Annotated in this window: 62 protein-coding genes and 3 pseudogenes (2 of these 65 cut by a window edge); 29 read left to right on the forward strand and 36 right to left on the reverse strand. The window is 69.3% G+C overall.

Going from position 1 to position 53,862, the window contains the following annotated elements; translation table 11 throughout:
- The 5 genes from KBY32_RS11415 to KBY32_RS11435 all read right to left on the reverse strand — a co-directional run.
- Positions 1-347, reverse strand: the beginning of a protein-coding gene (locus KBY32_RS11415) for a hypothetical protein (RefSeq protein ID WP_210979836.1). The gene continues 499 nt to the left of window position 1, outside the view; the window shows 347 of its 846 coding nt (coding positions 1-347); its start codon is at positions 345-347; the stop codon falls past the left edge of the window.
- A gap of 159 nt (positions 348-506) precedes the next feature.
- Positions 507-1,667, reverse strand: a complete 1,161-nt coding sequence (locus KBY32_RS11420; RefSeq protein ID WP_247689321.1) for a pentapeptide repeat-containing protein — start codon at positions 1,665-1,667, stop codon at positions 507-509.
- A 104-nt stretch (positions 1,668-1,771) separates the two neighbouring features.
- Positions 1,772-3,340 carry a VWA domain-containing protein gene (locus tag KBY32_RS11425; protein ID WP_210979837.1) on the reverse strand — a complete coding sequence of 523 codons (1,569 nt, stop codon included), beginning with the start codon at positions 3,338-3,340 and terminating at the stop codon, positions 1,772-1,774.
- Positions 3,337-4,539, reverse strand: a complete 1,203-nt coding sequence (locus KBY32_RS11430) for an AAA family ATPase (RefSeq protein WP_210979838.1) — start codon at positions 4,537-4,539, stop codon at positions 3,337-3,339. The genes KBY32_RS11425 and KBY32_RS11430 overlap by 4 nt, the downstream gene beginning before the upstream one ends.
- Before the next feature lie 85 nt (positions 4,540-4,624).
- A complete protein-coding gene (locus tag KBY32_RS11435; protein ID WP_210979839.1) occupies positions 4,625-4,813 on the reverse strand; it encodes a hypothetical protein in 189 nt (62 codons plus the stop codon).
- Positions 4,814-4,875: 62 nt separating this feature from the next.
- On the opposite strand from KBY32_RS11435, the gene KBY32_RS11440 reads away from it, so the two are divergent.
- Positions 4,876-5,349: a carboxymuconolactone decarboxylase family protein gene (locus KBY32_RS11440; protein ID WP_210979840.1), complete on the forward strand. Its 474-nt coding sequence runs from the start codon at positions 4,876-4,878 to the stop codon at positions 5,347-5,349.
- A 61-nt stretch (positions 5,350-5,410) separates the two neighbouring features.
- A complete protein-coding gene (locus KBY32_RS11445; RefSeq protein ID WP_210979841.1) occupies positions 5,411-6,334 on the forward strand; it encodes an RNA polymerase sigma-70 factor in 924 nt (307 codons plus the stop codon).
- Between the two features lie 15 nt (positions 6,335-6,349).
- Here KBY32_RS11445 and KBY32_RS11450 read toward each other — a convergent pair whose 3' ends face one another.
- Positions 6,350-7,786, reverse strand: coding sequence for a serine hydrolase (locus KBY32_RS11450; RefSeq protein ID WP_210979842.1), 1,437 nt, complete (start codon positions 7,784-7,786; stop codon positions 6,350-6,352).
- Positions 7,787-7,968: 182 nt separating this feature from the next.
- Positions 7,969-8,130 carry a hypothetical protein gene (locus tag KBY32_RS11455; protein ID WP_210979843.1) on the reverse strand — a complete coding sequence of 54 codons (162 nt, stop codon included), beginning with the start codon at positions 8,128-8,130 and terminating at the stop codon, positions 7,969-7,971.
- 164 nt (positions 8,131-8,294) lie between these two features.
- Here KBY32_RS11455 and KBY32_RS11460 point away from each other — a divergent pair, with 164 nt between their 5' ends.
- On the forward strand, positions 8,295-8,696 hold the full coding sequence (locus KBY32_RS11460; RefSeq protein ID WP_210979844.1) for a DUF6578 domain-containing protein: 402 nt from the start codon (positions 8,295-8,297) through the stop codon (positions 8,694-8,696).
- 149 nt (positions 8,697-8,845) lie between these two features.
- Here KBY32_RS11460 and KBY32_RS11465 read toward each other — a convergent pair whose 3' ends face one another.
- Entirely contained in the window at positions 8,846-9,496 is a 651-nt protein-coding gene (locus KBY32_RS11465; RefSeq protein WP_210979845.1) for a LysE family translocator, read from the reverse strand.
- A gap of 152 nt (positions 9,497-9,648) precedes the next feature.
- On the opposite strand from KBY32_RS11465, the gene KBY32_RS11470 reads away from it, so the two are divergent.
- Both KBY32_RS11470 and KBY32_RS11475 read left to right on the forward strand, forming a co-directional pair.
- Complete coding sequence (locus KBY32_RS11470; protein ID WP_210979846.1) at positions 9,649-10,860, forward strand: NAD(P)/FAD-dependent oxidoreductase; 1,212 nt, start codon at positions 9,649-9,651, stop codon at positions 10,858-10,860.
- Positions 10,857-11,786, forward strand: a complete 930-nt coding sequence (locus KBY32_RS11475; RefSeq protein ID WP_210979847.1) for an RNA polymerase sigma-70 factor — start codon at positions 10,857-10,859, stop codon at positions 11,784-11,786. Before KBY32_RS11470 ends, KBY32_RS11475 begins: the two co-directional genes overlap by 4 nt.
- Before the next feature lie 55 nt (positions 11,787-11,841).
- On the opposite strand, the gene KBY32_RS11480 is transcribed toward KBY32_RS11475, so the two are convergent.
- The 4 genes from KBY32_RS11480 to KBY32_RS11495 form a co-directional block, all read right to left on the reverse strand.
- A complete protein-coding gene (locus KBY32_RS11480; RefSeq protein ID WP_210979848.1) occupies positions 11,842-12,255 on the reverse strand; it encodes a VOC family protein in 414 nt (137 codons plus the stop codon).
- Positions 12,252-12,836 carry a dihydrofolate reductase family protein gene (locus KBY32_RS11485; protein ID WP_210979849.1) on the reverse strand — a complete coding sequence of 195 codons (585 nt, stop codon included), beginning with the start codon at positions 12,834-12,836 and terminating at the stop codon, positions 12,252-12,254. Before KBY32_RS11485 ends, KBY32_RS11480 begins: the two co-directional genes overlap by 4 nt.
- A 77-nt stretch (positions 12,837-12,913) precedes the next feature.
- Complete coding sequence (locus KBY32_RS11490) at positions 12,914-13,531, reverse strand: dihydrofolate reductase family protein (protein ID WP_055620386.1); 618 nt, start codon at positions 13,529-13,531, stop codon at positions 12,914-12,916.
- Between the two features lie 130 nt (positions 13,532-13,661).
- Positions 13,662-14,504, reverse strand: coding sequence for a helix-turn-helix domain-containing protein (locus KBY32_RS11495; protein ID WP_210979850.1), 843 nt, complete (start codon positions 14,502-14,504; stop codon positions 13,662-13,664).
- A gap of 129 nt (positions 14,505-14,633) precedes the next feature.
- On the opposite strand from KBY32_RS11495, the gene KBY32_RS11500 reads away from it, so the two are divergent.
- Positions 14,634-15,239: a dihydrofolate reductase family protein gene (locus tag KBY32_RS11500; protein WP_210979851.1), complete on the forward strand. Its 606-nt coding sequence runs from the start codon at positions 14,634-14,636 to the stop codon at positions 15,237-15,239.
- Positions 15,240-15,334: 95 nt separating this feature from the next.
- Here the strand turns inward: KBY32_RS11500 and KBY32_RS11505 are convergent, their stop codons facing one another.
- Positions 15,335-15,964, reverse strand: a complete 630-nt coding sequence (locus KBY32_RS11505; protein ID WP_210979852.1) for a class I SAM-dependent methyltransferase — start codon at positions 15,962-15,964, stop codon at positions 15,335-15,337.
- 36 nt (positions 15,965-16,000) lie between these two features.
- Here KBY32_RS11505 and KBY32_RS11510 point away from each other — a divergent pair.
- Positions 16,001-16,911 (forward strand): annotated as a pseudogene (locus tag KBY32_RS11510) (IS5 family transposase).
- Positions 16,912-16,979: 68 nt separating this feature from the next.
- Here the strand turns inward: KBY32_RS11510 and KBY32_RS35815 are convergent.
- A pseudogene (locus KBY32_RS35815) lies at positions 16,980-17,132 on the reverse strand (M20 family peptidase); the annotation flags it as partial.
- 251 nt (positions 17,133-17,383) lie between these two features.
- Here KBY32_RS35815 and KBY32_RS11515 point away from each other — a divergent pair.
- The 4 genes from KBY32_RS11515 to KBY32_RS11530 all read left to right on the forward strand — a co-directional run bounded on the left by KBY32_RS11515 (position 17,384) and on the right by KBY32_RS11530 (position 22,205).
- Positions 17,384-18,196: an LppX_LprAFG lipoprotein gene (locus KBY32_RS11515; RefSeq protein WP_210979853.1), complete on the forward strand. Its 813-nt coding sequence runs from the start codon at positions 17,384-17,386 to the stop codon at positions 18,194-18,196.
- Between the two features lie 263 nt (positions 18,197-18,459).
- The gene (locus KBY32_RS11520) at positions 18,460-18,900 is read left to right on the forward strand and encodes an NUDIX hydrolase (protein WP_247689323.1); all 441 of its coding nucleotides are present in this window, start codon (positions 18,460-18,462) and stop codon (positions 18,898-18,900) included.
- A 36-nt stretch (positions 18,901-18,936) separates the two neighbouring features.
- On the forward strand, positions 18,937-21,072 hold the full coding sequence (locus KBY32_RS11525) for a HEAT repeat domain-containing protein (protein ID WP_210979855.1): 2,136 nt from the start codon (positions 18,937-18,939) through the stop codon (positions 21,070-21,072).
- Positions 21,073-21,392: 320 nt separating this feature from the next.
- Positions 21,393-22,205: a hypothetical protein gene (locus tag KBY32_RS11530; RefSeq protein ID WP_308293699.1), complete on the forward strand. Its 813-nt coding sequence runs from the start codon at positions 21,393-21,395 to the stop codon at positions 22,203-22,205.
- 82 nt (positions 22,206-22,287) lie between these two features.
- On the opposite strand, the gene KBY32_RS11535 is transcribed toward KBY32_RS11530, so the two are convergent.
- From KBY32_RS11535 to KBY32_RS11550, 4 genes are all read right to left on the reverse strand, one after another.
- Positions 22,288-22,824: an RICIN domain-containing protein gene (locus tag KBY32_RS11535; RefSeq protein WP_210979857.1), complete on the reverse strand. Its 537-nt coding sequence runs from the start codon at positions 22,822-22,824 to the stop codon at positions 22,288-22,290.
- A gap of 36 nt (positions 22,825-22,860) precedes the next feature.
- Positions 22,861-23,220 carry a PLAT/LH2 domain-containing protein gene (locus tag KBY32_RS11540; protein ID WP_115505143.1) on the reverse strand — a complete coding sequence of 120 codons (360 nt, stop codon included), beginning with the start codon at positions 23,218-23,220 and terminating at the stop codon, positions 22,861-22,863.
- 106 nt (positions 23,221-23,326) lie between these two features.
- Positions 23,327-23,728 (reverse strand): hypothetical protein, encoded by a 402-nt coding sequence (locus KBY32_RS11545; RefSeq protein ID WP_210979858.1) that lies wholly within the window; start codon positions 23,726-23,728, stop codon positions 23,327-23,329.
- Positions 23,728-24,021: a hypothetical protein gene (locus tag KBY32_RS11550; protein WP_210979859.1), complete on the reverse strand. Its 294-nt coding sequence runs from the start codon at positions 24,019-24,021 to the stop codon at positions 23,728-23,730. Before KBY32_RS11550 ends, KBY32_RS11545 begins: the two co-directional genes overlap by 1 nt.
- Positions 24,022-24,174: 153 nt before the next feature.
- On the opposite strand from KBY32_RS11550, the gene KBY32_RS11555 reads away from it, so the two are divergent.
- Entirely contained in the window at positions 24,175-24,996 is an 822-nt protein-coding gene (locus tag KBY32_RS11555; RefSeq protein ID WP_210979860.1) for a LuxR C-terminal-related transcriptional regulator, read from the forward strand.
- Positions 24,997-25,113: 117 nt separating this feature from the next.
- Here the strand turns inward: KBY32_RS11555 and KBY32_RS11560 are convergent, their stop codons facing one another.
- A complete protein-coding gene (locus KBY32_RS11560; RefSeq protein ID WP_210979861.1) occupies positions 25,114-25,428 on the reverse strand; it encodes a hypothetical protein in 315 nt (104 codons plus the stop codon).
- Between the two features lie 179 nt (positions 25,429-25,607).
- On the opposite strand from KBY32_RS11560, the gene KBY32_RS11565 reads away from it, so the two are divergent.
- The 3 genes from KBY32_RS11565 to KBY32_RS11575 all read left to right on the forward strand — a co-directional run bounded on the left by KBY32_RS11565 (position 25,608) and on the right by KBY32_RS11575 (position 27,537).
- Positions 25,608-26,255 carry a CatB-related O-acetyltransferase gene (locus KBY32_RS11565; protein ID WP_210980041.1) on the forward strand — a complete coding sequence of 216 codons (648 nt, stop codon included), beginning with the start codon at positions 25,608-25,610 and terminating at the stop codon, positions 26,253-26,255.
- A 37-nt stretch (positions 26,256-26,292) separates the two neighbouring features.
- Entirely contained in the window at positions 26,293-26,748 is a 456-nt protein-coding gene (locus KBY32_RS11570; protein ID WP_210979862.1) for a hypothetical protein, read from the forward strand.
- Positions 26,749-26,844: 96 nt separating this feature from the next.
- The gene (locus KBY32_RS11575; protein ID WP_210979863.1) at positions 26,845-27,537 is read left to right on the forward strand and encodes a DUF305 domain-containing protein; all 693 of its coding nucleotides are present in this window, start codon (positions 26,845-26,847) and stop codon (positions 27,535-27,537) included.
- 80 nt (positions 27,538-27,617) lie between these two features.
- On the opposite strand, the gene KBY32_RS11580 is transcribed toward KBY32_RS11575, so the two are convergent.
- Both KBY32_RS11580 and KBY32_RS11585 read right to left on the reverse strand, forming a co-directional pair.
- Entirely contained in the window at positions 27,618-28,373 is a 756-nt protein-coding gene (locus KBY32_RS11580; RefSeq protein WP_115505136.1) for a CbtA family protein, read from the reverse strand.
- A 14-nt stretch (positions 28,374-28,387) separates the two neighbouring features.
- Positions 28,388-28,606 (reverse strand): CbtB-domain containing protein, encoded by a 219-nt coding sequence (locus KBY32_RS11585; RefSeq protein ID WP_055620396.1) that lies wholly within the window; start codon positions 28,604-28,606, stop codon positions 28,388-28,390.
- A 243-nt stretch (positions 28,607-28,849) separates the two neighbouring features.
- On the opposite strand from KBY32_RS11585, the gene KBY32_RS11590 reads away from it, so the two are divergent.
- Both KBY32_RS11590 and KBY32_RS35935 read left to right on the forward strand, forming a co-directional pair.
- Positions 28,850-29,428, forward strand: a complete 579-nt coding sequence (locus tag KBY32_RS11590; protein ID WP_210979864.1) for a histidine phosphatase family protein — start codon at positions 28,850-28,852, stop codon at positions 29,426-29,428.
- A gap of 53 nt (positions 29,429-29,481) precedes the next feature.
- Positions 29,482-29,588, forward strand: a pseudogene (locus tag KBY32_RS35935) (IS5/IS1182 family transposase); the annotation flags it as partial.
- 211 nt (positions 29,589-29,799) lie between these two features.
- Here the strand turns inward: KBY32_RS35935 and KBY32_RS11595 are convergent.
- Positions 29,800-30,066 (reverse strand): hypothetical protein, encoded by a 267-nt coding sequence (locus KBY32_RS11595; RefSeq protein WP_210979865.1) that lies wholly within the window; start codon positions 30,064-30,066, stop codon positions 29,800-29,802.
- Positions 30,067-30,392: 326 nt separating this feature from the next.
- On the opposite strand from KBY32_RS11595, the gene KBY32_RS11600 reads away from it, so the two are divergent.
- Both KBY32_RS11600 and KBY32_RS11605 read left to right on the forward strand, forming a co-directional pair.
- A complete protein-coding gene (locus KBY32_RS11600; RefSeq protein ID WP_055620400.1) occupies positions 30,393-31,016 on the forward strand; it encodes a hypothetical protein in 624 nt (207 codons plus the stop codon).
- 366 nt (positions 31,017-31,382) lie between these two features.
- Positions 31,383-31,727: an alpha-amylase gene (locus KBY32_RS11605; protein WP_247689324.1), complete on the forward strand. Its 345-nt coding sequence runs from the start codon at positions 31,383-31,385 to the stop codon at positions 31,725-31,727.
- 376 nt (positions 31,728-32,103) lie between these two features.
- On the opposite strand, the gene KBY32_RS11610 is transcribed toward KBY32_RS11605, so the two are convergent.
- Together KBY32_RS11610 and KBY32_RS11615 are read right to left on the reverse strand one after the other, a co-directional pair.
- Positions 32,104-32,901, reverse strand: a complete 798-nt coding sequence (locus KBY32_RS11610; RefSeq protein WP_210980042.1) for a class I SAM-dependent methyltransferase — start codon at positions 32,899-32,901, stop codon at positions 32,104-32,106.
- Between the two features lie 125 nt (positions 32,902-33,026).
- Positions 33,027-33,452: a MarR family winged helix-turn-helix transcriptional regulator gene (locus KBY32_RS11615; RefSeq protein WP_210979867.1), complete on the reverse strand. Its 426-nt coding sequence runs from the start codon at positions 33,450-33,452 to the stop codon at positions 33,027-33,029.
- Positions 33,453-33,538: 86 nt separating this feature from the next.
- Between KBY32_RS11615 and KBY32_RS11620 the strand changes: the two genes are divergently transcribed.
- Positions 33,539-34,180 (forward strand): MBL fold metallo-hydrolase, encoded by a 642-nt coding sequence (locus tag KBY32_RS11620; protein ID WP_210979868.1) that lies wholly within the window; start codon positions 33,539-33,541, stop codon positions 34,178-34,180.
- Between the two features lie 213 nt (positions 34,181-34,393).
- Positions 34,394-34,849 (forward strand): DUF5959 family protein, encoded by a 456-nt coding sequence (locus KBY32_RS11625; RefSeq protein WP_210979869.1) that lies wholly within the window; start codon positions 34,394-34,396, stop codon positions 34,847-34,849.
- Positions 34,850-35,008: 159 nt separating this feature from the next.
- On the opposite strand, the gene KBY32_RS11630 is transcribed toward KBY32_RS11625, so the two are convergent.
- A complete protein-coding gene (locus tag KBY32_RS11630; RefSeq protein WP_210979870.1) occupies positions 35,009-35,314 on the reverse strand; it encodes an Atu4866 domain-containing protein in 306 nt (101 codons plus the stop codon).
- 337 nt (positions 35,315-35,651) lie between these two features.
- Between KBY32_RS11630 and KBY32_RS11635 the strand changes: the two genes are divergently transcribed.
- From KBY32_RS11635 to KBY32_RS11650, 4 genes are all read left to right on the forward strand, one after another.
- Positions 35,652-37,046, forward strand: a complete 1,395-nt coding sequence (locus KBY32_RS11635) for an amidohydrolase family protein (protein WP_210979871.1) — start codon at positions 35,652-35,654, stop codon at positions 37,044-37,046.
- A gap of 419 nt (positions 37,047-37,465) precedes the next feature.
- The gene (locus KBY32_RS11640) at positions 37,466-37,837 is read left to right on the forward strand and encodes a hypothetical protein (protein ID WP_210979872.1); all 372 of its coding nucleotides are present in this window, start codon (positions 37,466-37,468) and stop codon (positions 37,835-37,837) included.
- Positions 37,837-39,150 carry a hypothetical protein gene (locus KBY32_RS11645; RefSeq protein WP_210979873.1) on the forward strand — a complete coding sequence of 438 codons (1,314 nt, stop codon included), beginning with the start codon at positions 37,837-37,839 and terminating at the stop codon, positions 39,148-39,150. The genes KBY32_RS11640 and KBY32_RS11645 overlap by 1 nt, the downstream gene beginning before the upstream one ends.
- Positions 39,151-39,152: 2 nt before the next feature.
- Complete coding sequence (locus tag KBY32_RS11650) at positions 39,153-39,632, forward strand: hypothetical protein (protein ID WP_210979874.1); 480 nt, start codon at positions 39,153-39,155, stop codon at positions 39,630-39,632.
- 90 nt (positions 39,633-39,722) lie between these two features.
- Here KBY32_RS11650 and KBY32_RS11655 read toward each other — a convergent pair whose 3' ends face one another.
- The 8 genes from KBY32_RS11655 to KBY32_RS11690 all read right to left on the reverse strand — a co-directional run bounded on the left by KBY32_RS11655 (position 39,723) and on the right by KBY32_RS11690 (position 47,294).
- The gene (locus tag KBY32_RS11655; RefSeq protein ID WP_247689325.1) at positions 39,723-41,162 is read right to left on the reverse strand and encodes a hypothetical protein; all 1,440 of its coding nucleotides are present in this window, start codon (positions 41,160-41,162) and stop codon (positions 39,723-39,725) included.
- Between the two features lie 138 nt (positions 41,163-41,300).
- Entirely contained in the window at positions 41,301-42,449 is a 1,149-nt protein-coding gene (locus tag KBY32_RS11660; RefSeq protein WP_210979875.1) for a DUF6183 family protein, read from the reverse strand.
- A 24-nt stretch (positions 42,450-42,473) separates the two neighbouring features.
- On the reverse strand, positions 42,474-42,776 hold the full coding sequence (locus KBY32_RS11665) for a hypothetical protein (protein WP_210979876.1): 303 nt from the start codon (positions 42,774-42,776) through the stop codon (positions 42,474-42,476).
- A 232-nt stretch (positions 42,777-43,008) separates the two neighbouring features.
- Positions 43,009-43,491 carry a hypothetical protein gene (locus KBY32_RS11670; RefSeq protein WP_210979877.1) on the reverse strand — a complete coding sequence of 161 codons (483 nt, stop codon included), beginning with the start codon at positions 43,489-43,491 and terminating at the stop codon, positions 43,009-43,011.
- A gap of 213 nt (positions 43,492-43,704) precedes the next feature.
- Positions 43,705-44,634, reverse strand: a complete 930-nt coding sequence (locus KBY32_RS11675) for an ADP-ribosylglycohydrolase family protein (RefSeq protein ID WP_210979878.1) — start codon at positions 44,632-44,634, stop codon at positions 43,705-43,707.
- Positions 44,635-44,699: 65 nt separating this feature from the next.
- Positions 44,700-45,248, reverse strand: a complete 549-nt coding sequence (locus KBY32_RS11680) for an alpha/beta hydrolase (RefSeq protein WP_210979879.1) — start codon at positions 45,246-45,248, stop codon at positions 44,700-44,702.
- Positions 45,249-45,397: 149 nt separating this feature from the next.
- The gene (locus KBY32_RS11685; protein ID WP_210979880.1) at positions 45,398-46,069 is read right to left on the reverse strand and encodes a CBS domain-containing protein; all 672 of its coding nucleotides are present in this window, start codon (positions 46,067-46,069) and stop codon (positions 45,398-45,400) included.
- A 325-nt stretch (positions 46,070-46,394) separates the two neighbouring features.
- Positions 46,395-47,294 carry an SDR family NAD(P)-dependent oxidoreductase gene (locus tag KBY32_RS11690; protein ID WP_210979881.1) on the reverse strand — a complete coding sequence of 300 codons (900 nt, stop codon included), beginning with the start codon at positions 47,292-47,294 and terminating at the stop codon, positions 46,395-46,397.
- Positions 47,295-47,362: 68 nt separating this feature from the next.
- Here KBY32_RS11690 and KBY32_RS11695 point away from each other — a divergent pair, with 68 nt between their 5' ends.
- Entirely contained in the window at positions 47,363-48,034 is a 672-nt protein-coding gene (locus KBY32_RS11695; protein WP_210979882.1) for a TetR/AcrR family transcriptional regulator, read from the forward strand.
- 84 nt (positions 48,035-48,118) lie between these two features.
- On the opposite strand, the gene KBY32_RS11700 is transcribed toward KBY32_RS11695, so the two are convergent.
- A complete protein-coding gene (locus KBY32_RS11700) occupies positions 48,119-48,937 on the reverse strand; it encodes an alpha/beta fold hydrolase (RefSeq protein WP_210979883.1) in 819 nt (272 codons plus the stop codon).
- A gap of 250 nt (positions 48,938-49,187) precedes the next feature.
- Between KBY32_RS11700 and KBY32_RS11705 the strand changes: the two genes are divergently transcribed.
- Positions 49,188-50,099, forward strand: coding sequence for an SDR family oxidoreductase (locus tag KBY32_RS11705; protein ID WP_247689326.1), 912 nt, complete (start codon positions 49,188-49,190; stop codon positions 50,097-50,099).
- A gap of 106 nt (positions 50,100-50,205) precedes the next feature.
- On the opposite strand, the gene KBY32_RS11710 is transcribed toward KBY32_RS11705, so the two are convergent.
- A complete protein-coding gene (locus tag KBY32_RS11710) occupies positions 50,206-51,795 on the reverse strand; it encodes a hypothetical protein (RefSeq protein WP_210979884.1) in 1,590 nt (529 codons plus the stop codon).
- A gap of 228 nt (positions 51,796-52,023) precedes the next feature.
- Here KBY32_RS11710 and KBY32_RS11715 point away from each other — a divergent pair, with 228 nt between their 5' ends.
- Positions 52,024-52,587 (forward strand): DM13 domain-containing protein, encoded by a 564-nt coding sequence (locus KBY32_RS11715; protein ID WP_210979885.1) that lies wholly within the window; start codon positions 52,024-52,026, stop codon positions 52,585-52,587.
- A gap of 38 nt (positions 52,588-52,625) precedes the next feature.
- Entirely contained in the window at positions 52,626-53,336 is a 711-nt protein-coding gene (locus KBY32_RS11720) for a helix-turn-helix domain-containing protein (RefSeq protein ID WP_210979886.1), read from the forward strand.
- Here the strand turns inward: KBY32_RS11720 and KBY32_RS11725 are convergent.
- Positions 53,318-53,862, reverse strand: the 3' portion of a protein-coding gene (locus tag KBY32_RS11725) for a dihydrofolate reductase family protein (protein WP_210979887.1). The gene runs 31 nt beyond the window's last position; only the last 545 of its 576 coding nucleotides appear in the window; the start codon falls outside the window, past its right edge; its stop codon occupies positions 53,318-53,320. The genes KBY32_RS11720 and KBY32_RS11725 overlap by 19 nt on opposite strands.

The raw sequence follows: 53,862 nt of genomic DNA on the forward strand, positions 1-53,862 counted from the left end.
ACATAGCCGCCGGTGTTGAAGAACAGACCCCCGGCGAAGTAGATCGAGGCGCAGGTGGTGGCGTCTCCCGAGCCGAACTGGGCGACACCGGCGCCGGCCGCGAAGAGCGCGCCGCCGATGACGAACGCGGTCGCCGCGATCGTGTTGAGCCTGCGCAGCCGGTCGCGTGTGCGGGCGTCGACACCGACCTTCCCGCCGGCCGGTGCTCCGGGCGGACCGGCCGTGATGACGCCCCGGCGCCGGGCGGGCCTCGACTCCCAGACAGCGGTCCCCCCGCTGGGCGGCTGCCATGTGAGCCGGGTCGTGAACGGCCCCGCGCCCTCGGCGTGCTGCTCGGTCGGTGTCATGTGCGTGGAGTGGCGGCGATACGGAACACGGGTCGACTCTGCCAGAGCACCGGCCGCGGAACCGGCATTGCCCGGCGTCCATCCGTATGACGCGGCACAGGAGCGGTGACGTCGGTCGGGCGGAGTCTGGTCGACGCCGGACCGACCGGCGCGACTCGGTCAGGGACTGGATCTCAGCGGCGGCGCCTGCCACGTCAGCGTGGGCGGCTGGAGGAGGGGCGAGGGCTCAGGCCCGGGGTCTTCGGTGTCGACGACCCCGGCGGCCGAGTGGTCGAAGCCGCTGGGCCAGCGGGTGCGCTCACTCGCCAGGGCGCCGGTCAGGCGTGCTCCACCGAGGTCGGCGGTGCTCAGGTCGGTGCCGCGCAAATCGGCCATACGGAGGTCGGCGCGGTGGAACACCGCACCGTGGGCGTCGGCCTTGCGGAGGTTCGCCTCCCGCAGGTCGGTTTCGGTGAAGTCGGCGTCACGCAAGTCGGTCGCCACCAGCTTCGCGGCCCGAAGGTCGGCCAGAACGCATCGAGCCCGGCGGAGGATCGCAGTCGTGAGGTCGGCGTGCCGCAGGTTGACCGAGACCAGCGACGCCTGGGTCAGATTCGCGCGGTAGAAGCCGGCCGCCTCCAAGCAGGCGCGGTCGAAGTTGACCTCGGGGAACCACAGCCCGTCGCAGTCGGCCCGGCGCAAGTCGGTGATGCTGAGATTGACCCAGGACTGCTCCCGGTGTTGACACAGGACACCGAGCGCGGTCAGCGCCACCTGGGCGTCGGCGGAGCGGGTCTCCAGGGGTGCCACGTCGTTGATGGGCGCGTCCGCCGCCGGTGATTCCGGCGCGGCGGGTGGCCAGGGCAGGTGCGTCCGCAGGTACGCGGCCTGGATGGAGATGATGGCCTCCCGGTCGCGGGCGGACTGCTCCGCGATCCGCCACAGCGCGTGCAGTCCGCCGATGCGCACATCCAGTTTGTCGCTGCCGAGCTGGTCGACGGCCCGGCTGAACCGATCGGTCACGTAACCCTCCTGGGCGGCACGCAACCCGTCCTGACTCACCCGCAGTTGCCGCCACGTGGCGTACGCGCCGAACAGCACGACCAGGCCGCCGACCACCTGCAGCAGCGTCGTACGGACGTCGTTCACCGCCTTCAGGCGATCCTGGGCGGCGACGCTCGCCCCGGCCAGGTCGTGGTCGACCACCACTCCCGGCAGCACGACGAACAGCGTGCCCAGCGTGACGAGCCCCGCCCCCGCCAGCAGACCTGCGGCGACACGACGCGTGACCGGCCCCTCATGCCACGCCTGCCGCCTGCCGTCTGTGCCCCCCGTGTCCATGGGCATGGGAGCCTAGGCGTCGTCCAGAAGACGATCAAGGGTGCTGTGCACGGGCTCCGGCCTGCGAACGACCGTACGTAGTCTGTGAGTTGTCCCCGGCCCGGTCAGATGACGCGGAAGAGGTCGGCTGCCGCGTGCACGTCCGTGAGGTCCTCGATCGAGCGCAGGTTGTCGCACAGCACGTCCAGGACCGACTCGGCGGCGGCCGCGGGTGGGACGCCGACGGCCGCGCCGAACACCCGGAAGCCCAGCCGGCGCTTGGTCTCCTTCCACTGGCGCATCCAAGCCTCGGTGACGCCGCAGTCGTCGTCCGTGATCATCACGATGTCGCCGCGCGAGCGGGCCGCGTCGTCGAACTCCTGCTGTAGCAGCTCTGCCGCCGCGCCGAGCGGTCGCTGGTAGTCGGTGCCGCCCCCGAGGAAGGTCTCGGCGAACTCCAACACCCGTTCGACAGGGGCGGGTTCGTCGGCCGGGAACCGGAACACCTGCAGTTTGTCGGCGGCGGAGAACAGAATGCCGACGAAGTCCCGCCGGGCGTGCCGGGCCTGGTCCAGGAGCGCCAGCGCGCAGGCCTTGGCCCACGCCTCCCTCGTGACGCCCCCGGGCCCCTCCTCGTACATGGAGTGCGACGTGTCGACGCACGCGATGATCGCGCCACGGCCGGAGGAGTGCTCGCCGCGGCTGTCGTAGAGCATGAGCTCCCCGGCCGCGAAGCGGGCGGCGAAGACGGCTCGCAGTGGGGGCAGGCCCAGGTGGGCCAGTTCGGAGGGGACGATGCGGGAGAGATCGTCGCCGAGCGTGACGCCGACCAGTTCGCCGCTGGTGTGCTCCACCTTGCGGGCCCGCTCGCCGCTCGCCATCTGCCGGAAGCGGCCGATCAGGTCGGCCCATTGGGCGAGCCGGCTGGTGGCCAGCCGTTCGGCGAGCCGAAGGCGTTCGGCGAACGGCAACCGCTCGGTCTGAGCGGAGCCCACACCCCAGGCCCGGAGGAGCTCGGCTTCACGCCGTGCGGCGGTGGCGGCCTGCGCCGCCGCGGCGTGGGCGGCCGCCCGCATGCCCGGGGCCGCGGCGGTCAGGGCCTGCGTGGCACTGTCCATGGCCTGCACGGATGCGGTGCGGGCCGTCTCGGCTGCTTCGCGCAACGCCTGATCCATGTCGTCGACATCGCCGTCCGACTGCCGTACCGCCTCCGCCAGTTGAGCGGTAGCTCTCTCGGCCTTGAGCTGAGCCCTCCTCGCCTGCTCGGCCTCGTCGGCGTGCTCGAGGATGCGGCGCAGCATGGTGGACATGGCGAGTACGGACATGGCGGCTGCGTAGGCGTCACCGGCGGTCGTCCGACGCAGTTCGGCGAACTCCGGTGGCTCCATGAGCGAGGTGAGGATGTGATGATTGACCAGCCGGGCGGGGTCCACCGTCGCACGGTCGTGCAGCCGTGGCCGGGCCTGGTACGCGGCCAGGAACACGTCGGTGAGCAGATCGATCGCACTGTCATGGCGTGCGCTCAGCTCCGCGGCCAGGTCACGCAGAGCGGTCGACTGCGCCCGGGTGTCGTGCCATGTGGCGAGGTCGAAGCGGTCCGCGACCACGGTGGTCGTGTGCCGCTGTGCGGGGACGGCGCTGGACGGTGTGTCGGTCTCCTGAGGCGGGGCGGGGTGTGAGTCGTCGCGGGTCATGGCTGGGCGTCCACCATGCTCGTGTCCAGGCCGAGAGCCTCAGTGAGCACGCGGGCGCGTACGGCGCGCTGGCGCAGGGTGACGCGGTCGATGGTGGTCGTGGAGCGGCCGGCGCCCGCGGCCTCCGACCGCAGCTGCTCCAGGCGCTTACCCGCTGTGGCGAGCTTGTTGTGGGCGTTCTTGATGACCCAGTCGCTCAGCGCCTCCCGGGACTGGCCGGCCATGGCGTCGAGCTGGGTCTCCAGCTCGTCGAGGGTGTCGGACAGGTCGAGCGCCTCCTTGGCGTCCGGATTCACCAGGTGCAGCACCTCGCGCTCGACGACGGGACGTTCGGCCGGGGAGTTCCACAGGACGTGGGTCAGGATCGACAGGTCGGTCTCGGTGACCTCCGTCCGGCCGTCGAGGTAGGCGGACGCCTGGAGGAGGCCGACCGCCTGCCGCCAGCGCCGGTCGGAGGCGATGAGTTCCTTGCGGCGCAGGGCGGCCCGCAGGGTGCAGATGGCGTCGACCATGGCGTCCGGCACCTCGACGGCCGGGACCGTCGTCGTCACGGCCTCCTGCAGCTCGCTCAAGTGAATCGTCGTCGGCGTGGACGCCGGTGCCGGGGCGCGGACGGCCGAACGGACCAGGGCGGCGAAGTTCGAGGGGTCGGTCAGATAGCCGATCTCGATCCGGACCAGCAGACGGTCGTAGATGGCGGCCGAGTCGTCCGCGTCGGGCAGTTCGTTGCTCGCCGTGATGGCGCCGATCAGAGGGCACCGGATGGGTTCACCGCCGTTCTCCGGGTGGTAGATCCGCTCGTTGAGGTAGCCCAGCGTCTCGTTCAGCGCCGCCGTCGAGCACTTGAATATCTCGTCCATGAACGCCACATGGGCGGTGGTGGCGCGCCCCTCGTAGACCTGGCGGTACTCGCCCCGAGCCAAGGCACCGACGTCGATGGGGCCGAACATCCGGGTGGGAGCAGTGAACTTCGACAGCAGGATCTCCCAGTAGGAGGCTCCTTCGACCCTGGAGGTGAGGTCCCGGGCCAGCTCGGACTTGGCCGTGCCGGGCGGCCCGAGCATCAGGGAGTGCTGTCCGGCGAGCAACGTCACGACCAGGGTGCGTACGACGTCGTCCCGCTCGTAGAAGCGCTCCGACAGCTCACTGACGATCGTCCGCAGCTTCTCGGCGGTGGTCTGTGCGTCGGGTTCACTCATACGTCTTCTTCCCGGCTCCCTGCTCGAGCTGCCCTGACACTGACGGCACGCATCCGGTGCGCGACCATCGGTACGGTGCCCCAGGCTACTTCTTGGCGTCGGACGCCCCGCCGGGGTCCGACGCCACGCCCTCGCCCCTCACAAGTCCGTTGTCCTTCACGAAGCGCTCGAACTCCTCGACAAGACGCCGGGACGCCGCCCGCATCGCACTCCGGGTCGTGCCCCGACATGCGGCGGAGAGCTGCGAGACCTGGATCACACCGGGTCGTGTCACAGGCGTCCTAGCTGTCTCGTCTCGGGGACGTAGGCACCCTGACGACCCAGGAGGATCAGACGATGGACGCGCGACTGAACTACTTCGCCGCCCCGACCACCGGCAAGGCGCTCAAGCACTTCATGGCGGTCGGCCGGGAGTTGAAGCAATCGCCTCTCCCGGCCACGACACAGGAACTGGTGGCGCTGCGCGTGAGCCAGATCAACGGGTGCGCGGTGTGCATCGACATGCACACCAAGGACGCCGCGGCGGCCGGTGAGAGTCAGGTGCGGCTGCACCTGGTCGCGGCCTGGCGGGAGGCGACGGTCTTCACGGAGGCCGAGCGTGCCGCGCTGGAGCTGGCCGAGCAGGGGACCCGCGTCGCGGACGCGGCCACCGGGGTCAGTGACGAGGTCTGGGCGCGTGCCGCCAAGCACTACGACGAGGACCAGCTCGCCGCCCTCGTCCTGCTGATCTCGTTCATGAACACGGCCAACCGGCTCAACATCATCGCCCAGCAGCCGGCCGGCGACTACCAGGTGGGCCAGTACCACTAAAGCCAGTAGCACTGAGCCAAGTATGTCCGGGCGGCCGGCAGACCGTAGGGGAGAAACAGACGTGGGCAAGGTCGAGGAGTTCGAGGAGCTGCGGCCGCTGCTGTTCTCGATCGCGTACCGGATCCTGGGCAGCGTGAGCGAGGCGGAGGACGCGGTGCAGGAGACGTGGCTCCGCTACGACGCCTCGACCACGCGTCCCGTGTCGGCGAAGGCGTTCCTGTCCGCCACGGTGACCAGGATCGCGATCGACGTACTGCGCTCCGCACGGGTGCGGCGCGAGGAGTACGTCGGCCCGTGGCTGCCCGAGCCGCTGATGAACGACCCGTACGAGGACCCGGCCCGTGCGGCCGAGCTGGCCGACTCCGTGTCGATGGCGGCACTGCTGCTCCTGGAGCGGCTCAGTCCGCTGGAGCGGTCGGTGTTCGTGCTGCGCGAGGTCTTCGCGTTCGGCTTCGACGAGATCGCCGCCGCGGTGGGGCGTTCCGAGGCGGCCTGCCGGCAGTTGCTCGTACGGGCGCGCCGGCACATGCACGAGGGGCGGCCCCGTTTCGAAGCGGACCGCCGACAGCGGCAGGAGCTGGCGCGACGGTTCTTCGAGGCGCTGGCGGACGGCGACGTGGACGGGCTGCGGAGTCTGCTGGCCGCCGACGTCCAGCTCGTCGGGGACGGCGGGGGCAAGGCGCCGCAGCTCGCCAGGGCCGTCGCCGGCGCGGAGAACGTGGCCAGGCTGCTGGCCGCCGTCTACCCGCTCATGGTCCAGGTCGACATCACCTGCGAACCCCACGACATCAACGGCCAGCCCGGCGCGCTGTTCCGCGACCGCGACGGCAAGGTCCTCCACATTCTCGCCCTCGACGTCCTCGACGGACAGATCCAGACGATCCGCTCGGTCATCAACCCCGACAAGCTCAGCCACCTCGGCCCGGTCGCCGACGTCTGGGCCGTCGACCAGGAGGTGAGGCAGGCCCGCAGGCGGAGCCGGTGATCTTCTCAGCAAGGCTCACGCGACGTCCGGCCGTGTCATCAGGGGCGACCGCAGGTGCAGCTCCAGGCGGGGCCCGGTGAGGGGCACCGTGCTCCACACGGCGGTCGTCTTCCCCGCGCCCCCGTCCACCACCAGCCGGACGTGGTGCGGGGTGGTGATGAGGAGGAGGTCGGCGACGAAGGTACTGCCCTGCCAGGCGCCGGACGCCACGACGGGGCGGCCGAGCGGGCTGCTCTCGCGCCAGTCGCCGAACCCGACCTCGACGTCGAAGAGTGACCCGAAGCGTACGAGCCACCCGCCGTCGGCGCTGTCGACGGTCACCGTCGTTCCGTCGGGCAGAGCCGAGTCCTCGGCGGAGGCGTCGAGTACGCCGCTGACCGAACCACCGGGGCCGGGACCGGCCGACGAACCCGGCACCGGCGGCAAGGCCAGCTGCCGCAGCCGGGCCGCGAGGAGTTCGTCGTCCTCGGCGCTTTCCGGCCGGTCCAAGCCGGGCAGCAGGCACTCCCACAGAGCGTCGAACACCGTCTGCGACTCACCCTGGGCGGTCACGGCGACCACCAGATCGTGCGCTGGCACCACCACACACTGCTGCCCGAAGGCGCCGTGCCCGTGGTAGCCGTGCCGCGACATCCAGAACTGGTAGCCGTAGCCGCAGGAGAAGTCGGCGTCGGCGGTGCCGTCCTGGAACGGCTCGCACGCGACGTGCCACCGTGTCGCAAGCTCCACCCACTCGTGCGGGACGAGCTGGCGGCCACCCCACGCGCCTCCCCGCAGAAGCAGTTCACCGAAGGCGGCGATGGCCTCCGTCGTGAGGTGCAGACCATGGAAGCCGAAGACGGCACCGCTCTTCACGCGGTCCCATTCGGCGTGGCCGACGCCCATCGGCTTGAAGAGGCGGTCGTCGAGGAAGTCGTCGAGGTCGCGGCCCGTGACCCGTTCCACCATGCGGGCCAGGAGGAAGGTGGTGGAGTTGTCGTAGATGTGCCGCGTGCCCTCCGGCGCGGTGAACGGCAGGCTCAGGAAGCCCTTCACCAGGTCATCGGGCTCCAGCTCCCAGGCATCGGCGAGGCTGTCCCCGGGGTGGCCGGCCGTCATCGACAGCAGATGGTGGACGGTGATCCGGCTCGCCTGCGCCGAGAGGTTGTCCGGGACGTGATCGGGCAGTACGTCCACCACCCGATCGTCCAGGGAGAGCAGCCCGTCGGAGACCGCCAGGCCCACGGCGACCGACGTGAACGACTTCGTCAACGAGTAGAGCAGGTGGGGCCGGTCGGCCGAGTACGGCGCCCACCAGCCCTCGGCGACGACGTGACCGTGGCGCACCACCATGAGGGAATGACACTCGATCGATGCCGCCTCCAGCCGGTCCAGCAGGGCGGCGATCGCACGGGACGACACCCCGGAGGCGGCCGGTGTCGAGCGCGGTAACAGGGCACGCTGGGAAGCCATTCGCGCACCGTAGACGGATGCCGTCACCGCGCCCAAGGGAATATCTCAACACAAGTCCTCGGCGCCCTCACATGTCCCTGGCGCCCGCCCTGATCTCCTCGTGGATGCGGGGGTACACCACTGCGACAGATGTTGCGGATGCCGTCCAGGTCGGCCCGCTGTCAGTCGAACATGCCCGCGTATCACGGGTCTGGTTCGCCGGACACCGGGTCCAGGCCTGCGTGGAAGCGGCGTTCCTGCTCCTCGTGATGGACGAAGGTACCTACTCGCCCCGACAGCGAGAGGTCGCTCAGCGGGCACGCGTCGAATTCGGCAGTCATGAGGCGCCGCAGGAAATCCGTCATGCCGCAGTCGAACAGGGCCCAGTGCGGGTCGCCGTGTCTTCTCCAGACGACCACAGGCCACTCGTCGGGGGTTGGGACGATATCCGGCGTTGCGCTGCTGGTACGCCTCGATGTCGAAGGCCGGCGGGCGACCGCCTGCGCGACCTCGCGCAGACAATGAGGGCATGACGTTGACGATTTGGGTCGATGACTGGCAGATCCAGTGCTGCGGGGAGAGCTTCACGCCGGGGGATGTCGTCTCGTGGCAGCTGCTTGAGGTCGATCCCGAGGACTACGCCGACCTGGTCGGTCGCGATCGCGCTGCGGAGATCGACTTCTGCGAGGAGCACCATGGCCGGGGAGATGACCCCGCGCCGACCCGGTTGCGGGTGCTGACCGTCACAGAAGTGCACTGCCGGTACGTAGTCCCTCCGGGGAGCACGTCGAACGCGCGCCACCCGGTGCCGGGCACAACCGAATGGGTGCCCGTCAGGCAAGCGGACGGACGGGCACTCAAGCGCCAACACGTCGAATTCACCGGCTACCTCGTCACAGCCGAGCGAGTTGTGGACGGGGAAGGCGCCTGACCCGGTGTCGTCCAGTCAGTGCATGAGCTTCAGGTGCGGGTGGTGCGGTGACACGGGGCGGATCCGGTGCGTCCCGCGCGTACAGCTGCGCGACCGGCAGCATCGCTATGGGCCCCTCCGGCGGAGCACAAATAGAGGCGCACAACTCCTCACGCCGCCACCGCGACCCCGACGCCGACCGCGATGAACAGCCACCCGGTCGTCAGCTCCCAGCGATGGCGGATGGCGGGGCGGGCCAGGAGCGCGCGCAGCCGTGCGGCGACGGCGACCAGGCCGAACCAGTACGCCACGCCGATGAGCACGTCCAGGATGCCGAGGAGGAAGATCTGCCGCGCCGGTGAGCCGCCGCCGTGGACGAACTGCGGCAGGACGCTCAGGAAGAACAGCGCAGCCTTCGGGTTGAGCACGTTGGTCAGGAGCCCCTGCCGGAAACCCGACCGCCACCGACTGCCGGACCCACCGCCCCCAGTCACAACCGGCGCGATCGCCTGACGCTGAGCGCCCCGTGGGCGGGCCGTACGCCGGGCGGCGAGCACAGCCCGGACACCGAGATACACGAGATAGCCCGCGCCCCCGAGTCTGATCGCGTCGTAGATCACCGGGGAGCGAGCGGCGACCACGGACAGCCCGACCGCGGCGGCCAGCATGTGCACGCACAGCCCGCTCTGCGCGCCCAGCGCCGCCGCCCGCCCCTTGGTGGGATGTTCGGTGGCCGATCTGAGCACCACGAGGAAGTCCGGACCAGGGACGACGTAGGCCAGCAGCACCACACCGAGGAAGCCGACGAGGTCGACTGACATCCCTCCCCCTTCCGTTGCCGCCCGCCCACGGCCATGGCCTGGTCGAGTACCCCACCCTGCCCGTGACGCGCATCACAGATTCTCCGTGTCACGTTCGCGCCCTCTCCTCCCATCTCGTGGGCGTCAAGACGCGATAGACGGAGGACGGAACGATGAAGAACGCACAGCACGAGACGGGTACGGCGGCGCATGCCCACCGCGTCGTGATCCTGGGGGCGGGGTACGCCGGCATGGCCGCGGCCGTTCAGCTCGCGGCGCGGGCGAAGCGGCGCGACGACGTGGACGTGACCCTGGTGAACGCGCAGGAGCGGTTCACCGAGCGCATGAGGCTGCACATGGCGGCGACCGGGCGGCAGCTCGCCGAGCTGAGCATCGCCGAACTCCTGGCGGGCACGGACGCACGCTTCGTACGCGGCTGGGTGACGGCCGTGGACCCGGACGCGAAGACCGTACGGATCGACGACGACCAGGTCCTGCCCTACGACACGCTCGTGTTCGGGCTCGGCACCACCACCGACACCTCGGCCATTTCGGGCGTCGAAGAGCATGCCCACACGCTCAGCAATGCCGAGGACGCCGAGTTCCTGGCCGAACGGCTGGCCCGGCTCGGCAGCGGCACGGTGGTGGTCGCGGGCAGTGGCCTCACCGGCGTCGAGTCGGCGGCGGAGATCGCGGAACAGCACCCGTACCTCGACGTCGTACTCCTGGGCAGGCAGGAGCCCGGTTCCACCATGAACCCGAGGGCCAAGACGTATCTGGACGCCGCACTCCACCGGTTGGGCGTCCAGGTGCGCTCCGGCGTCGAGGTGGCCAAGGTGCTGCCCGGCGCGGTGGAACTGGCCGGCGGCGAGACCGTCGCGGCCGACGCGGTCCTGTGGACCAGCGGCACACGGACGTCGCCGCTGGCGGCCGCCGCCGGGCTGGCCGTGGACGAGCGCGGGCGGATCGTCACCGACACCGCGCTGCGGTCGGTGTCCCACCCCGACGTGTACGCGGTCGGCGACGCGGCCGCCATCCGCCAGGCCTACGGCGTCATGCACGGCACCTGCCAGGGCGGCATGCCGACCGGCGTGCACGCCGCACTGTCGATCGAGCGCGTGCTCAGGGGCAGGCAGCCCAAGCCGTTCCGCTTCGGCTACTACCACACACCGGTGAGCCTCGGACGTCACGACGCCGTGGTGCAGTTCACGCGGCCGGATGACACCCCTCGCCGGTTCTGCCTGACGGGACGCATGGCCGTCCGGTACAAGGAGACGGTGACCGCCTCGCCCTGGCCGACGTACGGCCGTATGAAGAAGATGCCGGCGTCGGGCGCGTTCTGGCCCCGCGGTGGCCGCTTCACCCGGATCAGGGGGAACCGGTGACCGGCCCGTCCGCCACCCCCGGCCAGGCGGTCTTCCATGAGCACCGACGGCTGCTGTTCGCCGTGGCCTACCGTGTCCTCGGCAGCGCGGCCGACGCCGAGGACACGGTCCAGGACGCGTGGATCAAGTGGTCGGGCGCGGATCGTTCGCAGGTGGCCGACCCCAAGGCGTATCTGACGAGGATCGTCTCCAACCTGGCACTCGAACGCCTCCGTTCCGCACGGCACAAGCGCGAGACCTACGTGGGTCCCTGGCTGCCGGAACCCGTCCTCACCACGGGCGACGCCTCCGAGGCCGTCGTCGACGCCGAGTCGGTGTCGATGGCCATGCTGGTGGTGCTGGAGACGCTCAGCCCGCTGGAGCGCGCGGTGTTCGTGCTGAGGGAGGTCTTCGACTTCAGCCACGCCGAGATCGGCGAGGCGCTGGAGCGTTCCGAGAGCGCGGTGCGGCAGGCGGCGCACCGGGCCCGCGAGCACGTACGGGCCCGGCGCCCGCGCTTCGCGGCCGACCGGGCACGGCAGCGCGCGGCCACCGAGCGGTTCTTCGCCGCGGCCACCGGCGGTGACGTCAACGCCCTGATGGAACTGCTCTCCCCGGACGTCACCCTGTGGACCGACGGCGGCGGCAAGGTCCGCCAGGCCCTGCGCCCTGTCGTCGGCGCGACCACGGTGGCCTCCTGGTTCGCGGCCATCGGCACCGTCACCTACCAGGGCGTGGAGCCGGCCGACATGAACGCCGGACTCGTCGAGCTCAACGGCGGGCCGGGAATCGTGTTCAGCGGACCGGCAGGCGTGATCGCCACCGTCACCTTCGACTTCGACGGGGACGGCCGTATCACCGCCATCCACAACGTGGCCAACCCGGACAAGCTCCAGGCCGTAGCCGACGGCACCACTCACGACCTCTCGGTCGGCCGGTCGTCCTGAGCCTGCGCCGCGGCACGGCATCCTGGAAGGCGGCGAAAGGAGCACCGCCGTCACCTCAGGCGAAGTCCTCCGGCGTGATGCCGCTGCCGTGGCTCCTCGGCCACTCCACCAGCTCGATCCGGTAGCCGTCCGGATCCGTCAGCCACGAGGTCTTCGGGCCGCCGGGGCCACCCGGATACTGCAGGGCTCCGGGCCTCAGACCTGCCTTGGCGAGCCGCTTCAGGGTGGCGGTGAGGTCCTCCACCTGGATCGCGAGGTGATCGAAGCCGCTGCCGACGTCCACCTGGCCGTCGCCGGGACGGTGGACCAGTTCGAGCGAGGCCGCCGGTTCTTCCGGGAACCTGAGGAGTACGAGGTGAGCGCCGTCGCCGAGCGCGACTCTGCCCAGTTCGGCGTAGCCCAGGGCGGTGTAGAAGTCGAGCGAGCGGTCCAGGTCCGTGACGCGGTAGGAGACGAAGAGCGTCTTCACGCGACCTCCTCGGGTCGGCGCACCCGGTAGCGGAGGTGCGTGACGTCGCGGTCCTCGAGCCGGCGTACGAGGTCCAGTTCGATGTGATCGTCCCCCAGCTGGTCGAACAGCCGTCGACCGTCCCCGAGGAGGACCGGAACCAGGTGGATCTCCATCTCGTCCAGCTGCCCGGCCCGCAGAAGCGCTTGCGCTGCCCCCGCCCCGTGGACCATCACCGGCAGGGTCCCCGCCGCCGCGCGAGCCTGACGGGCGCAGTCCTCGACGTCGGTGACGAAACGCGCCTGCCCCAGCGGCACGTCCCCGTCGTCCACCTGGTGGGTGAGAACGAGGATCGGCACGCCGTCGTGGTGGTCGCCCTGCCAGCGCCCGGCGAGCTCGAAGGTGCGCCGGCCGGAGATCACCGCCCCGGTCGCCAGCGCCTCACGGTAGACCTGGCCGCTCGGCCCGTCGGACTCACGGTCGTCGAGCCAGTTGAAGAGACGTCCACCGCGTCGCCCGAGCTCCTGCCCCGGCCGGTCGTCCGGACCGGCGATGAAGCCGTCGAGGGACATCGACATGTACAGCCGGATCGGTCCACCCATGATTGCCGCCTCCATCCTTCGCTCCCCGTCGGAAGGAAGACCTCAGCCGACCGGCGAACTCATCGCACCTATGGTCCTCAGCGGCGCACCCTGTACCTGAGGTGCAGCACCCGGTCGCCCTGGATGACCACGTGCGGATCCTCCAGCAGGACCTGCCCGTCGATGCTCCCGAAGTACCGCCTGCCCGAGCCGAACACCACCGGCACCACGTCCATGGCCACCTCGTCCACGAGACCCGCCGCGAGGACCTGACCCCCGACCTCGCCGGCGCTCACCGCGACGACCCGCTCCCCGGCGAGCTCCTGCGCCTTGTCGATCGCTGCCGTCACCCCGTCGACGAAGTGATAGGAGGCCTCCGGATGCCAGCCCTCAGGCTTGGGCCGATGCGACACCACGACCACATGGTCGCCCGCGGGCTGATGACCCTCCCAGCCGTTCGTCAGGTCGAAGAAGCGGCGGCCCATCACGATCGTGCCGATCGACTCCCACATCGGCCCGACGTACTGCGCCGACGCACGCGAGACCTTGAAGGCGCTGCCGACGCTGGAGTGGTCGTACGCGTCCTGCTGGTCCCCACCTGCGCCGATCGGGGTGTCCCCGCTGAAGTACCACTCGTGAAGCGGCCCCACGTCGTCGTGATCGTCGGCGATGAAGCCGTCCACCGACACGACGTTGTGCATGATCACTGTGCCCACGGGATCCTCCTCGACTCCGTCTGCGTGTGCACGTCGTCCCCGTCCCCGTCCGTACACACCGGTACAGACCCGCACACACTCGTGCACAGCCGATCTTGCCGTGCCGACCCGGGAGAGGGCTTGTAAGAAATCAATCGGCGGGCATCGGCCCGGCGTCCGGCGGAAACCCCGGCGCGGCCGGGAACCGGCGGCGCAGCGCCAGATATTCCGTAGGCGTGTGGCCCGTGAAATCCTTGAACTCCCGGCTGAAGTGCGCCTGATCGAAGTAGCCCGCCGTATAGGCGAGCTCCGGCCAGCCGGTCGGACGCCGGGCGTCCACGGCAAGGATCAGCCGTGCGAAGCGGTAGATCCGCGCCAGCCGTTTCGGGGTGACCCCTGCATGAGCCTTGAACTGCGCGGCCAGGTGGTTGCCGCTCACCCCGGCCTCCGTGGCCAGCGCGGCGACCGGAACCGCGCCGCCGGACGTGACCAGACGCCCGCCCGCGTGCAGGACGAGATCGAGTCCGCGCGGCGGTGCCTCGGCGAGTCGCGACAGCAGTTCCGCTTCCAGCACGTCCAGCGTGTGGGCCGCCGACCCGGTGTCGCCGATCCGGTTGCGGATACGGTCCACCGAGCGTCGCCAGACGGTGTCGACCGGTAGCCACCGGTCCCGCAGCTCACTCGCCGGAACGCCGACGAACGGCGCCAGCCCCCAGGGCTTGAAGTGCACCCCCACGAGCCGGACCCGTGCGGGGTACTCGACGACGAAACGCCTGGTCCACAGGCCCATGAACCACCCCTCGGCCAGCACGGCCGGCGGGACCCCGGGAGCGGAGTCCCGCAGGAGGACGGGGTCGCCGAGGTTGAGGAAGAGGTGAGCGGACGGCATCGGAGGGATGTTCATCCGGCGGTGACGCGGCACCCCGCTGAGACAGTAGATGTCGTCGACGAACCGGTCGAGGGGAGGACAGGGCGCCCGGCCGACGTACTCCATGCGTTCAGTCTGCCCGACGGCCGTGACGGGCGCGCGACACCGAGCGAATCGGGTGCTGCTCCCCATAGAGCCGATGACTTTGCGGCGGTCGTGCCGTCTACCCCTTCGACAAGACGAAGGGAGCGCACCATGCGCAAGATCATCGTTTGCACGTTCCTGACCCTGGACGGCGTCATGCAGGCGCCGGGCGGTCCGGACGAGGACAAGCAGAGCGGCTTCGAGCACGGCGGCTGGCAGAAGCCGGTGGACGACGACGAGGTCGGCGCGGCCATCGGCGGCTGGTACGAGGATTTCGACGCCATGCTGCTCGGCCGGAAGACGTACGAGATCTTCGCGTCGTACTGGCCGACCGCCGATCCCGGCAACCCCTTCACCGACCGGATGAACAGCATGCGGAAGTACGTCGCCTCCCGCACCCTGACGTCCCTCGACTGGCAGAACTCCGAGCTGCTCCAAGGCGACGCCGCCGACGCCGTCCGCAAGCTGAAGGAATCCGACGGCGGTGCCATCAGCGTCGTCGGCAGCGGCGACCTCGCCCAGACCCTCATGCGACACGGCCTCGTGGACGAGTACCGGCTCACCATCCACCCGGTCATCATCGGCACCGGCAAGCGGCTGTTCGCCGACGGAGCGATCCCGACCGCGCTGGAGCCGGTCAGCGTGACGACGACCAAGGGCGGCACCGTCGTCGGCGTCTACCGCACGAACGGGGAGCCCAGCTACGACAGTTACTAGAGCCTGTCTGACAATTCCCGTCCAATCAGCGAGGTTCGGCTGAGTTGGCAATCGGGAGGTGCGCCGACCGTCCGGCGGGGATTACCGGGCAGGGCCTACGAACGGCGGGCCAGCAGATGGGCGTCGAGGAAGCCCCTTTCGGAGGCTGGATCGTGGAGCAACCGGGCGAAGGGAACGAGCCCGGCGTCGACCAGCAGTTCGGCGAGGCGATCCGCCGGCCAGCTGTAGGCAGGCGCCACCTTGTGGTCGAAGCGGACCGGTTCTTGTTCGTCGGTCCCGAAGAAGGAGACCAGGAGCAGGCCATCCGGCGCCAGGACACGTGCCTGCTCGGCGAGCAGCTCCGGCAGTTCTCCCGGGGGGGTGTGGATCATCGAGTAGTGGGCCAGTACGCCGCCGAGCGCGGCGTCCTCGATCGGCAGGGATTCCATCCGCGCTTCCTGGAAGCGCAGCGCCGGATGGGCCTGCCGGGCGTGGTCGATCATGCCGGGGGCGAGGCCGAGTCCGAAGGCGTCCAGGCCCAGTTCGTGCAGCATGGCTGTCAGATGTCCGGGACCGCACCCGACGTCCGCTGCCCGCGGGTTGCCCGTCGCGCGCACCAGTTCGGCGAAGGTGCCGATCATGGTCCGGGAGAAAGGCTGTGTCTCCAGCCGGTTTGCGAACAGCGATGCGTACAGCTCGACGACTCCGTCGTAGGCCGTCCTGGTCTCGTCCTGATGATTCACCACGGGCAGGACTCTATAGCCGGTCTGATAATTGATCTTGTGGTAGATCGAGGTGAGTTGACGGATGCGGCATGGGGGCGGATAGAGCCCCTTTTGCCCCAGGTGGACGGACGGGCCGTCCGTGGCGTGATCACCGGCAGGTGGTCCACGGCGTGCTGTGGCGGCTACGGACCGGGGCCCCTTGGCGCGACCTGCCCGAGCGGTATGGGCCGTGGCAGACCGTCTACGAGCGGTTCGCCCGCTGGGAGGCCGATGGCACGTGGGCGAAGCTGCTGGAGCATGTCCAGGTCCATGATGACGCGGGGGGCCGGGTGGAGTGGATCGTCGCCGTTGACTCCACGATCAACCGGGCCCACCAGCACGCCGCGGGCGCCCGTAAAAGGGGGACGTAGACAGGGACGAACTGGAAGATCCGGGCCGCTCGCAGGCGTATCAGGCACTCGGTCGGTCCCGGGGCGGGCTGACCATCAAGGTCCATCTCGCCGTCGACGGCCGGGGACTGCCGCTGTCGATCGTGCTCACACCCGGAAACGTCAACGACGCCACCGCGTTCGCCGACGTCCTCGACGGGGTCCGCATCCCGCGCGCTGGCACGGGCCGCCCGCGCACGACACCGGACCGTGTGCTGGGTGACAAGGCCTACTCCAGCAGGGCCATCCGTCATCTGCTGAGGCGTCGGGGCATCGCCGCCACGATCCCCGAGCGCCGCGACCAGGTGGCCAACCGTCGACGCAGGGGGCGCTTCGGTGGCCGGCCACCCGCCTTTGACAGGGAGATCTATCGCGACCGCAACGTGGTCGAACGATGCTTCGCTCGCCTCAAGCGGTTCCGTGCGATCGCAACCAGGTTCGACAAGCGCGCGGACCGCTACCGCGCGGGAGTCGTCCTAGCCTCCCTGATTCTCTGGCTCCGCGAAACGGCCAGGTGATCATTTGTCAGACAGGCTCTAGAGGCGAGCGCCCACGTCGGCGCGGCCCGCCTGAACGGGCTGGACACCGCCCCCCCGTCGCCCAGCGACTCACTCCCTCCCGACAAGTGCCGTGAGAACGCCGGCCGCCAGCGCCGACCGGAACACCATGCCGGACACGGACGTGCGCTCCGAGCGGGCATGTGCCCCCTGGCCGACCGCCCCGATGCCATCCAGGACCGGCACCCCTGCCGCCGCCAGGAAGATCCGAAATGGCGATCGGTTGGGTGGACGGGGCCGATGAGGATCAGTGGCGTGGCGAAGTGCGGAAGGTGCTGCAAGCGCTGGAGGCGTCTGCGGATCGCTGAAGATCGGTCGTGCGGGAGGGCTTCGCTGTGGGCCGAACCGAGGGCGAGCACATTTCGTTCGCACTGTTGTGCACGACTTCGTAAGATCGCCGCGCGAGGCGTGCCGCGAGGGGCAGGACGCTCGCTCAGAAGCTTCGGAGAGTTTTTATGAGTCGCCGTCCACTGGTACTCGTCGCTGCCGTCGTGCTGTTGTGTGCCGGCTGCTCCGCAGCAGACGCGGATAGCAATGACAAGGCTGAGTCGGCGAAGGCATCGGCATCGGCATCGGCAGACCAACAATCCGCCGTGCGGAAGGCTGTTGCGGCGCTTCGTCAGGACAGCGCCGGCTTCGACCAGGAGATCGAGATTGAGGGCGATGGCCAGGTCTACCGCCTCTCCATCGCCGGCGGCTTCGACTTCGCCGCGGATCGAGGCCATCTGGAGGTCGATCTCCCCGGCGGTGCGATCGACCACAGCGAGCAGGTGTTCGCGGACGGCAAGATCTACATCAACGGCGTCCAGGGATCCGGCGTGGACAACTGGGCAGTCATGGCCCGGGACAAGGCCGAGGCCCACTACCTGCTGCGGGCACCGCTGAACGACCCCGAGCACGTCCTGCAGCAGATCGCCGCGATGCGCAAGATCTCCCGACAGGGCGAGGAGAAGGTCGAGGGCGTGCGTACGGCGCACTACCGAGGCATCCTCGACCACCGCACCACCACTCTCCGCACCGCCCCGGACGTCCGCACGAAGATCGACCGAACCCGCGACGCCCTGGGCGGCGATCTCCCGGTTTTCGCGGACGCTTGGATCGACGGCAAGGGACGCCTGGTGCGGGTCCGTATGAACGTCAACATGTCCGGCGCCGGGGTGACATCGACGATGACCCTCTCGGATGTCGGGAAGCCGGTCCGCGTCACGGTTCCGCGCCCTGCGGACACCACCCCGGTGACCGAGGTCAGCGGCGTCCTGAACGGCTGATCCAAACGAAAGGCCCCAAGGGACGAGTCTCACGGGCCCGCGCGAGGCGTTGGCCTGTCGGTGGCGTCTGTCAGGATGCGCGGATGACCTCAACCGGCCGCCCGTCCCTCGAAAGTGACGAACAGTCGCGTGCCCACCTGCTGAATGCGATCGGCACCATCGAACCGTGGGACAGCCTGGAAGGCACCCACCTGAACACCACGAGGCAGTGGATCTCGAGCGGGGCCCCGCTCCACCGGGTGCGCAAGCCAGACGTCCCCCCAATGCACCTGGTGAGTTACTTCGTCGTCCTCGACGACACGAGCGACCGGCTGTTGCTCGTAGCCCACCGCAAGGCGGGCCTGTGGCTGCCGACCGGCGGACACGTCGAACCGGACGAGGACCCGTGGGCCACGGTCGTGCGCGAATGCCAAGAGGAACTCGGCATCGAGGCCATCGCGTCGCCGAGCACCGGCGGGTCGCCCTTCTTCCTCACCGTGACGGACACGCGGGGGCCGGGCGTACACACCGACGTCTCGCTCTGGTACCTCCTCGCCGCCGACGCTGACACCATCACCTCCTACGACGAGGGGGAGTTCAGCGCCATCCGGTGGCTCACCCCGGACCAGGTACTCGCGGAGTCGGACGACGTGCTCGACCCCCACATGCACCGCTTCACACGCAAACTCCAGCGGGCCCGGGTTGCCGGTAGCCCCCGCGCTTAGCCACCGTTGTCAGTGCCGCCTGGCATGGTTCGGATCATGTTCGACGGACTCCACGCCATCGACTGGGCGTCGATGGAGCACGCATACGGCTCGGCCGAGGAGGTGCCGGGGCTGCTGTGGGCCCTGCGCTCCCCGGACGCCGAGGAACGCCACACGGCCCTCGACCGGTTCTTCAACGCGGTCCACCACCAGGGCAGTGTGTATCCCCCAACGGCGGCCAGTCTGCCCTTCCTTCTCGAATTGGCCGCCGACCACGGCACACCCGACCGGGCCGCTGTCGTCGAGCTGGTGGTCAGCATCGGCCGGGAATCGCTGGACCGAGGCTTCGAGGAGGACGGTACCGAGATTGAGTACTACCCCCCGATGGGTTGCGCGCAGGCCGTCACCTTCCTGCGTGAGCGTGGCGCGCAGTTCGCCGAACTCGCCCGCGATCACGACCCGGACGTGCGCCTGGCCGCCATCGGCGGGATCGGGCTCTTCCTGGAAGACCCCGATCTAGCCGCCGCACTGCTGCGCGAACGACTCGCCGCCGAGCAAGGCATCACCGCGCGTCTCCGCATCACGGACGCGGCAGCCACCATGGCCCTACGCCTGCCGGCGGCAAAGGACGAAACGTCGAACTGGCTCACCACGCTCGCCGCCGACCCGGCCCAGGACCCGGTGACCCGGCTGGCGGCCGTGGTCCAACGGGCCCGTTGCGCACCGGAGATGGTCGACGAGACGGTCGTACCGGCCACCGTCGGCCTCCTGCGCGAGATCGCCGGTGTCCTGCCTGCCCGGCCCATCCAACCGGCCCCAAGCCACCACCCGGCACCCCCGGCGGACGGGGTTCCCCCGCAGATCGTCGCCGCTTTCGCCGATCTCGACCGGGACGCGCGCGTGTACGCACCGACCACGGGCCTGCTGCGTACGTTCCACGAGGTTCTGGACTCCCGCGTACCCGAGCGCACTGCCCTGCTGGCCGAGCAGTTGGCCAGCCCCGACCCGGGCGCGCGGCTGGACGCGGTGCGTATGAGCGGGGAGCTGATGCGGGCCTGGCGAGGGGATCACGCTCGGCTGGTGATGCTGGTCGCCGACCAGCTCAGCACGCCCGACCAGGAGGTCGCCGCCGAGGCCGCGGCCGTCCTGGCCTCCTGCCACCCGATCGCCGGCCCGGCCCGGGAGGCGCTCGCCACGCACGTCGACGCCCACCGGGCCACCCATGGCCCAGGCGTATGGGCGGCCCCCGACGCGGTGCTGCGCAGAAGCCACCAGGAGGCGGTCCGGGCCCTGGCAGGCCTCGGCGACCCACGCGCCGTCCCCAGTCTGCTGACCGCGCTGGACGGCGGCGTGGACGCCTGGCGTGCGGTCCAGGTCGCCGCCCATGTGCCGCAGGCCGCGAGCGAGTTGGTCCCCCGGCTCTGCGACCATCTGCGCCGCCTCGACCTGTCCCAGCAGTGGACGGAGATGAGCGCCAACGCCCTGCTGACCGCCCTGGCGGAGCTGGGCGACCCGGCGGCCGTTCCCGTGGTCGTGGACGCACTCGACGCCGCAGTACGCCATGAGCAGCACGGCGTCACGAGGTCGGCCCTCAAAGCCCTGCGATCATTCGGCCCGGCGGCCGCCGAGGCACAGGACTCGATCCGTTCCCTCACCACCGCCACCGGCGGACACGTCCGCCCCGCAGCCGTCACCGCGCTGTGGGCCGTCGGCGGCGACCTGACCGAGGCCATGCCCCTCCTGCTGGGCCTCCTCGACGACCGCATCACCTTCCGGATCAGTGACGCCGCCGATGTGCTCGGCGAGATAGGCCCGCCCGCCTCCGCCGCCGTGCCACGCCTACGGGAGCTTCTGACGCACGACTACGAATGGGTCCGGGTGCACTGCGCGGCCGCGCTCTGGGAGATCGGTGGCGAGACCGAGGCACCGGCCGTCCTGGGCACCCTGCTGCAGGCCATGACCCAGAACCCCGCGACTGCCAACCATGTCGTCACTTGCCTCGACCGCATGGGCCCCCTCGCGGCACCGGCCCTGCCCTTCCTCCGCGAGCAACTGGCCCAGCCACGGCGCGGCGGCCGATTCCAGAACATCACCCACGACGAGGAACTCCAGCGGGTCAGCCGTACCCTCATCAACCGACTCGACCCACCGGCACCGGCAGTCTCGCCCTCGTGGACCGCGTGCAGGCGGTGACGCGGTCCTCCGCCCTCCGCCAAAAAAGACGGTGCGTTCCGTCGGGAGAGGAGACACACTTACCGGGTTTCCGGGCGAGGAGGCTTTGTTTGCACGTGTTCGTGTGTGCTGGGTGTGGCACGGAGTTGACGGCGCCGGTGTCCCAGGTGGCCCTCCCGGTCCACGCCCACCATGGGTCATGGCAAGAGTTGCTTCCCGCGCTGATGGAGCCCGCGACGTACGCCGTGGACCCTCGACCCACTGGACCGCCGTGGCGGCCGTGGTCGGACGTCGGAACCGACGCGGCCGCCCGACAGGGCATATACGCACCGGTCCCCGCCGTGTCCTTCGGCGCGCGGAACAGGATCGTCATCGCCCCCGGCGACTCCCGCTCCATGACCCTGCTGTTGGAGCAGTGCGACGGCCACTGCTGGGGGGTGGACGGCCGGGCAGGCCCCAACCTGGCATGTGAGGGCTGCGGGCGAGCCGTGGCGACCCGCATCGACGACTGTGGGCGGTGGCAGACGGTATGGCTGGAACCCGACGCGGTCCTACGCCGCCCTTCGGTGCTGCCTCCCGCGCCGCCGCCCGACTGGGACGATCTGGCACGCGCCGAACACCGGGTCCCACCCGTCGACCCGGACGGGTCGTGGAACCGGCGCTGGGAGACGGCCGTCGGAGTCGCCCTCGCCCACCTCGTGGCGGTCACTGAGGACCGTCCCGTAGCCCTTCCCTCCGGTCCCGTCACCGATCTGCTCGGTCACGCCGTCGGCCGGTACCTGCCGACCGGTCCCGACGCCCGTACCGTCGGACTGGCCGGCCCGGGGATCGGTACACCCCGCCCCCGTCCCGACGTACTCCTCGTGCCCCGCCACCCCGTCACGGGCACGCCCTGGCGCCCGCCAGCCGACGACGCGGAGGTGGTGCCGTTGGACAACGGGGTCTGGGCGTTCCTCGCCCACCCGGACGAGACCTCACCGCTGCCTGCGTCGGGTTTGCTTCCGGACGGCGTCCTGCGCGACGACTACCCTCTGCCGCCGCGCCCGTGGCGCCCACTGACACCCGACGACTACGCCTTCGAGTACACCCTGGTCAGACTCCCCGCCATACGCACCCCCCGGCTGCGCCGGTACCACGACGGACACCGGCCGTAGCCGCGTAGGCGGCACACGCACAGACCGGCCCGCACACTCCCGTGCACGGGCCGGTCATCGCCCCCGTTCCGTTTTTCACGGGTCAGCGGAGCTGCCACTGTTGATTGTCTCCGCCGTGGCACTGCCACTGGTGGGCGTAGGTGCCGTTGCCGCCGGGCGGCATGTCCAGGCACTTGGCGCTGTGCCGGGCGACGAGCTCGTAGTAGCCGTTGCCGCGATAGGCCAGTCGCCATTGCTGGTTGGTGTCGCCGTGGCAGCCTCCGGACCAGGCGATCACCGGTGCCCCGTTACTCGTTCCGACCACGTCGAGGCAGTTTCCGTCGTACAGGCTGCGGATGAGGACGTAGCCGTCACCTGCGGACTGCAGGTACCACTGTTGATGAGCGCCGGAGTGACAGGGCCACTGGAACACCGCGTCCGTGGGGTCACTCTGCAGCGGGGATTCCAGGCATCGTCCACCGCTCTTCAGGACCAGTTGATAGCTGGTGACCTGGGCTTGGCGGACCTGTCCACGCGTCGGCCTGTCAGCTTGGGCGGTTGCGGAGCCGACCGTGAAGCCACAGGTCAGCAGCACCGCGCTGATCAGCCCGAACGTGGTGCGCCATAAGCGAAGGTGCATTGTCTCTTTCACTCTCCTCAGGTCTGCGTGAGACGGTCAGGCCAGGTCGAGGATCCGGTCGATCTGTTCGTCGTGCTCGTCGGTGGAGAGCCACAACGAGCAGGGGAACGACCATTCCTGGTCGCTGTCCTCGTTGCGGATGACGATCCGCTCCAGGAACCAGCCCGGCCACCCGCCGGTGTTGTCGTGCCGGATCCGGACCTTTCGTAGGTCGCCCAGGTCCCGAAGGGTATGGACGAAATTGGACACGCTGGCGCGTTCGAAGTCGTCCCCGCCGCTTTCGAGGTGGATTTCCTCGCTGCTACCGGCGCTCCCGTAGATGGTCAGATACACGTTCGCGTCGGTTCCGGCACTCTCGACCTTTCCGGTGACTACTTGAATCCGGTATTCAGGCATGCGCTGACTCCTCGAAGTGAACTGAAGTGCGGGGAAGTGACGTGCGGGGAAGTGGCCGGTGAAGTGGCGTGCGAGGAAGTGACGTGCGGGGAAGCAAGGCTTTCGCTCACCCTGCGAAAACCGCCGCCACGGCGGCCATACGCGCGATCAGGGAGGGCACCTTTTCGCCGGACTCGTTCCAACGGCCCAGGATCTTGTCGAACGAGTCGGGCGCCCATGTCAGGAAGACGGCATGGCGCGCGACCCGGGCGGTGTCGGCCGGCGGCATGCTCTCCCACCAGGCGTCCGTTCGGTCCGACGTGCCGATCACCGTTCCGTCCACGCCGTAGCGGTGCAGTCCGGACTGGAAGACGGGTGCGTCGTTCGCGTCACTGAAGATGACGTACGTCGCGCCGTGATAGCCACCGAACCAGGTGAAGGTGGCCGTGCGGGTCTGGGCGGCCACTTGGCCGGTGCCCAGGTCCAGGACGCCCCAGGTACGCATCCAGTGGTTCGCACCGAGGTGCATCAGGCCCGAGTCGAACTGGCGGGTCCCGTCGGCGCGAGCGGACCGGCGGCCGGAATGCGCTGGAGCTCCTCTTCGGACAACGTCACCTGCTGCACCTTGCTCGGGTGGACGTCGACCCCGGCCGCGAGGACGACGGCGGGGCTGAGGATCCGCTTCCTCCGCCCGCCCTGGTAGAGGTACGGAGCGCCGCCCGCGGAGGAGGTGAGGATCGTGCCGTCCCCCAGGGCGCTGAGCTCGACGTGCGGATCTCCTTCAAGAGGCGGGGCGTCCTGTCGTGTTTTCTTTTGTGGCATGACGAACCTCCGTGAGGTGGGGTTTCAGTGGGGTCGATGCTCGGACCGACGAGTGAATGCATCCGGGCGCAAACATGCTGCCTGAGCCGATGGCAGCGGAGATATAGAGAGAATTACCTAGAAAGGATCAGCCGCCTCCAGCATGCTGGCGCCATGGCTGACTTATCGCAGCGTGACTACGAGCGCATGCTCGACATAGCGGTAGCGGTCCTGGAAAGCCGGACGCCTGAATCGATGTGGCATCTGGTGGGCCAGGAAATACTTGAGGTCCTTCACGCGACAACCACCATTTTCGTGGACCTGCGCTGGCGGGAACGAACCGGTCACACCGAAGGCTGGGCACCCGAGTGGGTGGGACGTACTCCACTCGCGGAACTCGTCGTACGGCGCATGGAGCAGCAACATCCGCTGTTCCGCTACACCGCGAGCGGTCAACGGCGACCCGCCACCGTGGACGAAGTCTGCGACCGCATGGACTGGTTGAGGTCGGACTGCTTCCACGAGGCCTACGAGATCTACGGCACCACGCGACAGATGGCGCTTCCGCTACCGGCGACCGGAGACGTGATCCGCGGCTTCATCATGGGACGTCCGGGCAGGAACTTCACCGGACGAGAGACCTCTCTCGCGGCACGGCTTCAGCCCCTGCTGCGAAGTGTCGATATCCATGTGCGGGAGGTGCGTCGACTGGCCGGTGCCGACGAGGGGCACGGCGAGCCGACCGACCCGGCGACCAAGGCCCGGGAGTTGGGGATCACCCCGCGCGAGCTCACCGTGCTGAACGTGCTGGCCGAGGGACTCACCGCCGCGGCCATCGCCCGTCGCCTGGGCATCTCCGTGCGTACGGTCCACGCGCACCTGAACGGGCTGTACAACAAGCTGGAAACGCACGATCGCCTGTCCACGGTCCTGCTGGCAGAGGATCTGGGACTGACGCTCCCTCTCGCAAAGGGCGCTCATCCGCGATCGCCTTGAGGGACGACTCGGGGGTGGTACTTCCGTACTTCCCAAGTCGACCCGGTAGTTGGTCACCGTGCTACGACGGCAGACGCCCCCGATCTCTGGCAACAACAGGAGCGCTCTAGCGCGGGTTCACGCCGTGTCGCGACTCCCGCGATCGCGGCCGGCCAGCTGACCCACCATCATGACGACGAGACCGGCGAGCAGCATTGCGGAGCCGATCAGAGTTCCCCATGGCCGAGCACTGGAATCACTGATGATCACCCCGAAGATCACCTGCCAGAACAAGGCAAAGGCCATCACCAGCTGACCCCAGCCGTAGAGCCGCGGGGTGCGGACACGGCGCCGGTTCATGGGAAGCACCCAGCCGCTGGTGACCGCGGCAAGGCCGGAAGCGGCGATGAGCAGCGCCATAGGAGCAAGCAGTACGGCGAGGTACACCTTCACGGATTCTCCCTGCGTGCCAGGCCTCCGCCCGACGACAGCGTGATCATGACACCCGCTGAGACACACGTCCACAAGTGCGTAGTGCTGGCGGCCCTGTCATGAAGAATCCGGTGGTCGCCCGGCGGGCGTGTTGCGATCATGAACCGCCCGAGCCTGCGATGCGTGAGGAAGTCGATCGAATGCCAACTGTCCCCGCCGATCCGACCGTGGTGCATCCGATGCCCGACCAGACTCGGGTGGTGCTGCTGAAACCCCTGGTCACGTCGCCGCTCATCGAGGTGGGGGAGTTTTCCTACTACGACGACCCGGACGACCCGACCGCGTTCGAGACCCGCAACGTGCTGTACCACTACGGGCCGGAAAGGCTGGTCATCGGAAAGTACTGCGCCCTGGGCGAGGGCGTGCGGTTCATCATGAACGGCGCCAACCACCGCATGGACGGCCCCTCGACGTTCCCGTTCCCGATCATGGGCGGTTCGTGGACCGAGCACTTCGATCTCATCACCGGGCTGCCCGGCCGTGGTGACACGGTGGTCGGGAACGACGTCTGGTTCGGCTACCGGGCCACGGTGATGCCCGGCGTCCGTATCGGACACGGGGCGATCATCGCTTCCGGTTCCGTCGTCGTCGACGACGTTCCCGACTACGGCATCGTCGGCGGCAACCCGGCCAAACTCATCCGCCGTCGCTTCGACGGCGAGCACATCGCCCGCCTCCTGGCCGTCGCCTGGTGGGACTGGCCGGCCCAGCACCTCACCGAGCACATCCGGACGATCATGTCCGGCAGCATCGATGAACTGGAAGCCGCGGCGCCGAAGCCTCAGTAGAAAGGCTTCAGAGCCTCAGCTGAGTAGCATGAGGCCCATGGTGCGTGTGAGCAGTCGGCTGCGAGTGGGCGGTGCCTTCGGGTACCTCCTGCTGGTGGCCGTGCTCACGTTCGGCGTGTTCTCCATGCACACCATGGGTCACCCGGACCACTCGTCCGGCACAGGGACCGTCAGCGCATCCCACTTCGCCGCCAGCCCTCATCAGGGCGACGTAGCTGCCGGTGTCGGTCCAGCAACCGGGCCCGCCGCGCTGACGGACCACGGGGACCTGACTCCCGTCCAGTCCTCGGCAGAGCACCCCATGACCGGCATGGACCCGCTGTCCGTCTGCCTGGCGATTCTCACCGGATGGCTGCTCTGGTCGCTGCTGGGAGCGGCGGTTCGCCGGAAGCAGCACCTCACCGCTCTCCTCGCGCGAGCCCTGGCCGTACTCCCGGCCCTGCCGCCACCGTCCAGACCCCTCTTCGCTCAGCTGTCAGTGCTGCGGATATAGGCCGACACGCAGCGCGGACTTCGTCATGCCCGCGCACCGCGCCAGTACGGCACTTCCACTTCCCCTGACAGAACTGATCGAGCGAGGTATTCGCACATGAGCACGCACAACCCTGCCCCGCGTCAGCGCCTTCGCCGTCGCATCGCGCTGGTGAGCGCTGTCGCGGCGAGCGGGCTGCTTCTGGCCGCCTGCGGCAGCGACGACATGGACGGCATGGAGCACGGGAGCGGGAGCTCCGCGTCCGCCACGTCCGCCACGCCCACGCGGTCGGCCGACGAGAACCGGGCAGCCGGCACGTTCAACGACGCGGACGTCATGTTCGCCCAGATGATGATCCCGCACCACGAGCAGGCGCTGGAGATGGCCGAACTCGCGTACGGCCGAGCCGGCGACACGGAGATCAAGTCCCTGGTCACGGACATCGAGAAGGCCCAGGACCCCGAGATCCAGACCATGAAGTCCTGGCTGAAGTCCTGGGGCAAGCCGGCGTCCACCGAGAAGGACATGCCCGGCATGGACCACGGCTCCTCCGACATGGGCCACGGCGGGTCAGGAATGTCCGGAATGATGTCCGAGGAGGACATGCAGAAGCTCGAGGCCGCCAAGGGCACCGCGTTCGACCGGATGTTCGCCCAGATGATGATCGAGCACCACGAGGGGGCGATCGCCATGGCGAAGGACGAGCAGAAGAACGGCCGTAACGCCACGGCCAAGAAGCTCGCCGCCGACGTCGTCGAGTCCCAGTCCGCCGAGGTCCAGAAGTTCAAGAAGATCCTCGACCGGATCTGACCCGCGTCCGCAGCAGGCGGACACGACGACGGCGGGGCTACCGGGCGCGCCCCCGATAGCCCCGCCGTTTTTCTTTTCGCTCAGGCGGCCGCCGAGACGGCCCTGTCCGCTACCCGCTTCGGCTCCAGGACGCGTTCGGCCAGGAAGCCGAACAACAGCCCGAAGCTGGCCCAGAGAGCAGCCTGGATACCGATCGAGGCCACACGGAATTCCCAGAGGTCGGTCGCCGGGAACCCCTTGGGGGTGTTGTCCCCCTGCGGCAGCACGGCCATGGTGACCGCCATGGCCGCGACGAAGGCGACGCCGGCGGCGATGGAGGCGTTCCAGTTGCCCCACGCCGGGGCGAGCTTGCGGCCCAGCAGGATGGCCGCTATGCCCAGCAGCACACTCAGGGCGATCATTCCCACGAACAGGATGGTGCGCTCGCCGATGCTGTCTGGGTTGCCGACGGCGGGCGGATTCGCGGGGTACTTGATGATCGGCACCAGGTAGAGGAGCAGGAACCCGGCGAGTGCCGTGAACGCGGCCGTGGCCCGTGCCCCGAACCGGCCGATACGGCCCAGTACGAAACAGAACGCGAGCGCCGCGATGCCGCCGATGGCGACACCGAAGACGAGCACGCCCGTGGCCAGACCGGCGGTCGACTGCACGGTGCGGCTGACGAGTTCCTCGCCGCCGTGATGACCGTGGTCATGGGACGCGGACTCCTCGAACGCGATGGCCGCGTCCACGGAGCCCTCCCCGATCAAGAAGGCGACGACGAAGGCGAGCACGCCGGCGCCCAGACCGGCGAGCATGCCGCGCACCAACAAGGTGCGTACGGTGACGGAGTTCATCGCGAGGTGCTCCGTCAGTGGCAGGGGAAACCGAGGAGGTGCCGGGCGTCGTGCACCCACTCGTGCACGCCCTCACCGGAGACCAGAGCGGTGGCGCCCTGCTCGGCGCCGACGAAGTACAGCAGGACCAGCATCAGGACGCCGACGAAGACGGCCCAGGGGGCGACCGCCCGCAGCGGCAGCGGCGCGAGGGTCTGGGTGGTGGGGGTGGGGGCGGCAGTGGACTGCGCCATGGCGAGACCTCCTCGGGAACTACGCGTCCCGCATCGTGTGGAGCACTCGACGACGGCGTTGGGTCTGACTCACCACCTCGCCTGGATGGCGGGGTGGCACACAGTGGCGCGACCGTGCCGGGCTTGCACCGGACTTCCGTGGCGCCGTCGTCCTTGTCGCCCCGAATGGTAGGGGGCAATGGGGACTTCGGCCAACATGGCGTACGCCACCTACGATGAACCGACCTCGCAGGAAGGCCCATCATGACCATCCGTCTCACGCTGCTGTGCGCCGCGGCCCCCACGGAGCGCGACGTGCGATTCGGCGGAGACACGCCGTTGGACGAGAGGGCTCTGGCGCAGGTGCGAGGAGTCGCGGGATCAGTGCCTGCGGCCCCCTCCTGCCTCACGGCGCCTTCGCAGCGGTGCCGGCAGACCGCTGAGGTCCTTAGACGGGAGCCCGTCGTCGAGGAGCCGAAGCTCCGGGACATGGACATGGGCCGTTGGCAGGGCCGGACGCTGGACGAGGTCGCGGCCGGTGACGGCGCCGGGCTCGCCCAGTGGATGTCGGACCCCGAAGCGGCCCCGCACGGCGGGGAGTCCGTGGCGCAACTGTGCGCCAGGATCGCCGCCTGGATGGACGGCGTGCCGGACGACGCGGGCCGGGTAGTGGCCGTGGTCGAACAGGCGGTGGCGCGTGCAGCAGTGCTGCACGCGCTGGGAGCGCCGCGACAGTCGTTCTGGCGCATCGACGTTCCGCCGCTGTCGGCCGTCCAGCTGACGGGCCGATCCGGCCGCTGGAACCTGCGGATCGCCCCAGTCGGGAGCGGCGAGTCGCTCTAGGGCGTGTCCGGTGCACCATAAGGGTTCCGATGTCCGTTGCCGTGTAGTTGGTCGTGGGCCGTGGTGATCTGACGAACAAGGAGTGGCGCCGTCTGGAGCCTCATCTGCCGTGGGCGGGCGGCGCGGTGGGCGATGGGCCAGCCTGCACAGTGTGATCGACTCATAGGTGAGCTCGGACGATGCTGCGGTCGCGATAGCCGCGGCGCGGGCCGGCGCGGATGTGGAGTCACACAGTTTCGGCACCTGGACCAGCGCCGTGACCAATAGCCATGGGACACCTCTTGGGCTGTGCCCGCATGGGTGTTCACCGAGCTGGGACAGGCTGCGACGGCGGCGCGCTTGCGGTGGTTGGAGACGGAGCTGCGGCCGCTTCACATTGCTCGGCGTGTCCTCAGCTCAGTGAGCCATGTCCGCACCTGTTCGTCGTCGTGCAGGTAGCTGCCGCCCTCGGCCGCAGGGAGATCGACGCCGTGGAGGCGGTTCAGGGCCCACCAGGACAGGTCGTCCCAGACGATTCCGTCCTCCATCACCCACCTCGCCGCCCAGCGATCGGCCTCGTCACGGGCCAACCGACCCGCGACAAGCCAAACGAAACGTTCTTCGATTTCATCAAGAGTGGGCTGGCCGCCGGCATCCATGCTCTGACCGTAACGCCAGGAACGAACCGTGCTTGATGCGGGCGCCCGGGACGCCACCCCCGGGGCCCACAGCGCGCCCCACCCCTCGTCGGCACAGCTCCTCGGGTCGTCGTGTGACCTCGCCGCGACCGGGACGGTGTCCCAGGCCTTGCTGTTTCTGCAGGTCAGCTGGCCTGGGATGGTTCCATGGCGTGTGATCGGCTGTCGGTCGTTGTGTTCGGCGCTGTGAGCGCTGATGCTTTTGGTGTCGCGCCGACCAGGTCCGGGCTGACCAGCCAGCCTCGCCGCGGCTTCCACGTCCACGCATTCATCACGGGGGAACACCCATGTCCACGCGTATCCGAGTGAGCGCTCTGACCTCGCTCGCCGTCGCCGCTCTGGCGGCAGGCACCGTCCTCACGGCACCGGCCGCCGGCGCCGCGTCGAAGGCGGCCTCGCCCAAGTTCCTGTCGGCGTCCCAGCTGCCGCCGCACCCGACCTCGTCCTGGACCGCAGGGCCCGTCACCGAGGGGTTCCCGGAGGAACTCGGCCTGTGCGTGAGCACGGAAGGCGTGCCCTCTTACGACTACCGGCAGCGTACGTTCCACACCGACCTCGACACCGGTGCCGCGCAGTTGACGGTCGTGGCGGACACGCCGGCCCTCGCCAAGGCTCTGGCGAAGCACTACGACGACCTGATCCGGACGTGCGCGGACCGCATCGAGGCCGCCGACCCCGACGTCGAGGCCGAGGTCCGGGACTACGGCAAGCTGCCGGTCGAGGAGGGCGCCCGCGTCCGCGGCCTGCACACCGAGACGTCCTGGGGAGCCAATGACGTCGCCCTGCTGTCGGTCGGGCGGGACGGCAAGACGGTCACCGTCGTGTGGTGGGGCCAGATGGGCGACTTCGGTGACGCGCCCGTGACCGCCTTCAAGAAGACGACGAAGACGGCCGTCACCAAGCTGTACTGACCGGCGGGCCGCAGGAGGAGCCGCAGCCCTGATCCGCGCTCAGACCCGCCCAACGTTGATCTGAGTACCGTCCCCCACCACGTGGGCGGTGCACGGGAATTCGTTGACAGGGACGCCCGGATCAGCGGCTGTCAGGCCCGGGAGGACGTCACGCACCCCCACGCTTGGCGGAGGACCCTGCTCGCGTGGCGGCTTACGTGGCTGAACTGCCGTCACGCAAGGGACTGAACGAAAGGGCGTCCTCCTGCAATTATTTCGAGCATGAAAAATGCTCGTGACCTGCCTCTTCTGTAGCTAGTCGCATCATGTCTGAAAACCTTTGCTGAAACTTGCATACCTCCGTGCGGCGGCTTGAGGATGCACCCCATGGCCATCCACATGATGCGACGTGTACCGACCCTCATAGCTGTCCCCGCCTTCCTCTCGCTGGGCGTCTTGACGCCCTTGACTGCCGCACCGTCCGCGGCTGTGGCGTTGGAAGGGCCGGCTCCGCAGTGCGTCGAGTACTTCCAGAGCTGGCGTTACACCGATGTCCACAACGGGTGTGACGACGCCGTATCCGTCACAGTCGAGTACACGAACAATCAGTGGGCCCCGTGCCGCGTCATCGAGCCCGGCGGCCGGGCCACCTTCGCCGGTTACGGGACGAACGAGAACTACGTCACGGGGCTCCGGACGTGCGATTCAGCGCCCCCCACCACCGGCGCATGACCTCCGCACCGCGGGACCGGCGATCTGGATGATGCCTGGTGGGTCGATTTGCGCTTGGGGACCGCTTTGTCCCGTCGCGCGGGCCTGCGAAACGGCTACGCGTAGCCGCGGATCTTCGGGGTAATCGTCAGCTGTCCAGTTGGAGGGCGGGGCCGTCAAGCCTGGGGAGGTCGAAGCGGCCCCGCCCCTCAACTGCATGACAACGTGCGACGCGCCTGCCCGACGAGCGAGGGCGGCCTGCCCTCCAACCGCCAGACGGACATTACTGCGCGAGACTGCGGAGCCGGCGGGGAGTGGATAGGCCTTCTCGCGGGCGGTGCAGGGCCAGTCGTTGATCAGGTCGTCGCCCGGATCAGGGGCGGGGCCCCCTAGGACGTCACGTGTCCACCCGCATGGCGGAGGGGTCCGCGGGGGCAGCGGTGGCGCGGAAGACGTACGCCGTCATGCTGGCCGTGACCGGCCCCGCCCCCAGCCGTGCCGTCATCTCGTCGATGACGGTGGCCCGGACAGCCGGCGCGTCAGGGTGGGTTTCGACGGCGGCGCGTACCGGCGTCCCGGAGAGGTAACCAGTGGCAAGGTCGGCCGTCGAGGCGGCCCGGCCCGGCAGGGTCAGCTCCTGCTCGTCCTCGACGTCGAATCCGGCAGCTGTCAGGTTGGCGCCGACGACAGCAGGATCCGCGTAGCCGTGCGGAATCCTCCGAAAGAACTCTGGCGGGTCGACGGGGAAGGCCCGCTCCAACCCTGCCTGCAGTGCGACCTCGAAGCCATGCGCCTCGAGCGGACCCCAGGTGTTGAACAGGAACCGGCCACCCGCGGCCAGTACCCGGCCGACCTCCGTGAAGGCCGCGACGCGGTCGGGAAAGAACATCACACCGAACTGGCAGACCACGAGGTCGAAACTGTCGTCCGGGAACGGCAGCCGCTCCGCGTCGGCCTGCCGCCACACCGCTCCTGGGGCCCGCGTCGATCCGAAAGCGACCATGGCTTCGTTGAGGTCGGTGGCGGTCACCTCGGCCGAGGGCAGCGCTCCAAGTAGGCACGAGGTCAACACGCCGGTCCCCGCTGCGAGCTCCAGGATCCGTCGAGGGCGAAGCGCCGCGGCCCGGGCGGCCAGGTCCTCGGCGAAGGGCTGAAAGACCACCGGCACGAGGTATTGCTCATAGGCCGCCGGCATCGATGCGGACCATCGCCGATCTGCATTGACTCCCGTCACCCTGACGACGGTAGCGCGCGGCGGTGGGACCGCCCCCTTGCCGTGCCGATGTGGGCTGAGAGGGCTGGAATGACTCTCGGAAGCGATCAGCGTCCGGTGAGGCGGGCCGTCAGTCGGGACAGCAGGGTGACTGACTCACTGAGTTGCCGTATTTCGTCGGCGTCGAAGGTGTCGCGGATGGCGGCACCCAGCGCACCCGCGCGCAACGTGCGTTCCCGCTGGAGGCGGGACCGGCCGGCGTCGGTGAGGTGCAGCAGGAGCTTGCGGCCGTCGTCGGGGTGTGGCTCGGCTCGGACCAGGCCGTCGGCGGAAAGGTCCTTGACCGACTTGGCGGCCGACTGATGCGTGACGCCGCGCAGACGGGCGAGGTCGGCCGTGGGCAGGGGGCCGTCCCGGTCGAGGAATCCGAGGATGGCGGCCTCGCCGGGCGGCATGGTGTCCACGGCGCGTACCGCCCGGACCAGCTCCCCGATCGAGCGCCGCAGTTCCTCGGCCAGGGCGTCTTCGTGCATAGGACCACTGTAGCCGCAATCTCTAACCAAGTTGTACAGTCCAGTTGTACAAATAAGTTTCATTGCGGTGGAGAGGTGCGGCGATCATGGAGCTCACCAAGTTCGGGCACGCGTGTGTGCGGTTGGAGAAGGACGGGCGTCGCCTGGTCATCGACCCAGGCGGTCTGACCGGCCCGGAGGCTCTGGAGGGCGCCGACGCCGTGCTCGTCACACACGAGCACTTCGACCACTTCTCGGAGGAGGTTCTGCGCAAGGCGGCCGCAGAACATCCAGGCCTGCGGATTTGGACCAACTCCTCCGTGGCCGGAAAGCTGGACGGCATCGGCACGCAGGTCGTCACCACGGGGGACGGGGACGCCTTCAGCGCCGCCGGCTTCGACATCCGCGTCCACGGGACCTGGCATGCGGTCATCCACCCGGACATCCCGCGCATCCCCAACATCGGCTTCATGGTCGACGACGCCCTCTTCCACCCCGGCGATGCCCTGACCGTCCCGAGCGCACCGGTCGGCACACTCCTGCTGCCCGTACACGCACCTTGGTCCACGGTCGGGGACCTGATCGACTACGTACGTGAGGTCGCTCCCCGTGACGCGATCGCTGTGCACGACGGCGCCCTCAACGACGTCGGCACCGCGATGGTCGCGGGTTTCCTCGGCGAGCGAGGCCCCGGGATTCCGGCCTCCTACCGCCGGCTGGCCACCCATGCGAGCGTCCAGATCGCCTGACGCCCGGCACGGCGGGCAGCGCAGCGCGCCCTTCCGCACCGGCCGATTTCCGCCGCCGGTACCGGCCCGTGCGGCCCGTCTTCGATGGACGGGTCCGGCGGCGGTCGCGCCCATTCCTCCCGACTGAACGACTCCCGGACAAGTCGGTGGCGTCGACACGGTTCGGTCGACAGGATGGGCCGGTGAGCGGTGACGAATGAGGGGCACAGGTGTGTGGTGGATCTGATCCATCTCTCGGACGGTGACAACAGCTTCCGAGTACGCGTGCTGGGTCGCCGAATGCCTGGAGTGCTGCCGCTGCACGATCTGCTCGACGCCGAGGTACTGATCGAAAGTGGTTTCGTGAGCGGGCGGCTGGACCTCGGCCTGTATCCCGACGACCTGGATGGCTGGTCGCGCGCTCTCGATGTGCTTGCCGCGGGTGGTGACGTCCGTTGGCCGAATGACGACCGCAGTCCTGAGATCCGGGTCCGGGCACTCGACCGAGAGCATGAGACGCCCACCGTCCACGTTGAAGACGTGGCCCGCTCCGGCATCTCCGTGTCCATCCCCCTGTGCCTTGAGGACGGGTGGATCGATGATCAGCGGAAACGCCTTCGACTGGTTCGGCGGGAGTGGCCGAGCGAGGTGCTCAAGACATCACCGGGTGCCTACGAGTGGAGGCGCTGACGGCGACCAGTCGGTGCCGCATGGTGCGCCGTCTTTGCGCGAGGTGGACGAGGCAGCCATTCCCACTGCCCAACCGCTGAGTTGCGGTCCAACACGTCCACGCCGGCACTACGGCGTACACAGGCGCCACGCTCGTAGGGCGAACTTCTGCGTGACTGATCAGCCACGCGACCGCGACCGGACACCTCGCTCCTGGGCGCGCTCGTCGCCCTCGCGGTACAGCACCAGGTGCTCGTGGAAGAGCACGCCGTCGCGGACGTCGCCGGTAGCGGTGAACCCGGTGTCGTCGACGTAGTCGATATGGCTGCCGGTGACGGTGTAGCTGCCGGTATAGGCGCTCCGGCGGCTGCCGCGAGCCTCGTCGTAGCGGCCGTTCGGCAGCAGTTCCTGGCGGATGTATCCGTCCGAGGTCACCCACATCCCCACGTACGGGTGAGGAGCACGGGGCGTGTCGTTACTGGTCATGGACCCACGGTCGGCCCGACAGCCGATGACAACAAGGCCGCCGTCCGCCCAGGTGCAGGCTTCCAGGGAGCAGCACACCCATGGAGGCGAGCCCTCGCCCCATGCGAGCACCTGTGCCACTGGCGCCCACCAACGTCTGCGACATCACGACCTCTGGACGGCGGCCGACACGCGTCCCCCGGCGTACCCCTTGCGAACGCGAGGCCGACGGTGGGTGCCGCACACCCGGCCACACGGCGGCCTGGTTCCGAGCCCGCCGCACGGCGAACCTGGAGCGGCGACCAGCCCCCGCCGCTCACGGGCGCACCCGCCCGTCCACCGTACGAAGAGGCCCTCGATGACCGACAACAGCACCACCAGCGCCGCCGTCCTCGAACAGATCAGGCGCCGCCCCGCAAAAGAACGGCGCGTCCTGTTCACCGGCGCGACCATCATCACGATGGACCCCGCGTACGGCGTCATCGACCACGGCGACCTCCTCATCGAGGGGGACACCGTCACCGCCGTCGGCCATGACCTCACCGCTGCGGACGACGCAGTGATCGTCGACGCCACCGGAACCATCCTCAGCCCCGGCTTCGTCGACGCCCACCGGCACGCCTGGGAGACCCAGCTGCGCCGGATCATGCCCGACGTCGACGACCTCGGCGGCTACGTCATGTCCACCCTGGCCGGCTACGCCACCGTCTACCGCCCCGAGGACATGTACGTCGGAACGAGACTGGCCGCGCTCACCGCGATCGACAGCGGTATCACGACCATGCTCGACTTCTCCCACAACTCCCGCACCCCGGAACACTCCGACGCCGCCGTAGAGGCCCTCCGCGACACCGGCATCCGCGGCGTGCACGCCTCCATGGGCCCGCATTTCGGCGACTGGGACCGCCAGTGGCCCGGCGATCTGACGCGCCTCAAGTACCAGTACTTCACCAGTGACGACCAACTGCTGACGCTGCGCCTCGCCGCACTCGCCACCGACGAGATCGCCGGGCAGAGACTCGCGTACGGCACGGAACTTGCACGGGTCGCCGCCGACTTGAGTATCGGCGTGAGCGTGGACGCCGTGTTCGGCACACCTTCCTCCGAGGCGATACTGCGGTGGGCGAAGGACGGCATCCTGAGCCCCGACGTCACCCTCATCCACGCCACCGGACTGACCCCTGAGGCATGGAAGGCGATGGGGGAGACCGGCACCACCGTCGCACTTGCGCCGACCTCCGAAGCCCAGATCGGTCTGGAGACCGCTATCCCCGCAGTCGACGAGGCGCTGTCCGTCGGCATCCGCCCGGCACTGAGCATCGACGTCGAAGTCGCCCTGGCCAGCGACATGTTCACGCAGATGCGTGCGCTGCACGCCATCCAGCGGATGCGCGCCGTCAACGCCGCCTACGGCACGGACCACCAGCCCTCCCGCATCACCACCCACGACGTCCTGGACTTCGCCACCCTCCAGGGCGCCCGCACGAACGGCCTTGAGGCCGTGACCGGATCGCTCACCCCGGGCAAGAAGGCCGACCTGCTGGTCATCCAGGCCGAGGACCTCAACAACATGCCGCTCAACGACCCGATCGGCACTGTCGTGCTGGGCTCGGACCCCCGCAACATCAGCGCCGTCCTCATCAACGGCGAGCCGCGCAAATGGAACGGTCACATCCTCGACGTCGACCTGTCCGCTCTGCGCCGCGAGGTCCACGCTTCACGGGACCACGTCCTCAACGCCTCGCCGGCGTAGTGGCAATGGGGAGGCCGGGGCGGGTGACGACGACCTTTGCTTGGCATGACCACGAGCAGCTAGGGTCGAACGACAAGTGATCGCGAAGCAGCCGAAGGGCCCTGACACGCAGCAGGCCACGCCGGCACGGGGGAAACATGAACACAGGGCCCGATTCCGTGGCACCCATATCCGCGCCGGCCACCGGCCCGGATCCTCGGACCAACTACGGCGTGGACATGCCGCCCCCGCCCGGCACGGCACCCGACCCTCGCACAGGCCCCGATGCCTCCGCCCCCCGGCCGGCGCACCAGCCACCGCCCCCACCCGGCGCCACCGACAACGGTGACCCACATGGCACCTCAGGTTCCGTCCCTGACCCCGGCTTCACCTACGACGACGGCACGAGGACGCAGACGACGTCGCCCGGGACCGGCCCGATGAGCGCCCCAGGCCCGAACAATGCCGCCGCCACCCAGGCCGGCGGCGCCGACGACAACGGTTACGGCGTGAGCAACGCCGAACTCGGCAAGATGGCGGATGAACTGGACCTGGCCGCGCACATCCTCGAGAAAGCGGACAAGGGGCTGGCGGAGTCCGACGCGACGGCGCGTATCCACCACATGCTCACCAGCGGACGCATGCTCAGGTCGACCACGAGCGATTGGGACGACGAAATCACGCGACTGGCCAAGCAGTGCCGTTCGCTGGCCGACAAGATGCGCCAGACGCACACGAACTACACCGCCCAGGAACACCGTACGGCGCAGGACTTCCAGGCGATCCTCGCGTCGCTCGAGGGGAACGAGTAATGGCAACGCTCACCGACCGCCCAGAGGGCCAGGACCACACGCACGAGGACGCCGTCGAGCGGCAGGACATCAGGGTCGGGGACCTGGAGGACGTACGTCCCGAGGCATGGTCGCGCGCTGCCGGTGAATGGGTCGACCTGGCCGCCGCGGCCGCCGAGGCACGCGAGCACGTCCAGAACGTCCTGCTCAAACTGCCCTTCGTCTGGGCGGGCCCCTCCGCCGTGATGGCTCGCGTCCAACTGTCCGTCATGCACGACGAACTGACCATCGCCCAACGCGAGTCGAAGGCCGCGGCGAGCACCCTCGAGGCGGCGCGGAGCGGGTTCGAGCTCGCCCGCACGTGGCTCGACGAAGCGCAGAAGACCGCCCGGGCACATGACCTGACCCTGCACGACAGCGGAGGCGTCACCGTCCCCGAACGGGACTACCCGCCCAACGACCCGGACAGCGCGGCAGCGGCCCGGCAGGACCAGGAGAACGCGGACAGCCTCCTCACCCGTGTGACCGCCGCCCTCAGCTACGCGGCCGACGTCAACGAGCACACCGGCTACGAACTCGAACGCATCAAGAAGGCGGTGGCGTACTCCGTCCTGGACGAGCGGACCGAGGCCGCCGTCAAGGCCGACACCGAGGGCGCCAAGGCCCTGAACAGCGTCTTCTCCGGTGCGGGCGGAGTGCTGCTCCCACCGCCGGCCCCGGACGAGGGCTCCGGCGACTACGACACCCGTGAAGCCACGGACGAGGACCGTGCCATCAAGAACAAAATGGGCTTCTACGCGATGGGTTCCCCCGCGGTCCTCGGCGGCCCTCAATCCGCCAAGCACATGCTGCACTACCTCTCCAACACCGGAGAGCCACTGGACATCGACGTGGACGCGCTGATGGGCGACCGTGTTGTCCCGGACATGAACCGCAACGTGGAGACACAGCTCGCGGAGAACGTCCCCAACTGGGAGGCGCAGGCGCTCGCCGAGTACGAGCGCACCGGGAAGCCCGTGAAAATGGTCCAGCAGACCGGCTGGCAGGGCTGGACCGCCGAGAAGGACCCGGACTGGTACCACGCGGTCGGATCCTTCCACTACAACACGGTCGCCCAGGTCGAGGTCGTCCCGGGCCCGGACGGCCGCCCCAGAACGACGGTTCGCTACCAGACCCACGTGTACGACCGCTACAACTGGGACGCGAACAAGGCGACACCGGTGCCGGCCATGGGCAACGTCTCGGACGCCCAGATGGCCAGACTCCACCAGTCGGGCCAGGCCAAGGAGTACGACATGGGCGGCCAGAGCGAAGTACGCACATGGAACGGGTGAGCATGCCTCCGCACGCAACGGGCCCAGCCCCGAACCCGCGCCGACGCAGGTGGCTGGTCTGGTCCCTCGCCCTGTGCGCGGCGTGGACACTCGGCGTCCTCATCTGGGCGGGCGTCGCACTGCTCACACCGGCGGGTGACAGCCCCCAGGAGACCGTGGAACGAACGGCAGGAATGCACCACGACCAGCACCCCTCCGCGGGCCGCTACTACGTCCCCACGCACGCCGAACTGCAGAAGGACGGCACGGCGGTACTCCGCTACAAGGTGGGCAACGGCCAGGACTCCAGCGTCAAGGACTTCCTCCGCACCTACGACATCACCGCGAAGCCGAAGCGCACGACGCCGTCCGAGGTGACGTACTCCGACCGCTTCGGCGACGTCCACCGCACGCTCACGGTCACCTACAACCTGTCGTCCGATCCAGGCGGATACGACTACGCACAGATCACCGTGCGGGCCCGGCCGGACGACTCAACCTGAGGAACCGCAGGCGACAGCCCGTGTAGATAGCCGACCATCGGAGAGTCAGGACGCCGCGACCCGAGCAGCGTCCCGCACCGCGGAAAGACCTCAACTCACCACCCCCGCCTCCCATTTCCGTCGGCGCAGTACGTGATCGCTGAAGAGGTGTCGGCACCGGTCGAGCAGTTCCCCTACCTCAGGGTCGCCGCGTCGCCCGTCCGGCGACGGATGCCAGCGCTGCACTGACTGCGCCGCCCAGGCGCGAAGCTTGACGTCAGGGTCCTCGAGGAGGCCGACCGCCGCGCGCAGCGCCACGATGCCGCCACGCGCGTCGAGCAGCCGGAACGCCCCGACGCGGACGTGCCGTGGCCGCTCGCGGTCGGTGCGCTCCAGCAGCCAGTCGGCCGGCAGTTCCTTGGCGTGCGGCAGCAGAGAGACGGCGGTCTCGCGGACCACGGCGGCGGCAGCGTCATCCAGGAGCGGTCGCAGCCGTTCCATGTCCACACAGTCCAGGGCCCGCAGCCCTGCCACAGCTCGTGTTCGCACTCCGGTCACCGGGTGCATGAGCAGGGGCAGCAACAGCGCGGCGTCCGCGCGCGTTCCGCACTCGGCCAGCCCGATGACCGCACCGGGCGGCAACTCAGGGTCCTCCTGTGCCATGCATCGCTCTCGGTACCAGGCCACCGGATCGTCACCGCGCTGTCGTACGACGTACCGTGCGCAGGCACGCACGACCCCGGATCGGTCGCCGAGAAAGCGTTCCGCCTGCTGCGAGTGCCCTGCTCGTCTCAGGGCCGTGACGCCGGCCGAACGGGTACGCGGGTTGCGCGCGGACAGCAGTGGCGCCAGCACGCTCTCGTAAGCCTCCGCATCCCCGCGGGCCGCGAGATCCGCGCATGCCGCGAGGGCCGCAGTGGCACAGAGGTCCTGGACCACGGTGTCCTGGTCCTGGGCGGCCGTGTGGGCCAGTTCCGCTGGCGGGAGGAGTCGGCCCTCGACGGCCAGCCGGTACGCGAAGCGCCGTACCGTTCGGTCGGGGGCGGAGAAGAGAACAGCGAGTTGCCCGCGGGATGCGCGACGCAGGGTCTGGCCGAGCAGATCGAGCCCGACGGCACCCCTGCCTCGGTGTCCGACCCGGAGGATGAGCGGCGCAAGCTCAAGGGCAGAGCCCACGTCCAGGGCCGCCCGCAGCAGATCCTGAGCGAGCTCGCGCACCGGTGCGGCCCAGTCGGCACAGCGAATCACGACCAGTGGCAGCAGCCCGGGGTAGCGAACCGACTGGACCAGAGCCTCCTGCCGTATTCGGCCGTCACGGTGGCAGAGGGCGAGTGCGAGGCGAGATTCGTCGAGCTGAGCCAGGTCGGTGGGCAGGGGGTGAGAGTGCTCCCACTCCGGCAGAAGCTGCGGGCGGTACCAGGCGATCTCACGCACCCCTGCGTCCAGCGCGAGCCAGTCACGGGGATCGGCGACGTGGAGTGTGGCGTGAAGCGGCGCACCTTTCGCAAGTAGCTCTGCTGCCCTGGTCCCGGCCTCTATGCCCGCCAGCATTCCTGCCCCCTATGGCTCTGGTGCCTGAGTGATCGTAGAGCGCGGGGTTCGCGTAGGGCGCGCGATATACGCCCCGTGATCACCGAACCCTTCTGTCCGGACCCAGCCCAGGGGGTGGTCCCGTCCCCTTCGGCCGGATCAGTCCGTGTCCGTGGCCGCGAGAACGGCAATGCGCCGGGCTCCTGGGACGACGGAGACCAACCCTATGTCCCAGGCCACGCCCTCGAACCACTCCGTAGCGGCCCCGAAGCTGTACCAGTCGCATTCCTGCGTGTTCTGCTCCACCTCACCGAACGGCGCTGCTGTGGAGGTTCCGGACAAAGCTGCGAGGGAACGCCAGGCGGCCAGTCTCCCGTAGGCACCGTAGACACCGTCGTTGTACGCCCCACCTGTCGACGCGGCCGCGAAAAGCATGCGCCATACGTTCTCCGGGCGGCAGGCGGAGAGGGCGAAATCTTTGTCCGAACCGACACTCTTCAGACACTCCAGTCCCAGCGACGCAAGCAGGCCAGGAAGGATCGCGGCCTCGACTGGCGCCGCCAGTTCGAACGATCCGGCCTCGCTCCGGCCGTTGGACTCCTCCGCCCAGTTGGCAACCGCCGTGGCGGCAGCGCTTCTGAACTCCGCCGTCGTTGTATCGATCGCCTGGGGCAGGGGTGTCACGCTGCCCAGCGTGATATTGGGTCCGCCCTCAGGTCCATAGGGGAGTGCATAAGCGGTGCCACCCATGGAGTAGCTCGGCAGCGGTGGCCTCTCCTCGGTCACCGACAACTCCAATGGCAGCCATGCGAGCGGATGGTGGCGCCAGTGAGGTGAGGTCGCCCATGCGTGGATCGCAGGCAACTCGGCGATCAGGACGTTCCTGAGAAGCAACTCCTGCAGCAGGCACGCGCGAAACTCTTCCGGGGCCGAGGCAGCCGCACGCGAGCTGCCACCAGCGAAAGCGATGACCAGGTCCTTCGCGGCCTGGCCATCGGCGAGAAGCGAAGCCGCGTGACGGGCCACCTTCCGGTTGCCGCGCGACGCGGCCCGCAGGAGCCGCAGTGCCTGCTCGACATTCTCCGGGCCCGGAGTCATGGCCAGCAGACGCAGGAGATGGTCAAAAACACCGCGGTACTGCCAGATGGGAGTGGCGGAGGAACCGTACCTTTCGGCCAGCGCGATACCGAGATCGGCCAGGAATGTGGCGTCGCCTTGGGCAAGCCTGTGCTCGGCCGTGTCACACACCTCACTGACGCTTTTAAGGTCGGGCAGGTGCGTCACGATCTTCTGTATCCGATCACTCACGCGCTGAGCCTAGGGGAGGGCTCATCAGAGGGACACTTTCTTTACCCCGGTCTCGATCGGTGTGGCAACGGCTGAGGGTGCCTCGTTCCGTACGGGCTGGCGCAGCACTGTCGCCTCTCGAGCCGGAGAGGGCCAGGCCTGGATGAGGTACCACTCGGTGACTTCGTTCGGCGCACAGTCGACGGCGGTATCCCGGCCCCGGGCGTGAATACGGAGGCGGTACTCGCCGGGGCCCTGGAACGACAGGATGGGGAGTTCTTCGTGGAGGTCGTCCAAGACGCCGCGGATCATCAGCTCGCCGGCGAGGGAGCGCGCCGAGATCTCCACGATCTCCTGCCAGCGGTCGCTGGTGAGGGCGGGTTCGGTCGGTGCAGGGTGACCGTGACGTCGACGTTGCCTGTGTGGATGCCGGTCATGACGACTATGACGCCGTCGATGACTCGCGCAAGCCCGTTATGTCGGCGGTCGAGGTCGGGGCCCGTCGGCGTGTCCTCATCGCTGATGTCGAATTGGTGATACTGCACTGGGACCAAGGCGCTTGCCCGTTCCACCTCTTCACTCATTCGAAACCGTCGCGCGCGGCGCTCTCGTCGGCGAGTTGGTCTGCGAGCCGTTGCATCGCCGATCGGATGCCGTGGCCGTAGACGTCGTCGTTGAGCGCGTCAAGGTGTTCTTGGGCCTGGGCAAGATGGGTGCGGGCCTGAGTCGTGTCTGCCAGCTTGTGGTAGTCCGCAGCGAGGTTGAGGTGCAGGGATGGATAGAACCCGCGGATAGCCAAAGAGGAGTCGTGCTGCTTGGCCCGTTGATCGGTCACCGACGCGGCGGCATCCAGGGCGCGTAGATCCCATACGAGCTCATCCCGCGGGTCGGGCTGGAGATCGGCCATGTAGTGGGCGAGGACGCAGCGATGGAACGGGTCACCGTCCGACGCGATCACCTCCCAGATCTCGGAGAATCGCAGCCGCGCACCGTCGAGGTCGCCTGAATGCTGCAACGCCATGGCTGCCTCGATATCCCTCATGGTCGTGTCCTCGGTGGTCACGGCGGCCTCTCCGTCGCTCGTCAGTGATCGCCAGGAAGAGTAGAGGCAGCCACTGACACTGGACCGGGACGTGCTCGCATGCCGCGCGGACCACCACACCTCAGGCATCGGCCGGTCGCGGACTGACGCAGGATCGCGAACGGTCCAGGGGAGTAGGGACCTTGCACTCCGGCCCTGCGCGTCGATCGGCCGATCGGTGGTGAGGACCGCGGTTCAGGCGGTGAGACGGTGTGCGAGGTGAAGAAGGTCCGGCAGGTGTAGGACTCGCCCGTCGAATCCTGGGAGAGGGACGTGGAGCAACTCGCTCCAGGGGGCGGGAATGGCATCCAGGCCGTAGTACGCACCCGCAAGCCCTCCCGTGACCGCGGCGACCGTGTCCGTGTCGCCGCCGAGGTCGATCGCCGCGCGCATGGCTCCCTCGAAGCTGTCGGTGGTGCGCATGGCCCAGACGGCGGAGCCAAGGCAGGGCCAGACGGCACCGTTGAACTCCGTCGCCTGGTCGGGGTGCCAGTCCTGTGCGAGGACCGTGGCATAGCGACCTCGGTGGTCGGGATGGACACGAGCCAGGATGTCCGGGAGCGCGGCGAGCGGGTCGATGTCCTCGAGCGTCACACGGATGAGCTCGTGATAGATCGCGGTGCCTTCCCAGGCTGCGCGGTCGCCGTGGGTGAGAGCAGCGATGCGGCGGGCCGCGTCCATGGTGGCTTCCTGGCCGGCGCGCGCGAAGTAGACCGCAGAGGTGGACGCTCGCATCAACGAGCCGTTTCCCGCCGCTCGTTGATTGACCTGGAAGTGAATCGCGGCGGCGAGGTCCCACGGCATACCGTTCGCCAGTACGTCTTCGGTCTGCAGGCCGATGTCCTTCGGCTCGGCTGCCGCCCACCGCTGGAAGCGGGCGAAGATGTCCGGCAGGTCCAGTCCGCCCCGGTCGAGCAGGGACTCCGCGACCAGGACCGCCATCTGTGTGTCGTCTGTGGCCTCGCCCGGATCCCAGCCGCCGCCTCCGCACATCTCGCCGCCGGCACCGGGGACGGGGAAGCGTACGGAAAAGGCTCCCGGGGGTCCGAACTCGAAGGGACCGCCCAGCGCGTCCCCCACCGCCGAGCCGACGACCGCGCCGGCGGCCCGCTGCATCCGCTCCATCCGTGCAGGTTATCCGTGCCGCGTCTACTGCGAGGCCTGGTGGCTATGTGCCGATACGGAGTTGATCACTGCCGGGTCAGCGAGCCCAGGAGTACCCGGCCGTGCTGCCAAGCGCCCAGGCCGCTGGTGGAGTTGAGGTGTCCGCACGCACCCGCCAGGTGCCATTGTGCCTCCCATCGTGCCACGAAGCCGGCGGCTGCCTCGGGGGTGCAGTACGGGTCGTTGGCGCTGCCCACGACCAGGGCCGGGCGCGGCAACGGTTCTGCGGACAGTCCGGTGAACGTGGCGGCTGCCTGGCGCGGGAACGCGGGCCCGTGCGGGTCGGGAGGGGCGACCATGAATGCGCCGCATATCTGGCTCGAAGGGTACTTGTTCAGCCAGGTGGACGCCGCCCAGCAGCCCAGGCTATGCGCCGCCAGGGCGACGTGACCGTCTTGCTTGGAGGCGTCTTGGTACGCCTCCTGGACGGCGTCGACCCAGTCGTCCAGGTCGGGGGCGGACCAGGAGGCAGGGGAGATCCTCACTGCTGAGGCGCCCCACTGCCGCTCCCACAACGTCTGCCAGTGCTGCTCGTCGGAGCGGTCGATGCCCGGGATGATGACGTACGCGACCACTGGGGGCGAGGGATGTGCCCCGCGGTGACTGGGGTCATCGGGCCATCGCCAGGCCATCCAACTGTCGCAACTCCGGCGTCCCGAGTTCGATCTCCGTGGCCCGGGCCGGGGTGGCGCGCAGGCGCTGTGAGGTGCGGAGCCCGCCCCGCTCAGCCGTCTGCCGCATCTCCCGAAGGGCCGTCGGATTCGGCTGCGCGTGGCGGCCTGTATTCCACGGCCACCACCCCGTCGACAGCCCGGCACATGTCCTTGAGTACGGGGACGGCCGTCCGGGACGACAGGTGCCCACTGAGCACGACATGGCCGTGCGTGACGTCCACCTGCACTTCGGCAGGGGACTCGCCCAGGGCCTTGACGAGGACCTCCTCGACGATCTCCCTGCGGATCGCCTGATCCGTCCGCAGATACACCCGCAGCAGGTCGCTCCTGCTCACCACGCCGATCAGGCGACCGTCGGCATCGACGACGAGGAGCCGCTTGACGCGGTGCCGCGCCATCATCCGGGCCGCGTCGACCACGCTCCAGTCCTCCCGCGCACACAGCGCCGGAGACGTCATCAGCCCTGCCGCGTCGGTGGCGCGTGCCTTGTCGGGCCCCGCCGACGCGTCCGCTCCGTCCTCGTCGCCCTGCGGCTCGCCCCACATCTTCTGGAGGAGGTCGGCCTCCGACACCACCCCCAGTGGACGGTTCTGGTCGTCCACGACGGGAACGGCGGTGATGTCGTACTCCTGGAGCAGATGGGCGATCTCCTTGAACGGCGTACCGGCCTGGACACGGACGACGGCGTCGCTCATCTGGTCGCGGACCTTCTGGTGGTTCATCGAGGTATGCGTTCCCTTCTCGCACCACCGTTGGGGAAGGAAGCGTCCAGTGACGCCCCCGGCCATGCCCCTGGCTTCCTCCTTCGAACATAGCCGCATGCGCGCCGCGGTCGGTGACCCGGGCAGCCGTTCGCGCGAGGGCAGAGCACCTGGGGGGCTCGTCCGACGTCACCCGTGGCCCTCGGCGTCGGTGACGCCACCTGCGCCGGGGCTCCACTCCGAGCGGTGGTGACCGGTGGCGGCAGGGCTTCCGGCGAGTGTGCTTCGATCTCGTACCTGCCACCTCCCGTGCACCGACCGGCCGGTCAGGCGGCCGGCATCGGGGTCACTGCCCCGACGGTGGCGGCAGCTCCACCGGGTACGGCTCGGCGAAATCGGCCGAGCGGCTCACCGCCTCCCAGGCTTCCGCCTCGGTGAGCTGGCCGCGGGAGTAGTCGAGCGCCAGGTCCACCGCATTCACTCCGAGGAGGAGGTGGCTCGGAACCTCGCCGCGCTGCACCGTGCGGACGATGATTTCAGCGGCGCGATTCGGGTCGCCGGCACTGCCGGCCGCGCCCTGGCGCACTCTGCGGTTCATAGCCCCCACGGTGCTGTCATAGGCGTCCGGTGTGGCGTGGACGGTCATGGAGGAGCCGGCCCAGTCGGTGGCGAAGCCGCTCGGCTCGACGACCATGAATCGCAACCCGAACGGTGCCGTCTCAGCGGCCAAAGACCTGGTGAAGCCGTCGACGGCGAATTTGGCAGCCTGGTAGGAGGCGATGCCGGGGGAGCCGCCGACGCGTCCGCCGACCGAGGAGATCTGGACCACGGTGCCCGAGCCCTGCTGTCGCAGAACGGGCAGCGCTGCCTTGGAGACGTTGTAGACGCCCCAGAAGTTGGTGTCGAACTGGGTGCGGAAGTCGTGGTCGTCCGAGGTCTCGACCGGGGACACGTTCGCGTAGCCGGCGTTGTTGACCACGACGTCGAGGCGGCCGAAGCGGTCGAGCGTGGCGTCGATCGCCGCGCGGGAGGCTTCAGCGCTGGTGACGTCCAGAGGCAGTGCGAGAACTCGGTCGCCGTAGCCCTTCAGCTCCTCGGCGAGGGCCTCGGGGTTGCGGGCGGTGGCGGCGACGAGGTCCCCCGCATCGAGGATGGCGGTGATCAAGGCGCGTCCGAGGCCGCGGGAGGAGCCGGTGACGAACCAGACGCGCTGGTGTGCGGTGCGGGTGTCAGTGTCTTCACTCATGCTGTTAGTGAAACACCGTTCTCTTAATAAGGCAACATCGTTGCGTTATGTGTTCCTATGATGGCTCTATGACGCACCCACCAGCCTCCTTCCAGCGCGCCCGCAGCGCGGAAGCAAAACAGGCGCGCGAGACGGCGATCTTGGAAGCTGCCCGCAGGCTCGGCCGGGAACGCGGCATCCGGGAGGTGAGCCTCACCGATATCGCCGCCGAAGTGGGCATGCACAAATCTGCCCTGCTGCGCTACTTCGAGACCAGGGAGCAGATCTTTCTCGAGCTCACCGCCGAAGGCTGGCGCGAATGGTCGGCAGAGCTCCGTGCCCAGCTGCGGGCATGCAAGACGGCGGACCCCGCCGGCGTCGCCGAGGCCTTCGCCTCGACGCTCGCGGCACGTCCCGTGTTCTGTGACCTTCTCGCTCAGGCGCCCCTGAACCTGGAACGCAACGTGTCACTCGAGGCGGTACGCGCGTTCAAACTCGTCACCCTGCGCGAAGTTGACCTGATCGGCGCCGAAGTGCACCGCCTCCTGGGTCTCGATCAGCATCAGATGCTCGATCTGATCTCCACCGCCACCGGCATGGCCGGTGCCCTGTGGCAGATGGCCAGCCCGGGCCCCCGCCTGCGGGATCTCTACACCAGCGACCCCCGGCTGGGACACGCCATCGTCGAGGTCGAACCCCGCCTGCGCCGCATCCTCAAGGCGTTTCTGGTCGGAACGAGCACCGACCATCACGTCACCTGAACGCCGCCCCGTCCGTTCCTGGGAACCGCCCGGATCCGGCCGACCCGCGCGACGTCTATGAGGGGGCTGTTGAGTGGCCCGTCGTCAAGCCAGGTCGGCGGCGACTTGTGTCTGCAGGAAGCGCAGCAGAGCCTCGTTGAAGCGTTCCGGCTGCTCCGCGCCCGGAAGGTGCCCGGCACCCTCGATGACGCACAGTTCGGCGTGCGGCACGAGGCGGCCGATGGCTTCGGCGTCGGACACCGGGGTGTACACGTCGTCGGCACCGACGAGGATCAGTACGGGACACCGCGCGGCGGCGAGCGTCCCGCCGTAGTCCGGGCGTTCGGCACGCCCGCGCAGAGCGGCCGCGGCGCCTCGGGGGTCGGTGGCACGCATCATGCCGAGGACGTGGGCGGCGACGTCGGGCAGGGCGGTGACGTTGTACGCGGCCAGCATCTTGTCGATGACCTCGTCCGCGTAACCGGCCATGCCGTCGGCGAGCAGCCTGTCGGCCAGGCGGTTGCGGAACGCCTTGCCCTCGGTGCTCTCGGCGGGCGACGAGGTGTCCGACAGGACGAGGGCGCGTACGCGGTGGGCGTACCGGCGGTGCACCTCCATGGCGATCTGACCGCCCATCGAGACACCGCCGACCACTGCCTGGTCGATGCCGAGCGTGTCCAGGAGGCCGACAAGGTCGTCCGCGAAGTCGGACAGGTACACCCGTCCGGGAGTGACGTCGCTGTCGCCGTACCCCCGCAGGTCCGGGGTGATGACGCGGTAGCCGGCCGCGGCCAGCTGCTTGCTCTGCGGAGTCCACAGGGTGCGGTTGAAGGGGTGCCCGTGGATGAGGAGGACCGGCAGCCCCGTCGACGGGCCGGTGTCGTCGTAGTGGAGCGTGGCGCCGTTCACGACTGCTCGGCTCATCAGGCGGTCCTCTATGGGGTGTTGGGGTGTCGAGGCAGCGTACACGGTCCCATCCGCAGGAGGCTGGCCCCGGCTGACGTGCCGGGCCGCCCGGCGCACACGAGGTGAGCCGGACGGCTCCTGACGCGGCCGCAGGGGTCCGAAGGGATGAGAGGGCCCCGTGCCGGGTTTCACCCGCCCTGGTGCCAGGGAGGGCACACGCAGAACGCGTCGGCACGTCGAAGCAGTGGAGAGCGAGAACCGTATGCACATGGACGCCGCCCACGACTCTCCTCTGCGGGGGCGGGTCGCTGTCATCACCGGGGCCGCCCGCGGAATCGGCTCGGCCCTCGCGCAGCAGTTGTCCGGCGCCGGCATGCGTGTCGCGCTGCTGGGTCGCGAGGCGCAGACCCTCCACCAGGCGGCATCGGCACTTCCCGGCCCGACCCTGTGTATCGAGGCGGACGTCACCGACCAGGACGCACTCGACCACGCGGCGGAGCAGGTCGCGCGGCAGCTGGGGGACGCGTCCGTGGTCGTCGCCAACGCCGGCGTGGCAGCGGGCGGACCGTTCCGCCAGATGGACGCCGACCTGTGGCGGCGTGTCATCGACGTCAACCTGATCGGTGCCGCCAACACCGCCCGCGCCTTCCTCCCGCAACTGGCCCTTACGCGCGGATACTTTCTGCAGATCGCCTCGACCGCCGCCTTCGGCTCGGCACCCATGATGAGCGCGTACTGCGCCTCCAAAGCGGGTGCGGAATCCTTCGCACTGGCCCTGCGCGGCGAGGTCGAGCCCGATGGTGTCGCCGTCGGCATCGCCTACGTCCACTGGACCGGAACCGACATGATCAGCGGGCTGGAGGATCACCCGGTCCTCCGGGCCCTACGGGGGCACCAGCCGTGGTTCGCCCGCCGCGTGCACAGCCCCGACCAGGTCGCCGAGTGGATCACCGCAGGCGTTCACCGCCGCGCCCTCCACATCTACGCACCGCCCTGGCTGCGCTGGTGCCAGCCCCTGCGCCCGCTGTTTCCCGCCGTGGTCGCCCGCGTGGCCCGTCGCGAGCTGCGGCGATCGACCTCCGAGGAACTGGCCGGAGACGTCGGGGTCATGGGCCCGGGCGGGCGCGCCGACTGGGACGCCTACGGCTCCGACGCCGGGCGTTCCCGCCCCCTTCGGTGACCTGGCGCGGCGCAGACGCTTGCTGGAGCACGCCCGCCTCGTCACGAGCCCTGGTGCTCGAGCGAGCGGGAGGCGCCGGAGACGTCAGAGGGCTTTCAAGTGGCTTTCACTCCGGGACCGAACAGTCCAGGATCCGCCCGTCCACCGTCCCGACGACCAACCGCCGTTGCTCCGGCCGGTACGCCATGGACGTCGGTGTGACCGCGTGGCCGTGGGCGCTCAGGGTGTGTCGGGCTCGGACCTCGCCGGTCGCCGGGTCCAGGATCTCCACCTCGCCCGTGAGGTAGGCGACGTAGACCCTCCGCTCGTCGCCGTCGAGGTCGGCGAGGGGCTTGTCGGTCTCGTACACCCAGCGTGGCGCCCCGTCCGGCAGCCGTCGGCTCACGACGTACGTGCCCTCGCGGGCCTCCGCGTAGGTGGCGCCCTGTCGGTAGGACCGGCCCGCGTGGACCAGGGCGTCCGGCAGTTCGACGGCGGGCCCGTACCAGGGTTGGAGCGCCGACGCCGGGTCCCAGCGCAAGGGGAACAGGGCGCGCAGAACGGCCTGACCCTGCTCGCCCGGAGGCTCGATCGCGTTGATCCACGGTGCGGCGTCGTCGGGGCCGGGACCGTCCACGTACAGCAGTCGGGCGCTGTTTCTGACCCGTAGTGCGGGGGAGTTGGAGCGGTTGGGGGCCAGGTCCGTGCGTGCCACTTCCCGGTGTGTGGGGGCGAGGACGCGTGCCGCGTGTGCCTCGCGGCCGCGCGGGCACAGGGCGAGCCAGCCCTCGCGTGTGGCGGACGGTGCCGGGGCCGACGGCAGGTTCACCTCGTCCAGCACACGGCCGTCCGCCGTCGCTATCCGCCGGACCGTGGTCCCGCGGTCGACTCGTCGGCCCGCCACCTCGTCGCGCTCGTAGCCCCGGTAGGTCACCCACGCCGACCGGCCGTCCGGGGCCGCCTCGACACGGACGCTGCCCTCCCCGGCGGCGGGGAGCGCCCAGGTCAACCCGCCCGACGGGTCCCAGCACTCGAGGTCCGTGTGCCGGCCGGTGGCGAGCACCCGGCCGTCCACCAGCACCGCGAGGTCCCGCACCTCCCCTCGCCGCCGCCAACGGCCCTGCGTAAGACGCGCGAGCGTGTCCTCCACCCGTGGGTCGTACAGGAGTCCGCTCTCGACCATGGGATGGCGTGTGCGGTCGGGGTCGATCAGACCGGGCGGAGCGGAGAGCCAGTCGTCCGCCGCGACGGCCAGTTCGAAGCCCTTGCGGAAGCCGCCGTCCTTGTCCTCGGGGGAGAGCAGCATCGCGAGCCTGCCGTCCTCCAGCCAACGCAGGTGGCGCACTTGACGGCTCTTGCTCAGGAGGTTGGTCACTTGACCGGTTTCCAGATGGAGCAGGAGCAGCTCTCCCTGGAAGTCCCACGAGCCGTCGTAGCGGCCGGTTCCGACGGCGACGAGCGGCAGGTCGGGGTGGGGTTCGACGGCACATACGGGGTAGCGGGACGCGACGACATGGCGCGGACGGAGGGTGCCGGCCTCGTACACGCCGATCCGGTGGGCAAGCCACTCGCCGGTGCCGCGCCACATGACGTGCCCGAGGTCACCGGCGACGATGACGCAACCGTGAGGCATGTCCTCCACCGCCCACACCGGCCGACCGATCTCGGCGAACGGCTGGTCGCCGAGTAGGCGTTGGACGTTCAGTTCATCCGGCATGACGATCTCCCCCCACGTGGCGCACAGTCTGCCAGGGTGATGGCGGATTCCGACCTCCTGGGGAATCGGTTCGGTCGTCAGCGCGGAGTGACCGTGCACTGAGCCGAGGGAAGTAGTCGAGGCGTGGTGGCGCCGTAAGGATTCCGTCATCTCCTGACTGCTGCGGCCGGCAGGTCCCGCCTCGTTGAATGGGTGGCGACAGACGACTCTTCGAAGGGCGAGGCAACCATGGGAAGCGGGCGGCGGAAGGCCTTCCTGACCAGGCCGTGGATCATCACGGTGCTGGCAGTGGCGGTGGCCGGGGTCGGTTTCGGACTGTACTGGTTCCAGCCGTGGAAGCTGTGGCAGGACGAGACCGTCCAGGAGGCTCTGCCGGGGGCCGTTGTCACGTCAGCCCCACCCACGGGGCAGTCCGGGACGCCGTCACCGCCGACCGGGCCTCGGACGCTTGCCGGCGGTGAACTGATCAGCCACGAGCACGCCACGTCGGGCAGTGTGCGACTCGTGGAGCTGGCCGACGGCTCCCATGTCGTCCGGCTGGAGAACCTCGACACCAGCAATGGACCGGACCTTCGCGTGTTGCTGACCGACGCACCGGTGCAGGAGGGCAGGGCCGGCTGGCACGTCTTCGACGACGGCGAGTACGTCAGCCTGGGCAAGCTCAAGGGCAACAAGGGAAGCCAGAACTACGTCCTGCCCGACGACGTCGACCCCGCCCGCTACACCAGCGTCAGCATCTGGTGCGACCGCTTCGACGTCTCCTTCGGCGCGGCCGAGCTCGCCCGCGTCTGAAGCAGACCGCGACCGGTCCGCGGTCGTACGCTGCGGGTGTGGAGCTGCGTTTCGGGATACGGCGGTCGGACTCACCGTGGGTCGACAGTGTGTGGACCTGCACGAGCGAGCAGGTCACGGCGATGACGTCCGTCGCCGGTGTGCGCTGGGGTCTGGTGTTCTGGGAGCAGGACGGCCGGCCCTACGCGGCGGTCATCGGCCCGGAGACCCGGACGAGCACGGCACCCGTCCCGGAGGGTGCCGCCTTCACCGGCATCGAGTTCGCCGTCGGTACCTCGCTGCGGGCCCTGCCCACGCCGCAGCTGGTCGATGGAGGCGCGGAACTCCCCGACACGACCCGTCGTACGTTCCGACTGGACGGTGCCCGCTGGGAGACACCCGGCGCTGACGACGCCGAGGCCCTGGTCGACCGACTGGTCGAAGCCGGGATCGTGGTCCGCGACCCGCTCGTCGCCGAGGTGCTGCGCGGCCACGAACCGGATGTGTCCGGCCGTACCGTCGAGCGCCGCTTCCGGGCGGCCACCGGTCTGACGCGAGGGGCGGTCCGGCAGATCGAACGGGCCCGTACGGCTGCGGAGCTGCTGGCGGCCGGAGACACGGCCGCCGACGTCGTCGCCAAGCTGGACTACTTCGACGAGCCGCACCTCGCGCGGGCACTGCGCACCTACGTGGGTCGCACCGCCGGACAACTGCGCGAGGGCGAGGGCGGCGCGATCGCATTGGACCTGGGTCAGCGCTTGACGTCGTAGATCAGCTTCAGGATGCCGTTGGAGTAGCTCTCCGACTCGCGCAGCGACAGCATCTGCTTGTCCTGGTCGGCCCGGTGGAACAGGCTCTTGCCCGCGCCGAGAAGAACGGGGAAGACGAGCAGGTTGTACTGGTCGATCAGGCCGGCCTCCGACAGCCGCCGCGCCAGCTCGGCGCTTCCGTGGATGTAGATGGCGCCGCCCTCGCTCTCCTTGAGCCGGGCGACGTCCTCCGTAGTGCGCAGGATCGTCGAGGGGCCCCATCCGTCGACGAGGGCGTCGTCCGGCAGCGTGCTGGACACCACGTACTTGGGCAGCTCCTTGTAGGCGGCGTGGTCCTCGGAGGCGGGCCAGACCGATGCGAAGGCCTCGTAGCTGCGACGGCCGAACATCAGCGCCGTCGTGTCCTCGAGTTCCTCCCCCTTGAGCGACCAGGCCTCCGGGACGAACTCCAGGTCCTTCACCACCCAGCCGCCGCTGCGGTGCCCTTCCTCGGGCCCACCGGGCGAGTCCAGCACGCCGTCGAGCG

The sequence above is a fragment of the Streptomyces sp. RK62 genome (genome assembly GCF_018070255.1).
GTDB classification, from domain to species: Bacteria; Actinomycetota; Actinomycetes; order Streptomycetales; family Streptomycetaceae; genus Streptomyces; species Streptomyces nigra.

Coding starts and splice junctions, on each gene's coding strand:
- KBY32_RS11655 (WP_247689325.1), bottom strand. CDS start 41,162: ATGCTGGCGGGCATAGAGGCCGGGACCAGGGCAGCAGAGCTACTTGCG.
- KBY32_RS11425 (WP_210979837.1), bottom strand. CDS start 3,340: ATGACCCGCGACGACTCACACCCCGCCCCGCCTCAGGAGACCGACACA.
- KBY32_RS11610 (WP_210980042.1), bottom strand. CDS start 32,901: ATGCCGGCGGCCTATGAGCAATACCTCGTGCCGGTGGTCTTTCAGCCC.
- KBY32_RS11600 (WP_055620400.1), top strand. CDS start 30,393: ATGTCCACGCGTATCCGAGTGAGCGCTCTGACCTCGCTCGCCGTCGCC.
- KBY32_RS11640 (WP_210979872.1), top strand. CDS start 37,466: ATGAGCGCCCCAGGCCCGAACAATGCCGCCGCCACCCAGGCCGGCGGC.
- KBY32_RS11690 (WP_210979881.1), bottom strand. CDS start 47,294: ATGAGTGAAGACACTGACACCCGCACCGCACACCAGCGCGTCTGGTTC.
- KBY32_RS11545 (WP_210979858.1), bottom strand. CDS start 23,728: ATGCACCTCGGTGCGAACCACTGGATGCGTACCTGGGGCGTCCTGGAC.
- KBY32_RS11430 (WP_210979838.1), bottom strand. CDS start 4,539: ATGAGTGAACCCGACGCACAGACCACCGCCGAGAAGCTGCGGACGATC.
- KBY32_RS11685 (WP_210979880.1), bottom strand. CDS start 46,069: ATGAACCACCAGAAGGTCCGCGACCAGATGAGCGACGCCGTCGTCCGT.
- KBY32_RS11450 (WP_210979842.1), bottom strand. CDS start 7,786: ATGGCTTCCCAGCGTGCCCTGTTACCGCGCTCGACACCGGCCGCCTCC.
- KBY32_RS11550 (WP_210979859.1), bottom strand. CDS start 24,021: ATGCCACAAAAGAAAACACGACAGGACGCCCCGCCTCTTGAAGGAGAT.
- KBY32_RS11520 (WP_247689323.1), top strand. CDS start 18,460: ATGCACCTGGTGAGTTACTTCGTCGTCCTCGACGACACGAGCGACCGG.
- KBY32_RS11710 (WP_210979884.1), bottom strand. CDS start 51,795: ATGCCGGATGAACTGAACGTCCAACGCCTACTCGGCGACCAGCCGTTC.
- KBY32_RS11715 (WP_210979885.1), top strand. CDS start 52,024: ATGGGAAGCGGGCGGCGGAAGGCCTTCCTGACCAGGCCGTGGATCATC.
- KBY32_RS11575 (WP_210979863.1), top strand. CDS start 26,845: ATGAGCACGCACAACCCTGCCCCGCGTCAGCGCCTTCGCCGTCGCATC.
- KBY32_RS11705 (WP_247689326.1), top strand. CDS start 49,188: ATGGACGCCGCCCACGACTCTCCTCTGCGGGGGCGGGTCGCTGTCATC.
- KBY32_RS11615 (WP_210979867.1), bottom strand. CDS start 33,452: ATGCACGAAGACGCCCTGGCCGAGGAACTGCGGCGCTCGATCGGGGAG.
- KBY32_RS11420 (WP_247689321.1), bottom strand. CDS start 1,667: ATGGACACGGGGGGCACAGACGGCAGGCGGCAGGCGTGGCATGAGGGG.
- KBY32_RS11650 (WP_210979874.1), top strand. CDS start 39,153: ATGCCTCCGCACGCAACGGGCCCAGCCCCGAACCCGCGCCGACGCAGG.
- KBY32_RS11540 (WP_115505143.1), bottom strand. CDS start 23,220: ATGCCTGAATACCGGATTCAAGTAGTCACCGGAAAGGTCGAGAGTGCC.
- KBY32_RS11585 (WP_055620396.1), bottom strand. CDS start 28,606: ATGGCGCAGTCCACTGCCGCCCCCACCCCCACCACCCAGACCCTCGCG.
- KBY32_RS11500 (WP_210979851.1), top strand. CDS start 14,634: ATGCGCAAGATCATCGTTTGCACGTTCCTGACCCTGGACGGCGTCATG.
- KBY32_RS11605 (WP_247689324.1), top strand. CDS start 31,383: ATGGCCATCCACATGATGCGACGTGTACCGACCCTCATAGCTGTCCCC.
- KBY32_RS11700 (WP_210979883.1), bottom strand. CDS start 48,937: ATGAGCCGAGCAGTCGTGAACGGCGCCACGCTCCACTACGACGACACC.
- KBY32_RS11675 (WP_210979878.1), bottom strand. CDS start 44,634: ATGGAGCGGATGCAGCGGGCCGCCGGCGCGGTCGTCGGCTCGGCGGTG.
- KBY32_RS11695 (WP_210979882.1), top strand. CDS start 47,363: ATGACGCACCCACCAGCCTCCTTCCAGCGCGCCCGCAGCGCGGAAGCA.
- KBY32_RS11535 (WP_210979857.1), bottom strand. CDS start 22,824: ATGCACCTTCGCTTATGGCGCACCACGTTCGGGCTGATCAGCGCGGTG.
- KBY32_RS11525 (WP_210979855.1), top strand. CDS start 18,937: ATGTTCGACGGACTCCACGCCATCGACTGGGCGTCGATGGAGCACGCA.
- KBY32_RS11590 (WP_210979864.1), top strand. CDS start 28,850: ATGACCATCCGTCTCACGCTGCTGTGCGCCGCGGCCCCCACGGAGCGC.
- KBY32_RS11455 (WP_210979843.1), bottom strand. CDS start 8,130: ATGACGGATTTCCTGCGGCGCCTCATGACTGCCGAATTCGACGCGTGC.
- KBY32_RS11555 (WP_210979860.1), top strand. CDS start 24,175: ATGGCTGACTTATCGCAGCGTGACTACGAGCGCATGCTCGACATAGCG.
- KBY32_RS11595 (WP_210979865.1), bottom strand. CDS start 30,066: ATGGATGCCGGCGGCCAGCCCACTCTTGATGAAATCGAAGAACGTTTC.
- KBY32_RS11645 (WP_210979873.1), top strand. CDS start 37,837: ATGGCAACGCTCACCGACCGCCCAGAGGGCCAGGACCACACGCACGAG.
- KBY32_RS11460 (WP_210979844.1), top strand. CDS start 8,295: ATGACGTTGACGATTTGGGTCGATGACTGGCAGATCCAGTGCTGCGGG.
- KBY32_RS11580 (WP_115505136.1), bottom strand. CDS start 28,373: ATGAACTCCGTCACCGTACGCACCTTGTTGGTGCGCGGCATGCTCGCC.
- KBY32_RS11565 (WP_210980041.1), top strand. CDS start 25,608: ATGCCAACTGTCCCCGCCGATCCGACCGTGGTGCATCCGATGCCCGAC.
- KBY32_RS11495 (WP_210979850.1), bottom strand. CDS start 14,504: ATGGAGTACGTCGGCCGGGCGCCCTGTCCTCCCCTCGACCGGTTCGTC.
- KBY32_RS11465 (WP_210979845.1), bottom strand. CDS start 9,496: ATGTCAGTCGACCTCGTCGGCTTCCTCGGTGTGGTGCTGCTGGCCTAC.
- KBY32_RS11440 (WP_210979840.1), top strand. CDS start 4,876: ATGGACGCGCGACTGAACTACTTCGCCGCCCCGACCACCGGCAAGGCG.
- KBY32_RS11470 (WP_210979846.1), top strand. CDS start 9,649: ATGAAGAACGCACAGCACGAGACGGGTACGGCGGCGCATGCCCACCGC.
- KBY32_RS11630 (WP_210979870.1), bottom strand. CDS start 35,314: ATGACCAGTAACGACACGCCCCGTGCTCCTCACCCGTACGTGGGGATG.
- KBY32_RS11570 (WP_210979862.1), top strand. CDS start 26,293: ATGGTGCGTGTGAGCAGTCGGCTGCGAGTGGGCGGTGCCTTCGGGTAC.
- KBY32_RS11515 (WP_210979853.1), top strand. CDS start 17,384: ATGAGTCGCCGTCCACTGGTACTCGTCGCTGCCGTCGTGCTGTTGTGT.
- KBY32_RS11620 (WP_210979868.1), top strand. CDS start 33,539: ATGGAGCTCACCAAGTTCGGGCACGCGTGTGTGCGGTTGGAGAAGGAC.
- KBY32_RS11485 (WP_210979849.1), bottom strand. CDS start 12,836: ATGGGTGGACCGATCCGGCTGTACATGTCGATGTCCCTCGACGGCTTC.
- KBY32_RS11635 (WP_210979871.1), top strand. CDS start 35,652: ATGACCGACAACAGCACCACCAGCGCCGCCGTCCTCGAACAGATCAGG.